General features: G+C 46.5%; 46 protein-coding genes, 2 tRNA genes and 2 pseudogenes (2 of these 50 cut by a window edge). 25 read left to right on the forward strand and 25 right to left on the reverse strand.

Annotated features, from left to right (window positions below; translation table 11 throughout):
- A protein-coding gene (locus CIK98_RS01630; RefSeq protein WP_094382545.1) for a DUF4249 family protein crosses the window boundary here: on the forward strand, positions 1–527 show its 3' portion. It extends 280 nt beyond the left edge of the window; the window shows 527 of its 807 coding nt (coding positions 281–807); its start codon lies beyond the left edge, outside the window; its stop codon occupies positions 525–527.
- Positions 528–550: 23 nt separating this feature from the next.
- Here CIK98_RS01630 and CIK98_RS01635 read toward each other — a convergent pair whose 3' ends face one another.
- The 10 genes from CIK98_RS01635 to prmC form a co-directional block, all read right to left on the reverse strand.
- The gene (locus CIK98_RS01635) at positions 551–2,095 is read right to left on the reverse strand and encodes a YifB family Mg chelatase-like AAA ATPase (protein ID WP_094382546.1); all 1,545 of its coding nucleotides are present in this window, start codon (positions 2,093–2,095) and stop codon (positions 551–553) included.
- A gap of 29 nt (positions 2,096–2,124) precedes the next feature.
- Positions 2,125–3,126 (reverse strand): DUF4369 domain-containing protein, encoded by a 1,002-nt coding sequence (locus CIK98_RS01640; RefSeq protein WP_094382547.1) that lies wholly within the window; start codon positions 3,124–3,126, stop codon positions 2,125–2,127.
- A 20-nt stretch (positions 3,127–3,146) separates the two neighbouring features.
- A complete protein-coding gene (locus CIK98_RS01645; protein ID WP_094382548.1) occupies positions 3,147–4,820 on the reverse strand; it encodes a tetratricopeptide repeat protein in 1,674 nt (557 codons plus the stop codon).
- 114 nt (positions 4,821–4,934) lie between these two features.
- Positions 4,935–5,020: transfer RNA gene (locus CIK98_RS01650), tRNA-Leu, on the reverse strand.
- Positions 5,021–5,079: 59 nt separating this feature from the next.
- Positions 5,080–5,152, reverse strand: a tRNA-Gly gene (locus CIK98_RS01655).
- Between the two features lie 82 nt (positions 5,153–5,234).
- On the reverse strand, positions 5,235–5,816 hold the full coding sequence (locus CIK98_RS01660) for a hypothetical protein (RefSeq protein ID WP_141210362.1): 582 nt from the start codon (positions 5,814–5,816) through the stop codon (positions 5,235–5,237).
- A 59-nt stretch (positions 5,817–5,875) separates the two neighbouring features.
- A complete protein-coding gene (gene argH / locus CIK98_RS01665) occupies positions 5,876–7,210 on the reverse strand; it encodes an argininosuccinate lyase (protein WP_094382550.1) in 1,335 nt (444 codons plus the stop codon).
- Between the two features lie 78 nt (positions 7,211–7,288).
- Entirely contained in the window at positions 7,289–7,762 is a 474-nt protein-coding gene (locus CIK98_RS01670) for an SRPBCC family protein (protein ID WP_094382551.1), read from the reverse strand.
- Between the two features lie 36 nt (positions 7,763–7,798).
- Complete coding sequence (pyrE, locus tag CIK98_RS01675; protein ID WP_094382552.1) at positions 7,799–8,440, reverse strand: orotate phosphoribosyltransferase; 642 nt, start codon at positions 8,438–8,440, stop codon at positions 7,799–7,801.
- A gap of 78 nt (positions 8,441–8,518) precedes the next feature.
- Positions 8,519–9,358: a peptide chain release factor N(5)-glutamine methyltransferase gene (gene prmC, locus CIK98_RS01680; RefSeq protein ID WP_094382553.1), complete on the reverse strand. Its 840-nt coding sequence runs from the start codon at positions 9,356–9,358 to the stop codon at positions 8,519–8,521.
- 86 nt (positions 9,359–9,444) lie between these two features.
- Between prmC and CIK98_RS01685 the strand changes: the two genes are divergently transcribed.
- The 5 genes and pseudogenes from CIK98_RS01685 (at position 9,445) to CIK98_RS01700 (ending at position 12,174) form a co-directional block, all read left to right on the forward strand.
- A complete protein-coding gene (locus CIK98_RS01685; RefSeq protein WP_094382674.1) occupies positions 9,445–10,050 on the forward strand; it encodes an epoxyqueuosine reductase QueH in 606 nt (201 codons plus the stop codon).
- 244 nt (positions 10,051–10,294) lie between these two features.
- A complete protein-coding gene (locus CIK98_RS18865; RefSeq protein ID WP_256387748.1) occupies positions 10,295–10,420 on the forward strand; it encodes a hypothetical protein in 126 nt (41 codons plus the stop codon).
- A gap of 81 nt (positions 10,421–10,501) precedes the next feature.
- Positions 10,502–10,660 (forward strand): annotated as a pseudogene (locus tag CIK98_RS01690) (site-specific integrase); the annotation flags it as partial.
- Positions 10,661–10,818: 158 nt separating this feature from the next.
- Positions 10,819–10,986 (forward strand): annotated as a pseudogene (locus tag CIK98_RS01695) (recombinase family protein); the annotation flags it as partial.
- A 246-nt stretch (positions 10,987–11,232) separates the two neighbouring features.
- A complete protein-coding gene (locus tag CIK98_RS01700; protein ID WP_172409777.1) occupies positions 11,233–12,174 on the forward strand; it encodes an ORF6N domain-containing protein in 942 nt (313 codons plus the stop codon).
- A 97-nt stretch (positions 12,175–12,271) separates the two neighbouring features.
- On the opposite strand, the gene CIK98_RS18870 is transcribed toward CIK98_RS01700, so the two are convergent.
- From CIK98_RS18870 to CIK98_RS01740, 9 genes are all read right to left on the reverse strand, one after another.
- Positions 12,272–12,397: a hypothetical protein gene (locus CIK98_RS18870; RefSeq protein WP_256387749.1), complete on the reverse strand. Its 126-nt coding sequence runs from the start codon at positions 12,395–12,397 to the stop codon at positions 12,272–12,274.
- Positions 12,398–12,707: 310 nt separating this feature from the next.
- A complete protein-coding gene (locus CIK98_RS01705; RefSeq protein WP_094382554.1) occupies positions 12,708–13,277 on the reverse strand; it encodes an ORF6N domain-containing protein in 570 nt (189 codons plus the stop codon).
- A gap of 506 nt (positions 13,278–13,783) precedes the next feature.
- A complete protein-coding gene (locus CIK98_RS01710; RefSeq protein ID WP_094382555.1) occupies positions 13,784–14,062 on the reverse strand; it encodes a type II toxin-antitoxin system YafQ family toxin in 279 nt (92 codons plus the stop codon).
- The gene (locus tag CIK98_RS01715) at positions 14,059–14,268 is read right to left on the reverse strand and encodes a hypothetical protein (RefSeq protein WP_094382556.1); all 210 of its coding nucleotides are present in this window, start codon (positions 14,266–14,268) and stop codon (positions 14,059–14,061) included. The genes CIK98_RS01710 and CIK98_RS01715 overlap by 4 nt, the downstream gene beginning before the upstream one ends.
- Positions 14,269–14,499: 231 nt before the next feature.
- Complete coding sequence (locus CIK98_RS01720) at positions 14,500–14,838, reverse strand: nucleotidyltransferase domain-containing protein (protein ID WP_094378713.1); 339 nt, start codon at positions 14,836–14,838, stop codon at positions 14,500–14,502.
- A 159-nt stretch (positions 14,839–14,997) separates the two neighbouring features.
- Positions 14,998–16,398, reverse strand: a complete 1,401-nt coding sequence (locus CIK98_RS01725) for a DUF5115 domain-containing protein (protein WP_094382557.1) — start codon at positions 16,396–16,398, stop codon at positions 14,998–15,000.
- A 23-nt stretch (positions 16,399–16,421) separates the two neighbouring features.
- Positions 16,422–17,603 carry a SusE domain-containing protein gene (locus CIK98_RS01730; protein WP_094382558.1) on the reverse strand — a complete coding sequence of 394 codons (1,182 nt, stop codon included), beginning with the start codon at positions 17,601–17,603 and terminating at the stop codon, positions 16,422–16,424.
- A 20-nt stretch (positions 17,604–17,623) separates the two neighbouring features.
- Positions 17,624–19,246, reverse strand: coding sequence for a RagB/SusD family nutrient uptake outer membrane protein (locus tag CIK98_RS01735; protein ID WP_253249608.1), 1,623 nt, complete (start codon positions 19,244–19,246; stop codon positions 17,624–17,626).
- A gap of 32 nt (positions 19,247–19,278) precedes the next feature.
- Positions 19,279–22,374: a TonB-dependent receptor gene (locus CIK98_RS01740; RefSeq protein WP_094382560.1), complete on the reverse strand. Its 3,096-nt coding sequence runs from the start codon at positions 22,372–22,374 to the stop codon at positions 19,279–19,281.
- A gap of 257 nt (positions 22,375–22,631) precedes the next feature.
- Here CIK98_RS01740 and CIK98_RS01745 point away from each other — a divergent pair, with 257 nt between their 5' ends.
- The 13 genes from CIK98_RS01745 (at position 22,632) to CIK98_RS01805 (ending at position 47,112) form a co-directional block, all read left to right on the forward strand.
- A complete protein-coding gene (locus CIK98_RS01745) occupies positions 22,632–23,666 on the forward strand; it encodes a LacI family DNA-binding transcriptional regulator (protein ID WP_094382561.1) in 1,035 nt (344 codons plus the stop codon).
- Between the two features lie 71 nt (positions 23,667–23,737).
- Positions 23,738–25,054: an SLC45 family MFS transporter gene (locus tag CIK98_RS01750; RefSeq protein WP_094382562.1), complete on the forward strand. Its 1,317-nt coding sequence runs from the start codon at positions 23,738–23,740 to the stop codon at positions 25,052–25,054.
- A gap of 106 nt (positions 25,055–25,160) precedes the next feature.
- Complete coding sequence (locus tag CIK98_RS01755) at positions 25,161–27,917, forward strand: 4-alpha-glucanotransferase (protein ID WP_094382563.1); 2,757 nt, start codon at positions 25,161–25,163, stop codon at positions 27,915–27,917.
- Positions 27,918–28,056: 139 nt separating this feature from the next.
- Positions 28,057–30,189, forward strand: a complete 2,133-nt coding sequence (locus tag CIK98_RS01760; RefSeq protein WP_094382676.1) for a glycoside hydrolase family 97 protein — start codon at positions 28,057–28,059, stop codon at positions 30,187–30,189.
- A gap of 214 nt (positions 30,190–30,403) precedes the next feature.
- Entirely contained in the window at positions 30,404–32,338 is a 1,935-nt protein-coding gene (gene pulA / locus CIK98_RS01765; protein WP_094382564.1) for a type I pullulanase, read from the forward strand.
- A gap of 32 nt (positions 32,339–32,370) precedes the next feature.
- On the forward strand, positions 32,371–34,287 hold the full coding sequence (locus CIK98_RS01770; protein ID WP_094382565.1) for a glycoside hydrolase family 13 protein: 1,917 nt from the start codon (positions 32,371–32,373) through the stop codon (positions 34,285–34,287).
- 217 nt (positions 34,288–34,504) lie between these two features.
- The gene (locus tag CIK98_RS01775; protein ID WP_094382566.1) at positions 34,505–37,366 is read left to right on the forward strand and encodes a DUF6250 domain-containing protein; all 2,862 of its coding nucleotides are present in this window, start codon (positions 34,505–34,507) and stop codon (positions 37,364–37,366) included.
- Positions 37,367–37,397: 31 nt separating this feature from the next.
- Positions 37,398–38,720: a glycoside hydrolase family 105 protein gene (locus tag CIK98_RS01780; protein ID WP_371683234.1), complete on the forward strand. Its 1,323-nt coding sequence runs from the start codon at positions 37,398–37,400 to the stop codon at positions 38,718–38,720.
- 202 nt (positions 38,721–38,922) lie between these two features.
- A complete protein-coding gene (locus CIK98_RS01785; protein WP_094382568.1) occupies positions 38,923–40,254 on the forward strand; it encodes a TolC family protein in 1,332 nt (443 codons plus the stop codon).
- Positions 40,255–40,257: 3 nt separating this feature from the next.
- Positions 40,258–41,511 (forward strand): efflux RND transporter periplasmic adaptor subunit, encoded by a 1,254-nt coding sequence (locus tag CIK98_RS01790; protein WP_094382569.1) that lies wholly within the window; start codon positions 40,258–40,260, stop codon positions 41,509–41,511.
- A gap of 6 nt (positions 41,512–41,517) precedes the next feature.
- Positions 41,518–43,884, forward strand: coding sequence for an ABC transporter permease (locus CIK98_RS01795; protein ID WP_094382570.1), 2,367 nt, complete (start codon positions 41,518–41,520; stop codon positions 43,882–43,884).
- Between the two features lie 173 nt (positions 43,885–44,057).
- Positions 44,058–46,403, forward strand: a complete 2,346-nt coding sequence (locus CIK98_RS01800; RefSeq protein ID WP_094382571.1) for an ABC transporter permease — start codon at positions 44,058–44,060, stop codon at positions 46,401–46,403.
- A 43-nt stretch (positions 46,404–46,446) separates the two neighbouring features.
- A complete protein-coding gene (locus tag CIK98_RS01805; RefSeq protein WP_094382572.1) occupies positions 46,447–47,112 on the forward strand; it encodes an ABC transporter ATP-binding protein in 666 nt (221 codons plus the stop codon).
- A gap of 537 nt (positions 47,113–47,649) precedes the next feature.
- On the opposite strand, the gene CIK98_RS01810 is transcribed toward CIK98_RS01805, so the two are convergent.
- The 5 genes from CIK98_RS01810 to CIK98_RS01830 form a co-directional block, all read right to left on the reverse strand.
- The gene (locus CIK98_RS01810; RefSeq protein WP_141210363.1) at positions 47,650–48,495 is read right to left on the reverse strand and encodes a hypothetical protein; all 846 of its coding nucleotides are present in this window, start codon (positions 48,493–48,495) and stop codon (positions 47,650–47,652) included.
- Positions 48,496–48,507: 12 nt separating this feature from the next.
- Complete coding sequence (locus tag CIK98_RS01815) at positions 48,508–49,161, reverse strand: hypothetical protein (RefSeq protein ID WP_094382574.1); 654 nt, start codon at positions 49,159–49,161, stop codon at positions 48,508–48,510.
- Positions 49,158–49,673, reverse strand: coding sequence for an RNA polymerase sigma factor (locus CIK98_RS01820; protein ID WP_094382575.1), 516 nt, complete (start codon positions 49,671–49,673; stop codon positions 49,158–49,160). The genes CIK98_RS01815 and CIK98_RS01820 overlap by 4 nt, the downstream gene beginning before the upstream one ends.
- 17 nt (positions 49,674–49,690) lie before the next feature.
- Positions 49,691–50,530, reverse strand: a complete 840-nt coding sequence (locus CIK98_RS01825; RefSeq protein ID WP_094382576.1) for a head GIN domain-containing protein — start codon at positions 50,528–50,530, stop codon at positions 49,691–49,693.
- 161 nt (positions 50,531–50,691) lie between these two features.
- On the reverse strand, positions 50,692–51,306 hold the full coding sequence (locus CIK98_RS01830) for a hypothetical protein (RefSeq protein WP_141210364.1): 615 nt from the start codon (positions 51,304–51,306) through the stop codon (positions 50,692–50,694).
- A gap of 111 nt (positions 51,307–51,417) precedes the next feature.
- Between CIK98_RS01830 and CIK98_RS01835 the strand changes: the two genes are divergently transcribed.
- From CIK98_RS01835 to CIK98_RS01850, 4 genes are all read left to right on the forward strand, one after another.
- On the forward strand, positions 51,418–51,918 hold the full coding sequence (locus tag CIK98_RS01835; RefSeq protein ID WP_094382578.1) for an RNA polymerase sigma factor: 501 nt from the start codon (positions 51,418–51,420) through the stop codon (positions 51,916–51,918).
- Between the two features lie 16 nt (positions 51,919–51,934).
- A complete protein-coding gene (locus tag CIK98_RS01840) occupies positions 51,935–52,495 on the forward strand; it encodes a hypothetical protein (protein WP_094382579.1) in 561 nt (186 codons plus the stop codon).
- A gap of 66 nt (positions 52,496–52,561) precedes the next feature.
- The gene (locus CIK98_RS01845) at positions 52,562–53,008 is read left to right on the forward strand and encodes a DUF6108 family protein (RefSeq protein ID WP_094382580.1); all 447 of its coding nucleotides are present in this window, start codon (positions 52,562–52,564) and stop codon (positions 53,006–53,008) included.
- A gap of 63 nt (positions 53,009–53,071) precedes the next feature.
- Complete coding sequence (locus CIK98_RS01850; RefSeq protein WP_141210365.1) at positions 53,072–53,965, forward strand: hypothetical protein; 894 nt, start codon at positions 53,072–53,074, stop codon at positions 53,963–53,965.
- Positions 53,966–54,480: 515 nt separating this feature from the next.
- Here the strand turns inward: CIK98_RS01850 and CIK98_RS01855 are convergent.
- Positions 54,481–55,929: an ATP-binding protein gene (locus CIK98_RS01855; protein ID WP_094382582.1), complete on the reverse strand. Its 1,449-nt coding sequence runs from the start codon at positions 55,927–55,929 to the stop codon at positions 54,481–54,483.
- 346 nt (positions 55,930–56,275) lie between these two features.
- Here CIK98_RS01855 and CIK98_RS01860 point away from each other — a divergent pair, with 346 nt between their 5' ends.
- The gene (locus CIK98_RS01860) at positions 56,276–56,518 is read left to right on the forward strand and encodes an ATP-binding protein (RefSeq protein WP_094382583.1); all 243 of its coding nucleotides are present in this window, start codon (positions 56,276–56,278) and stop codon (positions 56,516–56,518) included.
- 130 nt (positions 56,519–56,648) lie between these two features.
- Positions 56,649–57,671: the 5' portion of an ATP-binding protein gene (locus CIK98_RS01865; protein WP_094382584.1), read on the forward strand. Its footprint extends 108 nt past the window's final position; only the first 1,023 of its 1,131 coding nucleotides appear in the window; the start codon lies at positions 56,649–56,651; the stop codon falls past the right edge of the window.

Raw genomic sequence — 57,671 nt, forward strand, 5'->3', positions numbered from 1 at the left:
ATACAAAAGGTGTGCCTGGGGTGATATATAGAATTGAGGTTGAGGTGGATGGCAAACGATTCGCTTCCAGTTCCACCATGCAGAAGACACCAGTGGTTAATTCAGCACGCTTTATATGGAAGAAAGTTCTGAATACAAAAGTGCTGTTTGCCGACCTTCGCATTCAAGACTTTCCCGACGAGACCAATTATTATTTCATGCATATCTATCGCAATGGACTCGGCTATCGTTGGGCGGTGATGAAAGACGTCGGCAATCCCGGAGAAGAGGTACAACAGCTTTTCTCTTGCATGATGGAAGACACCGATGATGACGACGACAGGTTGTTGGATGGAGACGTAATGCGATTTGAGGTGCGTGCCATAGACAAGTTGTCTTACGACTATCTCTTCTCCATGCAACAGACAAGTTCTGTATCCACCAATCCAATAGCCAATTTCTCTGGTGGTTGTCTCGGCTATTTCTCTGCTTATGGCAAGACAAACTATAGCATAACATTTAGAAGTGATGAAGTGGAGGAGGAGTGAGGTCCTTTGGTTCTGACCGATGGCTATAAACCCCTTTCTGCCCAGTCGCCACGGTCAAGGTTTCTGTAGCCCACCGCTTCGGCAATATGAGGCAGTTGTACCTCTGGTGATGCTGCAAGGTCGGCTATGGTGCGCGCCACTTTCAGTATGCGCCCATAGGCACGGGCAGAGAGTTTTAGTCGTTCCATGGCCATGCGTAGCATTTCGAGCGATTTTGCATCAGGCTGGGCGAAGTCGTGGAGCATGCGCTCGGTCATTTGTGCGTTGCAGTGTATGCCCTTGAATGCCCGATATCGTTCCTCCTGAATCTTTCTTGCGGCAATAACTCTTTCACGTATTGCGGAGCTGGGCTCTCCAGGCTCCATCTTTGCCAGGTCGTTGAATGCCACAGGTTGTATTTCGCATTGGATATCGATGCGGTCGAGCAAGGGCCCGCTTATCTTACTCATATAGCGTTGTATTTGTCCTGGCGAGCATACGCAGGTGTGTGTCGGGTCGCCGTAATATCCACATGGACAAGGGTTCATAGAGGCTACAAACATGAAAGAACATGGGTATTCTATGGTGTATTTGGCGCGGCTAATGGTAATCTTTCGGTCCTCAAGTGGCTGGCGCATCACTTCAAGCACGCTACGATTGAACTCTGGCAGTTCGTCGCAGAAGAGTACGCCATTGTGGGCGAGTGATATTTCACCAGGTTGTGGGTTGGATCCTCCTCCCACGAGAGCTACCTGAGATATGGTATGATGAGGCGAGCGGAACGGACGTTGTGAAATAAGTGAAGTCTCGCGGTTTAGTTTTCCTGCCACGCTGTGTATCTGTGTAGTCTCAAGACTTTCCGAGAGCGAGAGAGGGGGCAGTATGGAAGGCAACCGCTTTGCCAGCATTGATTTTCCGCTTCCCGGAGGGCCAATCATAATCATGTTGTGACCTCCAGCCGCAGCCACTTCCATGGCCCTTTTAACGTTTTGTTGGCCTTTGACGTCAGCAAAGTCAAACTCATAGTCGCTTTGCTGTTCGAAAAATAATTTGCGTGTGTCTATTATTTCCGGTTCTGCATGGTCGCCGTTGAGGAATCTTATCACTTCAGAGATGTTCTCCATGCCGTAGACATTGATATTATTAACTACGGCAGCCTCCCTGATGTTGGCTTTAGGCACAATGAGTCCCTTGTATTTCTCAGCTCTTGCCATTATGGCAATAGGCAGTGCGCCCTTGATGGGCTGCAACCTCCCGTCTAGTCCGAGTTCACCTATTATTATATAGTCGCCAAGTCGTTCGCTGTCTACCTTTTGTTCGCATGCTAGTATGGCGATGGCAATGGGCAGGTCGTAGCCGCTGCCTTCCTTGCGAATGTCAGCTGGAGCCATGTTGATGGTTATTTCCGCTACGGGGAAGCGGTATCCGTTGTTTTCCAGTGCAGCAGCAATACGGTCGCGGCTTTCCCTTACCGCATTGTCGGGAAGTCCCGTGAGGTGGAACATCACACCGCGGCTTTTGTTTACTTCTACAGTGATGATGGTGGCGTCGAGTCCATTGACGGCTGCACAGTAGGTTTTGACAAGCATTTGGCGAATACTGTTTTTTTGTTTGGTGATTACTTAAGTGTCTCTTTTATCTTTTCTTCGAGTTTGTCGGCTTTCAGGTCTCGGGCAATGATTTTCCTCGACTCGTCGCAAACGATGTTTCCCGGTATGGTGGCAATGCCAACAGCCTTTAGGATTGGTGATTTCCACATATTGCCGTTGCAGACATTGCTCCAGTCTATGGAATCGTTTTCCGCACGTCGTCTACATTCTTTTATGCTTGCGTCGAGGCAGATGCTTACAATGCAAATCTTGTTGCCATACTCCTTCCTCTTCCTTTTCAGCATTCGCTGTATCGACTGGCTATCGTAGTTCCACGACGCCCAGGTGTTGATGATGTTGATTTTGCCTTTAAGGTCTTTCTCGCTCACTTTTTTCCCGTTGATGTCCACTGCGGAGAACTTAGGAAGCTTGTCGCCAATTTGTATATTTTGTTGTGATGCGATGTTTTTTGCGAGAAGAGATGCCTGTAGGTTTTCCTTGTCGGCTGTCTCTATGGCTTTTGCCAACAGAGAAGCTTTCTTGTAGTCAGGCTGTTGACAGTCGATGAAATATTTTCGGAGTAGGTATGCACTTATAGGCGAAGCCGGTTTCTCCTTAATATATTTTTCAGCTTCTTTCTTTACTTCAGGCGGAGTGAGTCTGTTTGCCATCTCTCGCCATTTTGTCATATCATCGTTGTTGTTGGTGCCGCTCACCTCAATTTCCTTCAAGTGTGACGCGTCGCCTTCGATGGTAGCAGTGGCTCCCGACTCTCCAAAGACCGGTAGTTCGGAAAAGTTAGGGAATATGATGACGAAAGTGGCAGGGTCTTCAATTCTTGTGTCATATTCGAATCGTCCCTGGTTAACCCTTATGGTGTCTAAGGCAGGTATACCTCCGTCGATGCTATATACGAAGAACTCACCCTGATTGAAGTTCCTCAGGCGGCCCTTAATGCGGAAATGTCCGCTTTCGGCACCGCAAGAAACAAGAATCAGGGTGAGCAGTGTATAACCAATGAATTTCTTCATTACGGTTTCAGATCTTTCTATTATTTGCTAACATTCTTAAGCTCGATGTCGTTCTCGGCATACTTAGCGAAAGAAGAGTCTTTGCTGATGGCAGCCTTAAGTGCTGTAGCAGCATCGGCGTTCTTGCCAAGGCGTGCATTGAGTATAGCCTTCAGATAGTCGGTAGTTGCGTCTGCATTCTTAATATTGCTAAGAGTATTGGCAGCTGCGTTGTAGTTCTTGTTGAGAATCTGTGTCAGGGCAGCGCTATTGCTGTTGATGCCAGCGAAGTCCTGCTCAGCCTGTGCATAGTTACCCTTCATGAGGTTGAGGTTACCAACGATTTCGTTGATGCCTACAGCTGTGCCAGCCTTTGCTATATAATTCTCAGCTTCCTTCACGTTGCCGGCTGCGAGTGCGAGCAGGCCGAGGTTTGCGTTGCTCTCTGCGTTGTTGCCGTCAATCTTCTGTGCCTTCTCAGCGTAGCTCTGTGCTGCGTTGAGGTCGCCCTTTGCGAAAGCGATGGTAGCAAGGTTGTTCCATGCGCGTGCATCGTTGTAGAGTTCAGCAGCCTTCTTGTAGTATGGCTCCTTCTCAGAGCACTTGCTGGCGAGAGTAGCTCCATAGAGAAGTTCCTCTACGTTAAGCTGTGAAGCGTCGCTCTTGAACTGGTCTACAATCTGCTCGTCGCTGCGTCCGATAACCTCATAGTTCAGTGTAAGGCGTGCGCGGCGGAGTTCAGGCAGGATGCCGTCTGCCAGCTCACGGAATACAGAGCTCATGTTCTTAATCTGCTGCTCACGCTCCTCTGGATCCTTATACATAGAAAGAACGCGGATGATGACGTCCTTGTCCTGAATGTCAGAAACCTTCACGAGTTCCTGGAAACCTTCCCAGTCCTGAGCGGTATACTTAGCGTCTACCGGAGCCTTTACCTTCGTGTTTTTAAGAGTCTTCTGAACATATTTCTCAGTGTTGTTCTGACGCTGGGCTGCGAGCTTGTCGTTAAGCTTGAGACCTCCATCAGGAGAAGCATATGCAGAAACCTCAACGTTCTTCAGGTTCAGACCTTCTTTGTCAGCGTTGATTTTCTTCAGCATTTCAACAAATTCCTTTACAGAGTTGTTCTTCAGCTCGCTCTTGCGAAGATTAGCCTGCTGAATGAGGAACTTGATGTTAGCTTCCTGCTTGTGCTCGATGATGCGCTGGTAAGCATCCTGTGATACGCTTGCCTGTGCCTGGCGTACAGTGCGTCCGCTGAGTTCAGATGTAGCTATGACACCGTTTGCCACTTTTACGGCAGGTACGTCAACCTTCTTGCTTCCGATGTAAGCGTCGAAAGTGAGGTAGAGTTCGCTCTTCTGCATCTCAGGAACATACTTGAAGTTGGTCTTCATAGTGTAGTTGCCGCCTACCTTGTAAGAGATTGTCTGGTCATTACCAGCAACCTTCTCGCCCTGGAAAGTGGCACCTGTGCCCTGTACAGCCTCTCCGTTGCCATAACGCAGCTCGGGAATAACGGTTACAGTAGCCTTCTTCTTCATGTACTTTTCTGGGAACATACCATTGATGGTAGTTGGAATCTGTCCTGCTGTTGTCTCCAGTGGGTTTGGATCAACAGTAAAATTGTCAGCTGAGAGAGGTCCCAGCTTTGAGCAAGACGACAGAATCATCATTGAAGCTGCCGATAAAAGCAATAAATTTTTCTTCTGCATATTTGTTATAAGTTAATTAAACATTTGCAATGTTGATTTTCGTTGCAAAGGTAATCATTTCTTTTATAACAAAGGAAAAGGAAGCGTGCTTTTTATGTTATATTAACTGATATGTGCCGCGAGCGGGACTCGAACCCGCACAGCCATTACTGGCCAAGGGATTTTAAGTCCCTCGTGTCTACCAATTCCACCATTGCGGCATCATACTGCCTTAGGGATTTTGACCAATGTATATTAAAAGTTCCCTAAGGCATGAGAGAGCGGAAAACGGGGCTCAAACCCGCGACCCCCAGCTTGGAAGGCTAGTGCTCTATCAACTGAGCTATTTCCGCAAATCGTGTGCAAAGGTATTATTATTTCTTTGAATATCCAAAACAAATAGAGGTTCTGTTTGCGCTTTTTAAATAATTTAACTTAATTGTGTATTTGAATTACCGTTCCGTTAGTCTGTATGCGATATTCTTTCAGTCGTTTGCCGTCGTCGGAAATGCCTGACGAGAGGTTGTAGACCCGATGGCAATCATTACATTCTACCGACTGGCTATTGCTTGTCCACGTGAGTGGATGGCTTAGTGAAGATGTGTTGTCGAGGCAGTAAGGACATTGGCGGTCGTAGGCTCGCCATTCGCCGAATGGTGTGCAGCCTACTATGAGTTGGCCGTTGGCACCCATGTCGTAGTAGTACACTCTGTTGTTTTCTATCTCTGTGGTCAGTGCAATGTCTTCGTTGCTGTCGCCATTGGATGGATAGACCATAAGGTGGTTCACTCCTTGCCGTTTCTGCACTTCTATCCATACATATAGTCCAGGGTTGTCGAGCACTCGTGTAAGTATGCTTGTGGGATGGTAGTTTGTGTAGAACCTAAAGTTGCATGGATAGTCTGTAGAATAGCGATATCCGTCGGAGGTGCAGGAAAGGGTGAGAACGAGGAGTGAGGAGAGAATCTTCTGAAGACCTGTCCATCTTATATCTATGAAATGAATAATCCCTTTCATATTTACATTTTTGTCGTTGTGAATATCCCCTTCAATCATCTCTCTCTCCTCTCTCCTCTTTAATTTTCAACCAACTTCTTTTCCGCCTCAATCATTCGGTTGAAGTTGAATCCCTCGATGGTGTCATTCATCAGCTTTACGATTTCATCGTTCATCAGGTTGCCGATGCTTCCTTCGTGAGTGTGGTGAATGTTTTTGTTTGGAGTGAACTTGCCTGCCTCGATGTCGAGTCCCACTTTTTTGTAGGCGTCGCGGAATGGCATGCCGGCTGCTGCCAGTCTGTTTACTTCCTCCACCGAGAATATTGGGTCGTACATCGGGTTGTCGAGTATATGTTCGTTTACCTCAATCTTGTTGATTATGTAGGCCGCCATCTGTAGACAGTCTTTTAGTTCGTCGAATGCAGGTAAGAACACCTCCTTGATGATTTGAAGATCGCGGAAATAGCCCACCGGTAGGTTGTTCATAATGAGCGTTATCTGCTGGGGCAGGCTTTGGAGCTTGTTTGATTTGGCGCGTATTAATTCAAACACGTCAGGATTCTTCTTGTGTGGCATGATCGACGAGCCAGTTGTACACTCTTTAGGGAGTTTCACAAACGAGAAGTTCTGACTGTTGAACATGCATGCGTCGAAGGCCATTTTTGCCAGTGTGCCAGCAATGGTTGCGATGGCAAAGCCTACGTTGCGTTCCATCTTGCCACGTCCCATTTGTGCATATACCACATTATAGTCCATGGAGTCAAAGCCCAAAAGTTCGGTAGTCATCGTGCGGTTGAGCGGGAACGACGAACCGTAACCAGCAGCAGAACCAAGAGGGTTGCGGTTGGTCATGCGGTAGGCTGCTTGAAGGAAGAGCATATCGTCGGCAAGGCTTTCGGCATAAGCTCCAAACCAGAGTCCGAACGAGCTTGGCATAGCCACTTGGAGGTGGGTATATCCAGGCATTAACACATCTTTGTACTGGTTGCTTTTCTGAATAAGTTCGTCGAACAGAATCTTCACTTCGTCGGCAATGTCTTTCAGTTGATGTCGGGTGAAGAGCTTTAGGTCAACCAGTACTTGGTCGTTGCGTGATCGTCCGCTATGAATTTTCTTTCCGAGGTCGCCCAGCTTCTCTGTCAGTAGCATCTCAACTTGTGAGTGAACATCTTCCACTCCGTCTTCAATGGTGAATTCTCCCTTCTCAGCCAGATGGTAGATGTTTTTCAGTTCAGCCAACAGAGGTTTCAGCTCTTCTTTCTCCAGTAGTCCGATGCTTTCGAGCATGGTGATGTGAGCCATAGAGCCGAGCACATCATATTTTGCGAGATAGAGGTCCATCTCACGGTCGCGTCCTACTGTAAATCGTTCAATCTCCTTGTTTATCTCAAAATTTTTTTCCCAGAGTTTCATTCTTTACCCAATATAATTATTAATTTAAGTTTAGCATGTGCTCAACTTCTTTAACTTCCCTTTCTTACGAAAGTTGAGTTATATAAAATTATAAGGCAGCATGCACAACATGTCGGCAAACTGGTCTATACCTTTTTCGAGTTTTGAGCCAAGAATCATCTTCATCATCGGGTTTAGGTCAGCTTTGAGTGTAACACGCATTTTTGATGTAGTGTCGGTCACAGGCAGCACCTGAATCCATAGATTTGCGTCGATAGGCGACTTCTCGGTCTCAAACTTTACACATTTGTTCTCTTCCCGTTCAATAATTGCCACAGCCACTTCGCCCACCATTGGCGCGGGGAAAGAGACGCGGTCGGAAGTCAAGTTCATGTCTTTCAGCTTCTCGAGTTGTGCAGGGTCTTGTCCAGCCTCGCGCAGCTTTTCCTTTATCATCTCGTTGTTCTGCGCCATCTCTATTACCGGGCGCAGTCTTTCCAGGTCGCTTATTACTGAGTAAACGCGTTCTACTGGTGCGTTCACCTGTTTTACACTGCTTTCGTATTTTGCCATAAATATTATTTTTTAGTTGATCAGTTGTCAACTTAATTATTTACTCTCCTGCTTCCAAGTGCTTGGTGACTTTCTCCATTCAGCCAGTACCGCGAGGTCTTCCTCTTTGATGTATCCGGTCTTGGCTGCGATGGCGGTAGTATGCTCGTAGTCTGACAGGGTGACGAGCTTCAAGTTTGCTGCTTTAAAAGCCTCTTCGGCAACTGGGAAGCCGTAGGTGTATGAAGCCACCATTCCAACGACCTCGAAACCTGCCTTGCGAAGAGCATCGACAGCTTTTAGCGACGAGCCACCTGTGGAAATAAGGTCTTCCACCACTACCACCTTTGCGCCTTCAGGTATTGTGCCTTCTATTTGGTTGCCCATGCCATGGTCTTTCGGCTTTGGACGTACGTAACAGTAGGGCAGTAGCAGTTCGTCTGCCACCAGTGCTCCCTGTGCAATGGCACCTGTAGCCACTCCAGCCACAGCGTTAGCCTCTGGGAACTCTTCGTGGATGAGGTGAACTAATTCTTGTTTTACAAACGAACGCAACTCCGGATAAGCAAGCGTTTTGCGATTGTCGGTGTATATTGGTGATTTCCATCCTGATGCCCATGTGAAAGGGTCGTTGGGTTGAAGCTTTATGGCCTTGACTTCAAGGAGCTTCTGTGCGAATAAATGCTTTATTGATTCCATATTATTAGTGTTATTATATTCTTCGTTTGCAAAAGTAACAAGAAAAATTGGAATTGCGAAGAAAAAGGTGCTTTTTTTTCATTCTTTCCATATTTTCATCATTCTTGTCTTACCATATTGGTCCTCTCTTGTTTCGTGGTTAATGAATCCTTCCTCTTCTGCCATGGCTTCCATTTCCTTGGCATATAATGGGTTGATTTCAAAAAACAGTCTTCCGCCCTTGTTGAGAGATGAGGATGCGTATCGTGTTATTGCCCTATAGAACAATAAAGGGTCGGAGTCGGGAACAAACAGTGCTATGCTTGGTTCATGGTCAAGCACGTTTGACTCCATGTGTGCCTTTTCCTTTTCGCAGATATAAGGCGGATTGCTCACTATCACGTCCCATCGTCTCTCGTCGTCGTTAGTTTCAAACACGTTTTTTCGTTCCACTATGACATTGGCTTTTAAAGCCTCAGCATTAGCTTTTGCCGTCATTAATGCCTCTTCGGCAATGTCCCATGCCGTCACCTTCGCCTTCGTTTCCAATGCAAGTGTGATGGCTATGCAACCGCTTCCTGTGCCAATGTCAAGTATGGTGCCGGCCGTTTTGCAGTCTTCTGCAACCCATTGGCAAAGTTCTTCGGTTTCAGGTCGAGGTATGAGCACTCCTTTGTTCACCTTGAAATATCGGTTGGCAAAAAGAGCCTTGCCCACGGCATACTGCACAGGCGCTCCCTGTTTTATTAGTATAAAGGCACGTTCAAATTCTTCTGAAACATATATCTGTTTTCCCCCATAGATGTCAGCGAGAGTGAAACCGAGTACATCCTCAAGTAAGATACGTGCAATAGCGCGCGCCTCCCTTTCATCGAAAGCCCTTTTCCCATGGCTGTCTATCACCCCTGCAATCTCCCGGCAAATGTCTTGATAAGTCATGCTTCCTCAATTTTTTGTGCAAAAGTACAACAAAAAGTGCGATATTCCAAATTATTATATTACTTTTGCAGGAAAAAGATATGATGATGGAGAATAAATGTGTAAAGAAGAAACAGCGCAAAGAAGCTATCGAATTGCCCGACGACTGTCGTGAAGTGTTGCTTCACGCCTGTTGTGCGCCATGTTCGTCGGCCATTGTTGAGTGGTTGATGCAACACGACGTGCGTCCCACAATATTCTATTTTAACCCCAACATATTTCCCCTTGAAGAATATGAGACGAGGAAAAACGAGAGCAAGCGTCATGCTGAGAGTCTCGGCATCAGATGGATAGATGCCGACTACGACCACCAGCGCTGGCTCGACTTTGTTCGCGGTCACGAAGAAGCTCCCGAGCGTGGAAGCCGTTGTCAGCTCTGTTTCCGTCTTCGGCTTTTTGAAACCGCAAAAGAAGCCCAACGCCTTGGCATAAGATATTTCGCCACCACTCTTGCCTCTTCCCGATGGAAAAGTCTTGAGCAGATTACCATTGCCGGCGAATCTGCTGCCACTGCCGTTTCTACACCATCATCTCAAGTGGTGTTCTGGGCTCAGAACTGGCGAAAGGGTGGTTTGCAGGAGCGCCGTAACCAGCTTCTTCGTGAATATGGTTTCTACAATCAGCTATATTGTGGTTGCGAGTTTTCGAAATGATTGATAACTATTAATTGGTCATCCTTATTGTATCAAAAAGACTATAAGTAGCCACCAGTAACCACCAATTATCCCAAGCGGGTCTAACCATCGGAAATGAAAGGATAGTAAGGTGATGTAATATGATTGTTTACCCACTTTTGTCTCGTTTTGTCCCTCGTTGTATTATCTTTGTATCGCAAGTTAAATGCTTGATAATCAGTGATAAAAGAATATATTAACATCAGAAAAGAAAGGAAATAAAATGGGACGAAAGAAGAAGGAAATCCGTTTGAAGGAGCCTGTGCGCATCCGAGAAAAGAAGATAGCAGGTGGCAACATCAGCCTCTATCTTGACATTTACCAGAAGGGATTGAGAAAGAAACGTTGAAACTCTATCGTAGAAGTGGTTCTGAAAGAATGGATGGAGGCAGCAGGTATAACCAAGCATTAAACCTACCATTGCTCACGGCATACGACAGCATCGTTGGCTATCTCAGCAGGAGCAGACATATCAGCAGTGAAGGTTGTTTTGGGTCATGGAAGCATCACTTCAACCGAAGTTTATGCAAAAGTGGCTCTTGAAAAGAAGATAGAGGCGGTCAATCTGTTTAATGGCGTGTTTGATTGAGACATACAGCAGAGTGCGAACAACGGAGAAGTCATACTTCTTCCCTTTTGTTGGTAAATTGCCGTCAGGCTGTATTCAAAAAACGCTTGTGTTCAAATAAATCTGCAAGACTTATCCTGACACAGGCATTTTCATGTTCAATTTAATCTTTGATATAGATGACAACAGGGGTAATATACGCTCGTGTCTCCAGTATTGGTGACAGACAGAGCACGGAAAGACAGGTCAAGGACTTGTCGGAGTATGCAAAATATAAGGGTATCGAAGTCTGCAAGGTCTTTGAGGAAAACATCTCTGGCGCAAAGAAGAAAGATGAGCGTCCAGTGTTCTCCGCAAGGGATATTCCATTCGGGATGTGGCAAAGTTGAGTGGTAAAGGGGTAAGTACCGTACAACGAGTGAAGCGATTACTAAAAGTACAATCAACGCAATAATATTATTGATTTTACGTTCTTTTCAAAGAAAGGGTTTGTGCAATAGTGGCTTAAAGGCTAAAAGCACTACCTTTGAATGCTGTTAAATATGGTAATGTTCAAAGTCACAATTTGTGATTTTAGAAAAATGAATATAAATATGACAGATAAAATAGAAAAAAAGGAGAGCAGCGAACTGACCACAGAAAGTGACCAGTTGGTTGGTGTTGACAATATAGAGCCTCTAATAAAAATCATTAGAGGACAACAAGTTATGCTTGACCGTGACCTTGCCACACTTTATGGCGTTGAAACAAAGCGTCTTAATGAGCAAGTAAAACGTAATATTAAACGATTTCCAGAAGATTTCATGTTTCAATTGACCAAGGACGAATGTTTAAGGTCGCAAATTGCGACCTTAAACGAAGGACGCGGACAACATTTGAAATACATGCCTTACGTATTTACTGAAAACGGAGTAGCTATGCTTAGTAGTGTTTTACGTTCTGACACTGCGATTGAGGTGAATATTCGAATAATGCGAGCTTTCACTTCAATGCGTCACTTTCTACAGAACAATGCCGAAGTGTTTCAGCGTCTCTCGACAATGGAATACCATCAATTGGAAATGCAACAACACTTGCAAGAATCCGACAAGCGTATAGAAGAAGTGTTTCGCAGATTGGACGAGGGCAACGCAAAGCCGAAGCAGGGTGTGTTCTACAATGGGCAAGTTTATGATGCCTATACTTTCGTGTCCGACTTGATTAAGAGTGCAAAGAAACGTATTGTCCTTATCGACAACTATGTTGACGAGACTGTACTGACATTGCTCGATAAAAGAGATAATAACGTGTCTGCAATCATCTACACTCAGCAGATAAGCCGTCAGTTCCAACTCGACATAGACCGTCATAATGCTCAATATGCACCGATTGATGTTGAAACATTCCGTTTATCACATGACCGCTTCCTTTGTATAGACGATGATGTGTATCATATAGGAGCATCCATTAAGGACTTGGGCAAGAAGTGGTTTGGCTTCTCAAAGATGGAGATACTTACACCAGACGAATTGGTAGAACGAATCAATAGAGGATAATACTTACGAAAATTTCAAGAAAAAGAACTTAATACATAAATATAAAGTAAGCAATTTGGATAAAGAGGCATAAGTAATCACATGCCCCACTGTCACCTTACGACAGTAGGCTTTCATAACTATGACAGTCGGCTGTCATAACTGTGACAGTCTTGTCGGAGACGTTTGGCTTGTTGCCATAAGACATCTCGTTTCGTTCTGTACAAGCCTGCTCCGCAAACACCCTACACCCTACATCTTTTCGTAATAGTATGTTGATAATCAGATGGTTAATAAATGTAGGGTACCTCTTAACCCTACATTAACCCTACATCATCCCTACATTATTTTTTTTCATTGTCTCGGCAATCGTCTCCACGATGACCGTTTTTTTCATTTCGATAGCTCGATCGATTTAATGGCGTTTCAATTTGTGTAGGGTGAATGTAGGGTGAATGTAGGGTTGAGACATACCCTACATTCTGTAATTATCTGAACTATAGGTGTTTAACCCTAAATAATGTAGAGTGTAGGGTTGTAGCGACATCCATCCTCTATTTATTATTTCTAATACCGAAACCTATTATAGGCTTTGGCTTGTTACGTTTCCTTTCTGACTGAAGCAAAGCGAAAGCTTGGTCGAGATTATCAAGATGAATACGAGTCATTTCATTTATATCGTTCTGATCTTTCAGGATGTCTTCAATGTCCAGTTTCAGTTCCTCAAAATCCTTGCGCAGTTGAGCAACATCGTCGTTGGTCTTAGGAAGTGAAGTTGCAATCCTGCGGAACTCGGTGAAGGCACGCATAATGCCACGGTTTATTTCTATTGCAGTTTCTGACTTTAATACACTACTTAACATTGCAACTCCCATTTCTGTAAATGCGAATGGCATATAACGACTACCGCCCCAACTTGAGGTGCCAAAATTGCACCTCAAAAACTCGTCACGAGTTAACTCAAACATAAAATCATCACCTTCAAATCTTTTTATGTTTCTCCTTACAGAGCGTTTTAGTTGTTTTGTCTCCACACCATACATTCTAGCGAGGTCAAAGTCGAGCATAACCTTCTGACCTCTTATCTCATATATCAAGCTGCTTATGTTAATCAAATCATTCATGACCGCAAAGATACGAAGAAATATCGAAACCTCCAAACATTTCTGAGGATTATTAACGAAAAAAGGTGGCGACAGCATTGCCGTCGCCACCCATATAAATGATGAGTATTTAATTATGATGTATCATCTTAATGAAATCTCACGGCTTATCTCCTAACACATTTGATACAACTTTGAATTCCTTCAAAAGGTGTTTTTACTACTATATATGGTGCAAATTCGTTAATTCTGGATAATGAAAGCTCGTTCATAATTTAGGCTTTTCCATAAAGTGCATATATATCAGTATCCGCATTAGCCTTAAATCGCTCTTCCATTTCTTTCTTATGATCAAGAAGTTGTTTTCACTTCTTTATCCATTCTTCTTTTGATAAACTCTTCATAGTCATAACTCAAATTTGAAAACCACTAAATTCACGTCGCAAAGATACGAAGAAAAAATGAAACCTCCAAACATTTCGGGGGATTATTAACGAAAAAAGGTGGCGACATTGCTGCCGCCACCTTTAAAATAAATCGGAATGACTTCCCGTTCTAATTAATGAAAGGAAGCTTACGCAATCTTCATCTTCTTTGCTATAAATGAGAAGCCAATCTGGCTGGATATGACATTCTCTTGTCCCAGAGAACTCTCCTGTTAACGCATGGTCTCTATATGAGCCGGGAAGTTCTTCATCATTAGCCAATTTAAGGATTACTTCATTCAGCTTATCCTCAGGCAAATGACGTTTTCTTGCCAACTTTAAGTCTTTCTTATACTGCCCAGTGACAATAATTGTTCTCATTCTGAAACAGCTTTAAGATAATCCTCAAATGTATCGCATACTGTAACATTACGTTTTTCCTTGGCATCTTTTATTGCTTTCAACGTTTTCTTTTTTTTGTTAGACTCATAAGCCTCAACTTTAAATACACCAAGAGAGAGCAAAAAATCTATTGTCTTTTTTGCTAATTTGTTCTTTTCATTGTATGTTAATGATATTGTAGTCATAAGCCTATAATAATTGTAACTAAACTGATTTCACGCCGCAAATATACGAAGAAATATCGAAACCTCCAAACATTTCGGGGGATTATTCACGAAAAAAGGTGGCGACATTGCTGCCGCCACCGCTATTGATTTCATTTTTGAGTTATCAATTTCTCCATTTCAGAAATAAATTTTTCTGCGGTATCTAAATATGGTTCAAATATTTCAATATCGACTTTTTATCTTCTGACTTTAGCATATTACAATGCCCTCATTTTGAATATTCTCATAAAAGTTATCTCCCTTTCTTTTCTCCCAATCTCGTTTTGTATATAAGATAGGATGAATCATTGAATTGGTTTTCCAACCAAGTTCCCAAAATGGATAAGTATATTTGTCATGGTCTAAAATATCTGCTTTTTCCTTATCCAATAAGATAAGCAGATCCCAATCAGAATCTTCTTTATTGTCTCCACGGGCTCTTGACCCAAACAAGATCACGTTTGAGTTTTGGGGCATGATAGTCTTTGCAGTGTCATATATTGCATCCACTACATTGCCTGATAAACTATGGTTTGAAAGCAATGTCATATTCACAATTTTATATTTCACGCCGCAAATATACAAAGAAATATCGAAACCTCCAAACATTTCGGGGGATTATTCACTAAAATAAAGGGAGGCGACAGCATTGCCGTCGCCACCCTCGATTAAATGAAGAGTATTTAATTTTGATAAAGGGGACTCATCTTACTTGAACTCACATGTTCCATTTGCAAAGTTGATATATGCTTTCTGACCTGCAGAAACGTTGACGCGAGCCTGATCGCCACCACGACCTCGAAATTCGAGTTTGCCATCGAAAGCAACGAACTCTGTCATCCACCAATCGAAGCCCTCAAACTTCACACACATACGCACTTCGCCATCGCTGCCAAATGCGGGAGAAACGAACTCACCGTTCTCATCAGCAGGAATAGAGAAGAGGTTGCTTGAATTAACTGACCAGTCATTAACAGGAGCAACAGAGCCAATCAAATAAACCTCAGGCTTATAGACATTGACCTTACGCTCATCGCCATTTACAATGTGGAGAAGATACCATCCAGCCTTGCCAGCTACAAGGTTTGTAGCGTCAACAGTGATGCTTGCTCCAGCAACATCATTTACTGCAGCCTGACTACCAAAGTCACCGCCCCAGTCAGCCTGTGGAGCAAACTTGAACTGCTCACCCTCGTGGAGATATATGATAGTCCAATAGTCAACGTCAGAGCCGTAGCATGGAGTCATTGGCAACCATGTAGCACCCCAGCCGTAGTTACTGCCGGTCATATAGAGTTCCAATGGCTGCTTTGTTATGCTATAGGTACCAGCCATCATATCTATCGTCATGATATATTTTCCTGGCTCCTCAATCTTTCCTGCCTGAGCGTTTTCAGTTACTAAGAAGCCAGACATTGAAGCATCACCGTCAACAGCAACACCAACAACTCCTGGATTTGCCCAAAACTCACCATTATCAATATTCTTTTGAGGAATAATCTTCCAATATTGATTGGCTTCAGTTGTAGTGAATTTGATTGTGAATACAGGATCGTCATAGATATTCACATCGCTATGACTAAACTTCAACATGCTTGCCTCGTCCCATCCACAGAAGTCACCTACGAGATAATAGTTCTGTGAAATGTCGGGTGTGATGAGAGTAACCTTTACATCAACAAAGTTTGAGTGTGCATAGAATGATTCGCCGTCTTTTGACAAATAAATGGTGGAAGCAGCCTTAAGAGTCCTCTCTACCGGAGCCTTTCCATAGATTGACTCTACCAAAGATACAAGATCTGCGGTAGCTATTGAACCGTTGGCATCAGAAGGCAATACGTCAACCTCCTCCTCTGTAGCTCCCACTTCCAGTTCATAGCCTGTAACAGTGAATCCTTCAGGTGCTTCAAAAGTTGTAGAGAACAGGTTGATTGTTTCTCCAGTTACATTATTCATGTCGATTGTCGCACCATTGGAAGCTGTGAGGGACACGTTTTGTGCCTCCTCTGCATCGTAGCCCTGCGGAGCTGCCCAGTCGTCGTAGTCGCCCTTGCAACTGCTCATGAGAGCAGTCGCAAGAACCATACCATATATTAATGACTTTTTCATATAATTCTAATTTTTGAAAATTATTACTTGTTAAAGAAGTGATAGTAACCAGTGATATCGTTGAAGATTACTCTGTAGTCACCTGCACCAACCGGAATGTTTGGTCCGTTGCCAACACCCCAACCGTATGGGAATGTGCTGTTACCCCAGTTAGGATTCCAAGAACTGTCAACGAGGAACTTGAGTTCTGTACCGTCTGTTGTACTGATGTCGTACATCCAAACGTGTGGACGAGCTCCTGCATAGGTGTCGCATGGAGTCATTTGAGTGTCTGTTGCCCAACCGTTGAAACCACCGGAAACCAACATCTGTGAATATTCCTTCGGTTCTTCTTCAAGAGCAGTAAACTTCAGCTCGTTGGTGTTGGTGTTGAGGTCGATGCGATAGTAACCGGCTACAGGAACCTTAAAGTCGCCACCTTCGCCAGAGTCGTCCTTCTTCTTAGGATTGTCGATGCTTCCATCGACACCACCCCACTGGTCAGCCCATTCGCCAGGAACGCGGACAATCTTGAAGCCAAGGTCTGGTGTGAAGTAGCCTGTGAAGGTAAGAGGTCCACGGCCTGTCTTGTCGTTAAAGTCACCGCCTTCAACAGGAGACATAGGATAAACGGCAGTACCAATTGCAGAGCCCCAAGAGCCATCGCCGACACAAGCTCCAATAAGATACCACAATTCTGGATCAGCAGCAACAAGCACTGCAAAGAAAGGCTTTACGGTTGTCTGAATGGTGTTGGAATAGCATGTCAAGCCTGAAGCCAACTTAGCCCTGAGTCTTATGTAAAGAGGTGTGGTCTCTGGCATTTCCTCCTCAGCGGCATAGCCTCCCATCTGCATGATGGCTTTGTTGATATCCTTGGCGTTAGCCTTCAACTTTGCAGAAGTGGAATAGTTCTCCAATTCCATCATCTTCGGGTTTCCAACAACCTTGCCTTCTTCATCGAGTTCGTTCTCCCAAACGTCAGTAAGCGAAATCTGCATATAATATGTGACTGCTGCAGTATAGCCGTAGTCAGGCTGCTTGCATGTGAACACGAGAGAATCAGAGTTCTCAAGGTCGTAAATGTTGCCGGCAAGGGCTGGCGCATTGAGGACGAAACTTTCGGGAGTGTTCAATGTTGGATTTGAGTCCCTGTCATCCTCACACGATGTCAGTCCGAAGAAAGCGACACCGGCAAACAATGAAGCTAAAATATATTTTTTCATGTTTATTGTCCTTTATTAAATTAGTTATAACCTTCGTTCTGTTTGATGTTAGGATTGTTTGAAATCTCGTTAACAGGTAGAGGGAAAATGTTCATGAATGCAGGGAACTGGCTTCCTTCATAGACGCCTCCCATCCATTCCCATTTGTAGTTAGACTGGCCTCCAAACTTGCCGAAGCGAACCAAATCCATGCGGCGACGGCCTTCAAACCAGAACTCACGGCTCCACTCATCGCAGACATCGTCGAGAGTGTATGTGCTCTTTGGAGTAGCATGAGCACGACTGCGGATAAGGTCGAGCTTTTCCTTGGCATCGGAGTTGCCTGCAACGCCATTTTTGCGGATTGAAGCCTCAGCGTATGTCAGATAAGCCTCAGCGATACGCATGATAGGAAGATCTGCATTTACGAACTCAATCACATCGTTGTTTGAGCCGTCGGAGTTTACATTACGGAACTTCACACAGTTATAGCCTATGGCCTCATCGGTACCCTCGTCGGTTATTGCTGGCTTGATACCCTTGTTGTAGAACAGGGCACGGTCGTCACCGGCTGCTGTTATGAATTCTGCCAAGGTGTTATACTCTGCCGGTGTTTCTTTGAAGAACTTCTCGACAAGGTTCTTACGTATGCGCAAGCACTTTCCCCAACTATTGTTTGATCCAGAGGGAGCGTAGGTGTCGGTAAGATAGTCTGTCTTATTGGAATAAGAAGCTTGGATAAGGAAGTTCATACCACCGTAACTCTGCGTCTTGACACCATCTGACAATCCAACAAGAATGTTCTCATACTGAGCTCCATTTCTGTCGTTGTCGGCGAGGAAGAGCATCTGGTAAGGAGTATATACTTCGCCAGAAGTAGGATTGACAGCACTCTTGTCGTTCAGCTTATAGTAGCCATTCTTAATTACCTTGTCAGCATAAGCTATTGCGTCGTCCCAACGTGCCTTGCCGGTATATACCTCTGAATTAAGATAGATTCTTGCCAACAAGTTCCATGCAGCCACGCGATCGGCACGGCCGTATGTTGCCTGACCGGGCTGAGCCATATCTTCAGAACACTCGAGCAATTCTTTTTCAATATAGTCAAAGAACTCTGGGCGTGTGTATCTAACAGCATAATCTGCCGATACACTCTCTGTGAATGCCGCATTGCCATAAAGGTCCATGATCTGAGCGTAGTTGTAGGCACGGATGAACCTTACTTCAGCGTTTCTCTGAGCCTGGTCGGCTGCATTGCCTTCCTGCGACAGATAGAAATTACACAGGGTTATTGTGAAATAGAAGCGATAATAGAGGGCGGCGGAGAAAATACAGCTCTCACCCCATGAGTTGTGGAGAAGCTCAGGCAGTCCGGCGTCAGTGGACCAAACCCAGTGTGCCTCATCGGCAGTAAACTCGTTCAGGTAGAACGCCATGCGGAACAAGTCGGAGCGTCCCTCGTCAACATCGTCCAAGTCGCCATTTCCGCTTGGTCCAGTCTGTCCTGTCAAGCTAAAGCTGGCATATATTTTATTGAAAACGGCATCGTTGTCGAATTCCATTGTTTGCTGCGGGTTGATTGGATCAACATCCAAATCACCAACGCAAGATGTCAGGCCGACTGTCAATGCCAGTGCCGCAGCAGGTATAATTGATTTAAACATTCTTATTTTCATAATACTCATTGTTTAAAGATTTAGAAATTAAGGTTAAGACCAAGAACACCTGTGAATGGACGTGGATAGATGTTGCCATCGTAACCTCCGTTAATTTCCGGGTCAATTCCCTTATATTTTGTAATGGTGAACACATTCTGTGCTGTTGCATAAATACGTCCACTGATAGGCAACTTGAAGAGTTTCTCAAAGCTATATCCAACAGTGATGTTGTCACACTTCAAGAATGATGCGTTCTGGATGAAATAGTCAGAAAGACCATCCTCTGTTGACACATAATTCCATTTCTTTTCCAAAACCATTGTTGGAACATTGTGCCATGACCTACCATTATAGAGGCGCTCTACTTCTACATTTGAGTTGCCGGCATCTACAGCATTGTAAGCATAGTTGCCAAGACTAGCGCGGAGAGAGAAGCTGAAGTCCCATTTCTTATAGATAAGTTTTGAGGTGAAGCCCATAAGCACGTCTGCATCTGCCTTCTTGTAGAAGTAACGGTCGTTGGAGTTGATAATACCGTCGCCATTGCGGTCAACGAATTCTCCCTCTATTGGCAAACCGTTCTGGTCGTAAACCTGCTGATATGTATAGTAAGCAGAAACCGGATGACCTACAGCCCATGCCTGAATACCGTCAGAACCTGAGTCACCTACAGCAAGTCCGCCATGCAGAATCTTATAGTTAGGATCGTCGCTTGCTACGAGCTTGTCAATCTTGTTGTCGTTGTAAGTGAAGTTGTAACCAACCTCCCAACGCCAGTCCTTTGTTACAATAGGACGATAAGTGAGAGAGAACTCAAGACCCTGGTTGTGGAGCTCACCGACGTTGCTTGTAACCTTGTTGCGGAAGTTAGAACCAGCTGCAACAGTTACAGTGTTGATAAGGTCGGTTGTCTTACGATAATAGTAGTCAATGCTTGCAGTGAATCGATCGTTTGCAAAACCCAGATCAAGACCTGCGTTATATGTCGTTGTCTTTTCCCATGTGAGGGCTGCATTGTAAGCGTCAGGACGATATGTCAAGCCATCGCCAACTATTGGATAGTAAGCTCCAATGCCATTGGTTGTATAGGAAGCGAAGTACGAGTAGTCGCCAATGCCTTCCTGCTGACCTGTCTTACCCCAACCGAGACGGAGCTTCATGTCGCTTATTGCCTTTGCATCGCGAAGGAAAGGCTCTTCCTTGATCTTCCATGCCAAAGCTGCAGAAGGGAATACACCCCAGCGCTGATCCTTATGGAAACGTGATGAACCGTCGTCACGGATAGTGAATGTAAAGAGGTAACGATCGAGGAGTGAATAGTTCAGACGACCAAAGAATGAAACGAGATAGTTCTCTGTCTTGTAGAGAGTATTCTCTGAAGGATTATAAATCTCACCTGCGTGTTCAATGCTTGTTGAAGGATATGTACCATAGTAGTAGTAGTCGGTCTCCTTGTTGAAGTGCTGCCACTCATAGCCACCCATCACGTCGATATGATGAATCTCTGCAAAATCCTTCAGATACTGTGCATAGAGGTTGAGCGAAAGGTTGTAAGTGTCCTGTGTATTCCAACCCTGGCTTCCATAGTAGTAGTTGTCATAGTAATAACGGCTATATTCCTTGTTGCTCTTACCAGACTTGAGGTCCATTCCGGCATTCATGTGAATGTGGAGGTCTTCAAAGCCATGAATCTTATAGTCAAGCTCGATATTTCCTGTCAACTCCTTACCCTTACCCTTGTCGGAAGCTTCGTTAAGGTAATGCATTGGGTTTCGTGTGGCAAGTGAGTTTGGAGAGAACCCCCAAGCTGTGTCTCCACGGTCAACAACACTATGATACTGGAAGTAGCCACCGAAGTTCTGCTTATAGAAGTCGTCGTTCATATAAACAGGCTTTGTGGGATCCATTGACACAGCAGATCCAATGGCGCTTGTGCTTGCATAAGAAGTCTTCGAATACATACCCTTGGCGTTGAAATTAACTGCAAGGTGATCGTCGAAGAATGTAGGATTCAAACTTACGCTTGCTGTATAACGCTCATAATCTGAAGTCTTGAGTACACCCTGTTGCTTGGTATAGCCGAGAGATACACGATAAGGAAGATTCTTATAGGCACCGGTAAGTGTTACGTTCTGGTCTGTAGATACTGCTGTACGATAAATCTGGTCCTGCCAGTCGGTGTCGGCAAAAAGATGCTGGGCTCCATCTGCTGGAGTTCCGTCGGCATTGTACTTTGACCAATAACCCATGTTCTTGTAATAGTCGCTTGCCTGCCACTCTTCATCAGTCATGCCACTGTTTGTCTTGATATAGTCCATGAATTCAGCGGCGTTCATTACGTCAACCTTCTTGGCAACTGCACTGACAGAAACGTTGCCATTATAAGAAATGGTTGGCTTCATGTTCTTGCGTCCCTTCTTTGTTGTGATGATTATCACACCGTTAGAAGCACGGCTACCATAGATAGCGGTGGCAGAAGCGTCCTTCAACACAGTGAAGCTTTCGATATCGTTAGGGTTGACAAGGTTGAGGGCATTTGAGGCTCCCTGCATTCCATAGTTATCCATAGCAAGTCCGTCAATCACGATCAGAGGTTCGTTGGATGCGCTGAGTGACGAACCACCGCGAATACGAATGCTCGCACCACCACCAGGCTCACCACCATTGTTTTGAACGTTAACACCAGCTATCTTACCGGTGATCATGTCTTGTGCACTTACCTGTACACCCTTATTCATGTCGTCCGGCTTGATGGCTGTCACCGAACCGGTCAAGTCGTTCTTCTTTGCACGACCGTAACCGATGACCACCACGTTCTCGAGCACCTTGGCGTCGTCCTGAAGAGTTACAACGACATTGGCGGCTGCCTTGACGTTGGCGGGCTGATAACCAATGTAAGTCACATTGAGAGTAGCTCCCTGTGGAGCCTTAATCTGGAAGTTACCGTCGAAATCGGTGACAGTACCTCCTTCTGAACCTGCAACTCGAACGGTTGCACCGATGATCGGTTCGCCTGTGGCGTCCTTTACATGTCCGTTGACTGTAATCTGGGCGTAGGCACCGATTGAAAGAACGAGACCGAACAATACGGCCATCATTCTAAGCGGAATTCTAAATTTTACCTGCTTCATCATACATGTTTTAAAATTGTTATTTCTTAGTTATCTAATGCTGCTTTTTACTTATTTTCGTTGTTTGTACAATTGTTGTTTAAGTTTCACGGTGCAAAATTAGTTTTTTTCGCTCAACGTTCTTCATTTTTTTGACATAAATCACTATATTTGCATGCGCAATCGATTGCACGTTCAAAATATAATAAATAAATAATGTATGGTAACAACGTTACGGATAAATGAATAACTTTGCACCATCAAATAATCGCAACCTAAAAATGAAGGAGTTTACACAGATGACAATGAAGGACATTGCAGCCCATTTCGGTACTTCCGTGGCTACAGTGTCGAGAGCGTTGAAGGACTCGCCAAGAATCAGCGAGCAGCGACGCAAAGAGATACAGGAGTTTGCGCGTGAGCACAATTTCTGTCCTAACACTATTGCCGAGTCGTTGAGAAACAGCAAGGTGATGCAGCCCAAGATTATCGGCGTCATCATTCCGGAGTTTGTTCACTACTATTTCTCTTCTGTGCTTTCGGGCATAGAGGAAAGGGCAAGCCGACAGGGATACCGGGTGATGGTGGCGCAGAGCAACGAGAAGTATGACAGGGAGGTGCAGATTTGCCAGTCGTTTTATGAGAATAAGGTGTGCGGCATCATTGTATCCCAGGCCAAGGACACTTCTGACTATGCTCACTTCATCAGACTGCTCGAAAGTGGAGTGCCTTTGGTGTTCTACGACCGTATTTGCACTGGAGTGGATGCAAGCCGTGTGGTGGTTGATGATTATAAGGGTGCTTACACCGCAGTTGAATATCTTATCGAGACAGGATGCAAGAGAATTGCGTTTTTCGGGTCGCCAATGACGCTTGAGATTTCAAAGAACAGATATAACGGATATAAGGATGCACTTCTAAGGCATGGCTTCACCGTAGAGCAAGATCTCAATCGCTTTTGCGACAACCGTTCAGACGCAGAGGTCGTGGCTCCCGAATTGCTCAGCATGGAGAACCGCCCCGACGCCTTCTTCGCCGTGAATGACGATACTGCCATCGGCATTATGTATGCCGCAAAGAGAATGGGACTGAAGGTGCCTGAGGATGTGAGTGTATGCGGATTCACTAACGGACAGCGTGCCATAGCCTGCGACCCGATGCTTACCACTGTTGAGCAGCGCGGACGAAAAGTAGGCGAGGAGGCAGCTGACATATTAATAAATAAGGTGGAAGGGATGATTCCGAAGGATAAGGTAGAAAGAAGAATAGTAAAAACTCGACTCGTGGTGAGAGGAACGACAAGGGAAAGAATCTAAAAATAAAATATTAACAACGGCAATCTTTTCACCCTCTCAGAAGGGATGATGGAGGCCACAAAAAAACAAATATGAAACAAAAACCGGATTTATCGTTTATGAAGCTGTGGAACATCAGCTTCGGTTTTTTTGGAGTGCAGATAGCCTATGCTCTCCAAAGTGCAAACATTTCCAGAATATTCGCAACGTTGGGCGCTGACCCGCACCAGCTGAGCTATTTCTGGATTCTTCCGCCACTGATGGGCATAATCGTACAGCCTATCATAGGCACATTGAGCGACAAGACTTGGTGCCGCTTCGGACGTCGTATACCTTATTTATTTATAGGAGCGGCAATAGCTGTGCTCGTGATGTGCCTGTTGCCCAACTCGGGCTCCTTTGGCATGGCTGTCAGCACCGCTATGGTGTTTGGTCTCTGTGCACTGATGTTTCTCGATACAAGTATCAATATGGCCATGCAGCCATTTAAGATGTTGGTGGGTGACATGGTGAATGAGAAGCAGAAGGCCCTTGCCTATTCCATTCAGAGCTTCCTCTGCAATGCAGGTTCGCTTGTGGGCTATGTGTTCCCGTTCCTATTCACCATGCTTGGCATCAGCAATCTCGCGCCAAAGGGAGTAGTGCCCGATACGGTAATCTATTCGTTCTATATCGGAGCAGCCATTCTCATACTCTGTGTTATTTATACCACAGTGAAGGTGAAGGAGATGCCGCCTGCAGAGTATGCTGAATATCACGGACTGAAGAAGAATCTCGACGAAGAGAAGGTGAACGTGGTGAAACTCTTGAAAGATGCTCCAAAGGCATTCTGGACTGTGGGTCTTGTGCAGTTCTTCTGCTGGGCGGCATTCATGTATATGTGGACCTATACAAATGGTACCATTGCCGAAACATGCTGGCAAACAACTGACCCGTCTACCTCTGGCTATCAAGCTGCCGGCAACTGGGTTGGTGTGCTCTTCGCCGTTCAGGCCATCGGCAGTGTGATATGGGCTGTGGTGCTGCCAATGATTCCCGACCGCAAGATAGCTTATTTCATAAGTCTTGTGATTGGTGCAATCGGCTTCTGTGCCGTACCGTTTATCAACAACCAGTATGTGCTCTTCGTGCCTTATTTGCTCATCGGTTGCGCTTGGGCAGCCATGCTCGCCATGCCGTTTGCCATCGTCACCAATGCCCTTGAGGGCTATGGCCACATGGGAGTATATCTTGGCTTATTTAACGGCACCATCTGTATACCGCAGATTGTGGCAGCCGCTATAGGAGGAACAATTCTCTCGGCTGTAGGCAGTTATCAGTACAACATGATGATAGTGGCTGGAGTGGCACTCCTGATGGGAGCTATCTGCGTGTTCTTCGTGAAAGACAAGACTTTGGCAAATATGTAGTCTGTGCAATCGTTTGCGCAACATCAAAGTCCCATTTATTATTCATTATGCCCAACCATATCGAAAATATTCGTAACTTTGGGCAGTAAAACTATAAATTAATTCTATGATATTATATTTTAATATGTCGTATCGCACTGTATACGGCGAAGAAATAATACTCAATGTCTTGCCTGCAGACAAAGTGCAGGCAGTTGAGAAGTTCAGAATGTCTACCTTTGACGGAATATCATGGACATGCACTGTAAACAGCATGGCTAAGACCGGCACGGTTTTGGACTACTACTACAGTGTGGTGAAGAATGGTGTAGAGGTGAGACGTGAATGGCTGGTGGAACCTCATAAACTGGTGATGACTTCAATGAAAGGTGTAAGCTACACCATTTACGACCGCTGGATTGACAATCCCGAAGACTCTTATATGTACAGCTCTGCCATGACAGAATGTATAGCGGCAAGAAAACGCCAGGAAGCAAAACCTGTGGAGTTCAGCAAGACTCTGAAACTAAAGGTAAGGGCTCCACAGCTAAGGTCGAAGGATAGACTGGCAATACTTGGCGACATAAAGCAGCTCGGAAACTGGGAGGCCATAAAGGCACTGCCTATGACTGAGCAGCAACCTAACGAGTGGGTGGCCGACATTGACGTAACTAATGTTACGGCAGAAACCATAGAACTGAAATTTGTGGCTCTTGACGAGGAAACAGACTATACGCCGTTATGGGAAAACACCAACAACCGACGCATCACTCTCCCGAAGATGAACAATGGCGACGTGATGGTGTGCGAACTCGATGTGGCTTTCTTCTCCATTTATCCAGTGAAGGTTGCCGGTGCAGTCATTCCAGTCTTCTCGCTAAGGTCGGAAGGCAGTTTCGGCGTGGGCGACTTCGGAGACCTGAAGATGATGGTTGACTGGGTGGCACACACTAAACAACGTGTGCTGCAGATTCTGCCCATCAACGACACAAACATCACCCATACCTGGACCGACTCCTATCCATACAACAGCATAAGCATCTATGCACTCCATCCACAATATGCTGACCTGCGACAGCTCCCGGAACTGAAAGACAAAGCTCGTCGCGAACATTATGCCGCACTGCAGAAAGAACTTAATGCCCTGCCTCAGATAGACTATGAACGAGTGAACAAAGCGAAGATGGAATACCTGCGTGAGATATTCGCACAGGAAGAGGCTACACTCACAAAGAAGGCCGACTTCAAGAGCTTCTTTGCCAATAACAAGGAGTGGCTCGTGCCATACGCAGCTTTCTGCTACTACCGCGACCTTTACGGAACTGCTACGTTTAGCGAATGGCCAGACCATCAAACACTGCCCGACAAGGAACGTGAGGCAATGTCGAAGTCTTCCACCGCATTATATAAGAAGGTGGTGTTCTGGTATTTCGTACAGTATGTGCTCGACAAACAGATGCGTGGCGCACATGAATACGCCCGTTCGAAGCAGGTAATATTAAAGGGAGACATTCCAATCGGAATCAGCCGCGACGGTGTTGAGGCCTGGGTGGAGCCTCGTTACTTCAACCTTAACGGACAGGCTGGAGCTCCGCCAGACGCTTTCTCCGTGAACGGACAGAACTGGGGATTCCCAACTTATAACTGGGATGAGATGATCAGCGATGGGTGTTCTTGGTGGGTGCGTCGCTTCACAAAGATGGCGGAATATTTCGACGCTTACAGAATAGACCATGTGCTTGGATTCTTCCGTATCTGGGAGATTCCTATTGATGCCGTGCACGGACTGCTCGGACAGTTCTCGCCATCACTCGGCTTGACCGTTCAGGAGATTGAAGGCTATGGACTATATTTCAACGAAGACAGATACACTCGTCCGTTCATTACCGACTGGACTCTCGAGCGCATGTTTGGCGAGCGTGCAGCAGAAATAAAGGAAATGTTCCTCGACCGTCTTGACAACGAGCGTTATCAGATGAAACCTGAATACGACACTCAGCGCAAGGTGGAAGCGTGGTATAAGGAAATGAAGAATGAAGAATGTAGAATGAAGAATGATGCGCAGCCAGATTCTTCATTCTTCACTCTTCACTCTTCATTTAATTTAGAAGACCTTCGCGACTCGCTCTATGCAATGATAAGCGACGTTCTCTTCTTACGCGACCGTAAAGACTCGAAGAAGTTCCACCCGCGCATCGGTGTGCAGCACGACTTCATATATGAGTCGCTCCACGATTCAGACAAGTATCTCTTCAACCGACTTTACAACGACTATTTCTATCGTCGCAACAACCAGTTCTGGTATTATGAAGCAATGAAGAAACTGCCTCGCCTCACTGAGGCCACCCGAATGCTTGTTTGTGCTGAGGACCTCGGTATGGTGCCCGACTGTGTGCCATGGGTAATGAACCAGCTGCGCATCCTAAGTTTGGAAATTCAGTCTATGCCAAAGGACGACAAGGTGCGCTTCGGTCATCTCTCACGCAATCCATACCGCTCGGTATGCACCATCTCTACCCACGATATGTCAACACTCCGACAGTGGTGGGACGAGGACTATGCACAGACCCAGGACTACTACAACTCGATGCTTCATCGTGGCGGTGCTGCACCACATCCCCTGCCAGGGTGGCTTGCCAAAGAGATAGTGTCGCGACATCTTACGAGTCCATCGATGCTATGCCTCCTGTCGCTTCAAGACTGGCTGTCTATCGACGAGAAGCTCCGTCTGCCAGACGCTGACGCCGAGCGCATCAACATTCCTGCCAACCCACGTCATTACTGGCGCTATCGCATGCATCTCACCATCGAACAACTCCTCGCCTCTGAAGATTTCAATCAGACTGTTAAGGAGCTGGTGAAGAACAGCGGAAGAGGAAACTAAATTATTTAAACCACAGAGATAAAGAGGAAAAGAGATTTATAGCTTTAGCATTCAAACTCTATAAAATATGGAAGACTCTCAACCTCTTAATCTCTGTGGTTCAAAAAAAGAACAAATAATTAAAAATCAAGAAATATGTATGAAAAAGATTAGTGTTATCCTATTAACTTTGCTGTTGCCGATGATGGCAATGGCACAGAGCGTCAGCTCGCCTGACGGAAACGTAACTGTAAAGTTTTCTCTCGCCGACGGTGGAGTGCCCACCTATGAAATGACTTACAAAAACAAGCCGGTCGTGAAGACCAGCCGACTGGGACTTGAACTCGCCAAAGACAAACATGCCTCAAAGGGCAAGAATGAAACAGACCTCATGGACGGATTCAAGGTGACCAATACCAAGACTTCATCTTTCGACGAAACTTGGACTCCCGTATGGGGCGAATGGTCGCAGATACGCAACAACTACAACGAACTTGAGGTTAGTCTCAACCAGCCTTCTGCCGACCGGAATATCATCATCCGCTTCCGCGTTTACAACGAGGGATTCGGCTTGCGCTATGAGTTCCCTCAACAGAAATCGCTCAACTACTTCCTCATCAAGGAAGAGCATACTCAGTTTGCCATGGCCGGCGACCACACGGCATGGTGGCTTCCAGGCGACTATGACACCCAGGAACAAGAAACTCAGGAGACAAAACTCTCTGAAATAAGAGCCCGATTCAAGAAGGCTGTCAACTGGGACAACTCGTCTGTGTCGGTTTTCTCTGAGACTGGCGTACAGACCGCCCTGCAGATGAAGACTGCTGACGGACTGTATATCAATATACATGAAGCTGCATGCGAGGACTATGCTACCATGCACCTCAACCTCGACGACAAGAATTTTGTCTTCGAGTCATGGCTCACACCTGATGCCACAGGACTGAAGGGCTGCATGCAGACTCCTTGCCATACTCCGTGGCGCACTGTAAAAGTGAGCGACGACGCACGCGACATGCTTTCCACCTCGCTCACCCTAAACCTCAACGAACCATGCAAAATTGAGGATACATCATGGATTCACCCTACAAAATACTGCGGTGTATGGTGGGAGATGATTGTTGGCAAGAGCACATGGGAATATACTAGCGGTCTGCCTTCTGTAAAGCTCGGTGAAACCGACTATACAAAGCTCACTCCCAATGGCCGCCATGGTGCCAACACTGCCCACGTGAAGGAGTATATAGACTTCGCAGCTGCCAACGGTCTTGACCAGGTATTGGTCGAGGGATGGAACATAGGATGGGAAGACTGGGCAAACATGTGGAAGCGCGATGTCTTTGACTTCGTAACTCCTTATCCCGACTTCGACATCAAGTATCTCAATGAGTATGCTCATTCCAAGGGCGTGAAACTGATGATGCACCACGAGACATCGTCGAGCACACAGAACTACGAGCGTCACCTAAAAGATGCGTTCAACCTAATGAACAAGTATGGTTACGACGCAGTGAAGACAGGTTATGTGGGCGACATTATCCCACGAGGCGACCACCATTACTCGCAGTCGATGAACAACCACTATATGTATGTCCTCAAAGAGGCTGCCAAGCACCACATCATGGTGAACGGACATGAGGCCGTGCGTCCTACGGGTCTTTGCCGTACCTACCCCAACCTCGTGGGCAACGAGTCGGCCCGCGGTACAGAGTATGAGGCTTTCGGCGGTAGCCGTCCCGACCACACCGTCATCCTGCCTTTTACCCGTCTGCAGGGTGGACCGATGGACTACACACCCGGCATTCTTGAAACCCAACTCAATACCTGGAGCGACAATCCCAACTACGTCCACACCACTCTTGTCGGTCAGCTTGCCCTGTATCTGACAATGTATTCTCCACTTCAGATGGCTGCCGACCTGCCCGAGAACTACAAGAAGTATGATGATGCCTTCCAGTTCATCCGCGACGTGCCATGCGATTGGAGTGACTCCCGCTATCTCGAGGCCGAGCCCGCCCGCTACATCACCGTGGCCCGCAAGGACAAGAAGAGTGACAATTGGTTTGTTGGAGGGAAGTGCAATGAAGATGGTCACCTCACTATCCTCACCTTAGACTTCCTCGACAAGGGTCGCAAATACGAGGCCACCATCTATGCCGATGCAAAAGATGCCGACTACGAGAAGAACCCCAAGGCTTATACTATCACCAAGAAAACCGTCAAGCAGGGACAGAAGCTCAAGATACAGCAAGCTCGCGGTGGAGGTTTCGCAATTTCACTAAAAGCCCTGTAATTTTTTTTTAAACCACAGAGATTAAGAGAATAAGAGTTCTTCTTTTTTGAGTTGGTCGCAAGCGACAGAGATCACAGAGAAGCCATGCGGCAGACATCATGCGCAGCTCTCTTAATCTCCAATGCCATCGGCATTAACTCAAAAAAAAATGATTACCATAGGATAAAATCTCTTAATCTCTTAATCTCTGTGGTAAAAATTAAAAAATAGAATCATGAGAATGAATAAAATAATAAAGATTACATTGTTTTCTTTGGTTTTAGGGACCGGTACAATATCCGCCCAAACGACATTCAACGAACTGACCTACACCAAGGATGTATCTTCGTTCAAGTTCAATGCCCCATCGAAGGCGAAGAGCGTGAAGGTGAATATATATAAAGAAGGTGTAGGAGGCGAAGTGGTCAAGACCGTGAAGATGAAACGGACAGGCAACGACCTCTGGACTGCCGACATCAAAGGAGACCTCAGGGGAATGTTCTACACATTCCAAGTAGAAACCAAGAAGCAGAAGATGAACGAGACTCCAGGTGTCTTTGCCAAGGCAGTGGGAGTAAATGGCAGACGAGCCGCCATCATCGATATGGCCGACACCAACCCCGAAGGCTGGTGCTGCGACAAGCGTCCACTGACCAAACAACCTACCGACCTCGTCATCTACGAGATGCATCACCGCGACTTCTCTGTGTCGCCTAACTCAGGACTCACCTACAAGGGCAAGTTCTTGGCACTGACAGAGCCAAAGGCGGTATATCACTTGAAGAACCTAGGCGTTAACGCCATCCATATTCTGCCGTCATACGACTATGCTTCGGTGGATGAGTCTAAGCCTGACGTGCCTCAATACAACTGGGGTTACGACCCTCTGAACTATAACGTGCCCGAAGGCTCTTACTCCACCAATGCCGAATGCCCAATAGCACGCATTAAGGAATTCAAGCAGATGGTTCAGGCACTTCACAAGGCAGGCATACGCGTTATCCTCGACGTGGTGTATAATCACACCTTCGATGTTGACAACAGCAACTTCAACCTCACCTATCCCGGCTATTACTACCGCACTACCGCCGACGGAAAGGTATCCGACGGATCTGGTTGTGGCAACGAGACTGCCAGCGAAAAGCCCCTCATGCGCCAATTTATGATTGAGTCGGTGCTCTACTGGGCAAAGGAATACCATATTGATGGTTTCCGCTTCGACCTCATGGGCATCCATGACATCGAGACCATGAACATGATACGCAAGGCTCTTGACGAGATAGACCCGTCGATATATATGTATGGCGAGGGATGGAGTGCAGGTGCTTGTGCTTATCCTGCTGACAAACTTGCCATGAAGGCCAACACCCGTCAGCTCAACGGCATTGGATCATTCTGCGACGACATGCGCGATGCTCTCCGCGGTCCGTTTAGCGACGACCATAAGTCTGCCTTCCTTGGCGCCATCCCCGGCAATGAGGAGAGCATAAAGTTTGGCATCACTGGATGTATAGCCCACCCGCAGGTAGACATAAAGAAGGTGAACTACAGCAAGGCTCCATGGACCAACTCACCGGCACAGATGATAGCCTACGTGAGCTGCCACGACGACATGTGTCTCGTTGACCGTCTGAAAGCGAGCATCCCCGGTATCACCCAGGACGAGCTCATACGTCTCGACCTTCTCGCACAGACAGCAGTATTCACTTCTCAGGGTGTGCCATTCATACTTGCCGGCGAGGAGATGCTCCGCGACAAGAAGGGAGTGCACAACAGCTATAAGTCGCCCGACGACATCAACCAAATACCTTGGGAGAACCTCAAAAAGTATCCGCAGGTATTCGACTACTACCGTGGTCTTACCGAACTTCGCCGCAACCATCCCGCCTTCCGAATGACAGAGGCCAATATGGTATATCGCAAACTGGAATTCCTTAACGCCCCCGACTGTGTGGTGGCTTTTCGCTTGAAGGACAATGCCAATGGCGACTCATGGCGCGACATTGTGGTAATACTCAACTCCAACAAGACCGCCCAAAGAATCAGCATCCCCGAAGGAACTTGGACTTCTGTATGCGAGGGAGGACAAATCAACCTCGCCGGTATCACGGAGTATAAGGGCAATGAGGTGAAGGTGGCACCACAGGAGGCACTCATACTTTTCAGATAGAGAACGAGAGAATATAGAAAAAAGAAAAAACAATGAAAAAGATATTTACCGCCTTGTTATTAGGCTCAACATTAACAATGAACGCAGCAGTGAAGATTGACCGCATAGAACCAACAGACTGGTATGTGGGACTGAAGGACGCAAGCCTCCAGCTCATGGTATATGGCAAAGACATCAAAACTGCAGATGTAACAACCGATTATCCTGGGGTTAAGATAGACTCGCTCGTGCGCCTCGACTCCCCCAACTACCTACTCGTCTATATGAACGTGAAGGATGCCCAACCAGGCACTATGACCCTGCTCTTCCAGCAAGGCAAGCAGAAGAAAAAGGTGGACTACACACTCAAGGCACGAGAGATGAAAGGTGAGGACCGCAAGGGGTTCTCCAATGCCGACGTACTATATATGCTCATGCCCGACCGCTTTGCCTCAGGCCGTGCAGACAACGACCAAATAAAGGGAATGCGTGCTTATACCAACGACCGCACCCAGCCTTCCCTGCGCCACGGAGGCGACCTCGAAGGCATACGACAGCACCTCGACTACTTCAAGGAGCTCGGTGTTACCGCCCTGTGGTTTACGCCTGTGCTTGAGAATGACTCGCCTGACCATGGTACACAGAGCACTTATCATGGTTATGCCACCACCAACTACTACCGTGTTGACCCGCGTTTCGGAAGTAATGAGGAGTATCGCCTTCTGTGCGACGAGGCTCATGCTAAGGGCTTGAAGATTGTGATGGACATGATTTTCAACCACAGTGGATTCGAACATCCCTGGACTCTCGACATGCCTTCCAAAGACTGGCTCAACACCCCAGAATGGCTGTCTCCCGAGAATCAGGCCAAAACCGTGGAGATGAACACCATGGACGGAGCCGCCAAGGTGAACGACAAGTATCTGCAGACCAGCTACAAACTCACTCCTGTGATGGATCCATACGCTTCTAAGATTGACATGCATGAAACTGTTGACGGCTGGTTTGTGCCTTCAATGCCGGATCTTAACCAGAAGAATCCTCATGTAATAAAATATCTCATCCAGAATAGTATATGGTGGATAGAGACCGTGGGCATCGACGGCATTCGCATGGATACCTATCCCTACGCCGACCGTGATGCTATGGCACTATGGATGAAGGTCCTCTCTGAGGAATATCCTAACTTCAATACCGTGGGCGAGACATGGGTTACTGAGCCTGCATACACAGCCGCATGGCAGAAAGACTCCCGTCTCACCGACCGTAACAGCTATCTGCCTACCGTCATGGACTTCAGCTTCTACGACAAGATAAATCAGGCAAAGAACGAGGAGACCGATGACTGGTGGAAGGGTTTCAACCGCATATACAATAGTTTTGTGTACGACTACCTCTATGCCAACCCGTCAAATGTGATGGCATTCATTGAAAACCACGATACCGACCGATTCCTCGGCAACGGCAAGGACACCGTAGCTCTTAAGCAAGCCCTCGCACTGTTGCTCACCGTCAATCGCACACCGCAACTCTACTACGGTACCGAGATTCTTATGAACGGCACAAAGGAAGTAACTGATGGTAACGTGCGCAAAGACTTCCCTGGCGGTTTCCCTGGCGACACTAAAAACTGCTTTACCCGCGAGGGACGCTCAAAGGCAGAGAATGCAATGTTCGACTGGCTCAGCCGACTGCTCCACTGGCGTCAGGGCAACGATGTCATCATCAAGGGAAAGCAGACGCAGTTCATTCCCTTTAAGGGCATTTACGTCATCGCCCGCCAATATCAAGGCAAAACCGTCATGACAATTCTTAACGGCAACCATAAGCAGGTAGAGATGCAACTCGGCCGCTATGCCGAGGTTATTGGCAATACTACAGCTGCCAAGGATGTCATTACAGGCCGCACCGTTAAACTTGAAAAGAGCCTTAGCCTTAAGTCACGTCAGACTTTGATACTTGAATTCTGACGGAATATTTATCATTCTGTCTAATCGTTTTACACCGTGTGTCATTATTTTGGCACACGGTGTTTCTGTTTGTTTTGTGATGAAAATAAGATGATAGCCTATACATGTAGTCGCGGTTTTAACGTATCAAGGGAGAAATGTCAAAAATTATAGTTTTTTTCCATGTACTCTTCGTATCTTTGCAGAAAATTATATTCCATTAGATATAACCATAGATATGAACAGACTGACATGCATTCTATTTCTATTGACTATCTTGAGCTTGAAAGCAACGGCCAAAGCTGACTGGTGGTTGGAGGCTGAAGACCCGGCTTCGACTGCCACAACCAACGACGGGGTGACGACAATTATCGCTCCGAAGGGTGCTACTTGGTGGTATAAACATAAGATGAGCGGCAATACCATCATCGAATATGAAGCAAGGATTGTTGCTGACCCTCGGTTTAAAACCGACAAGGGTGAAACGAGGGTGAGCGATCTCAACTGCTTCTGGATGGCTGACAAATGTGGCGGCTGTGGAGGTAAGTTTGCCAACAACTATGCCCTCAAACTTTATTACATGGGCTATGGCGGCAACTGGAATACCACGACAAGGTTTCGCAGATACAAGGGATATTGGCCTACTGAGGAGAAGGAATGGCTGCGCCCCGTTATCCTTAGGGAATATACCGACAAGGCACATCTTATCAAAGCCGACCATTGGTATAGCATCAGACTTGAGGCTATCGACGGAAGGGTGAGGTATATCATCGACGGGGAATGTCTGGTAGATTATGTCGATCCCCAACCTTTGACGAGCGGATATTTCGGATTTCGCACCACACTTGCCCATGCGGAGATACGCAATTTCAGATATACTTGTTCCGACCCCGACAACGACGGCGTTAGATTGGAATGGATAGGCAACAAAAGTCATGGCCCTGTCACATTCGGAGTGCCTTATGCTGTAGGAGAGGCGGATAAGCAAACAATATTCTCTCTGACAACAAATGATGGCCGCCAAATAGATACAGACACATGGCGACTGGCTTCATGGGCCGACGGCAGTGCCAAGTGGCAGGCTTTCTCGGCTGTCATTCCGCAAGGCACTGATTATTGCGTGCTAAGGAAGACGGATAAGAAGATAGGAACTAAGAAAGGCCGGCAATCCATCAGGGAAGAGAATGAGGAATGGGGCGAGATACCACCATTTTATCTGACGCTCAACAACAAGGTGGTGCCAGTGGAGAAGCACGAGACGGAGCGCCAGGGTAAGGTGAGCAGACTGCATAAATATTCCGGCAGGAACTGCGTAATGAGGGCTTACACATACAAGGGCAGCAAGGAAGTGAAGATTGTACACACACTAATTGTCGATAGCAGTCTTAATACCGAAGGGCTTCGCGAACTGAGCATCCACTTTAAAGTGCCGATGCATGGCGAAGCATATAAGCGTTATGTGGCGTTTGATGACCGTCGGTCAATGTCAGTGCAACCACTGATAGCACGAAGGAAGATAGACATGCAGGCAATGGACTCGGTGACAAGGTCGATGATCGACAATATTGCCCAGTGGGACGGATTCCGACTGAGCCAACTGTCGCCTAACGGACATTCCATACGAAAGCGTACATATCCCGATGCCCCATGGATTGGCACCATCGAGGGACAGAGAAGCGAGGGCGTGGTGACAGTGGGCGACAGTGTGGCCTCCACCACATTCAGAATGAAGGACTTCTGGCAAAGCTATCCATCCTCGATACAAGTAGATGGGGCTCGTGGCGATACGGCCATAGTAACACTTTCGCTCTATTCACCCGAGGCCGAACCATACAGTTTCGCTCATTACGATTCTATTCCACATACACTGGAGGCAGCATACGAGGATGTGCAGCCGGGAATGAGTACGGCTTGGGGTATTGCCCGTACCAGTACCATCTATGTCAATCCGGAAACGACTACCGACAGGCAGTTACTTCCTACACCGGATTATCTACATCGCAAGAGAGCATTTGGTATATGGAGCCTTCCTACTTTAGTTTCGTCACGCGACAGTTTGGTAGAGAACGCCATCCAGGAGATAATGTCATTTTACGACAGGGAGATAGAACGTAACGGATGGTATGGATTCTTTAACTATGGTGACGTGATGCACGGGTATGACGCATCGCGCGAAGAATGGAGATATGACGTGGGAGGATATGCGTGGGACAACACCGAACTGGCTTCACCGGCAATGTTCTGGTATCAGTTTCTGCGCACTGCCGACCCCGTGGTGTGGCGCATGGCAGAGGCTATGACACGACATTGCTCAGAAGTGGACACCTATCACGAGGGACCGCATGCAGGACTGGGTAGCCGCCATAATGTGATACACTGGGGATGTGGTGCCAAGGAGTCGAGGATTAGTGAGGCTTGGTGGAACAGATTCTATTATTATCTTACTGCCGACGAACGTGTGGGAGATATCATGCACGAGGTGGCTAATGCCGACACCTTATTATATATACTCGACCCAATGCGACTTGCCCAACCAAGAAACCTCTATCCTTGTTCAGCCCCGGCACGACTGCGAATAGGGCCCGACTGGATGGGGTATGCCAGTAACTGGCTTACAGAATGGGAGCGCACAGGAAACATTGTGTGTCGTGACAAACTGCAGGCAGGTATGACATCAATCACCAGTTTGCCTTTCGGATTTACACAAGGCCCTCTCGCCTTGGGGTATGATCCTGCCACAGGAGTTATTACCACCGAGATGCCGGAAATGGAGATAACCAACCATCTTATGCCGATAATGGGAGGCTTTGAGCTCGTGAACGAACTGCAAGGCGCAATCGACAATCCTGCCTTCTTCCATATGTGGCTCAACTATTGTCGAGATTATAAGGAGAAGGCATGGCTGCTACGCAAGAGCAAATTTCGAATACCGCGTTTGCAGGCTTATGCAGCATGGCATGGATATGAAAAACTTAGGCCAGCAGCATGGAAGAGCCTGCTCGACAATATGCCCCTCGCACCAAAACCTTCGTTATGGACCAACGACTGTGCAACTTGGGTGCTTGATGCGATATTCATGCAGGAAGTGGTGAATAAATGAAGAGTGAAGAATGAATATTAAGGAATGAACAATTATGATAAAGAAGAAATGGATTTTCGCCCTTGTGGGCCTAATGCCTTTGGCTGCCAATGCGCAGGAGGCAGTGAATGATGCCACGACTCCGTTGCATCTGTTGAAACCTGCATATCGCTATGACTATGGCGTACCTGACAAGGAAGATGTGAAGGCAAGTATCGACCGTGTGTTTGATTATCTCAACCGCACCACGCCCGCTGAACTCGACGAGACGGGAAAAGCACTGAAGCGGGGCGACTTCCGTCTAACATCATATGAGTGGGGCGTCACTTATTCTGCCATGTTGAGAGCTTCAGAACTCACAGTCGATAACCGCTATGCAGACTATGCCATGAAGAGGATGGACTTTCTCGCTACACAGGCTCCACGGTTTATCAAGATGAAAGAAAAAGGAGAAAAGATTGACGCGCTGATGGAACAGGTGGTGTCACCTGATGCTCTTGACGACTGTGGTGCCATATGTTGTGCCATGCTTAAGGCCAAGTCTGCCAAGATGAAGGGAATAAAAGACCTGCGGCTTTGGGATGAACAGATAGCACGCTACTACGACTTCATTGCCAACAAGGAATATAGATACAGCGACGGACAGTTTGCGCGACTGCGTCCTGTGAAGAACACTGTGTGGCTCGACGATATGTTTATGGGTATTCCCGCCCTTGCCCTCAATGGCAATATGGATGAGGCCCTACGGCAGTTCCGCCTTTTCCACGACAAGATGTGGGTAGCAGATAAAGCTCTTTACCGACATGGGTGGACACCTACGGATAGCGGCTATCACCCGTCGTTCTTCTGGGGGCGTGCCAACGGATGGGCTTTGCTAACTGCATGCGAATTGCTCGACATCAGCGAGGATGACTACGTGATGAAGTGTTTCAAGGAACATCTCAATGGTCTGCTCGCATTGCAGTCGGCTGACGGTGTATGGCACCAGCTACTCGACCGCAACGACACCTATCTCGAAACGTCGTGCACTGCCATCTACGCCTATTGCCTTGCCCATGCCATCAACAAGGGATGGATAGAACCTGAACCATACGTAGGACAGACGTTGCTTGCATGGCATTATGTGGCAGCGCATATCACTTCCAAAGGACAGGTGGAGGGCACTTGCGTGGGCACTGGCTTGGCTTTCGATCCTGCCTTCTATGCCTATCGCCCCGTAAGCAACTATGCTGCACATGGCTATGGTCCCGTGATTTGGGCAGGAGCGGAGATATATCGCCTTGTTGACAGACTGTGTCTAAAGACCAATGACAGTGCAGTGCATTATTATCCTGAAGACCCTAATACCGATGAGCCGATATTTTATGTGAAGTAGATGTCCTTTTATACTATATATCCTAAGGAAAAACATTAGACTCTGTCAAATTCTTATACACTGTGTGTCTAATTATTAGACACACAGTTTTTTGTTGCTTTTCCTTTTGTATTGATAATCAGATCATTGTGAGTTTGGCACGGTTTTGGCATATATATTTAGTGAGACAACACTTGTTTGAATCATCAAATATGGAATTATTATGAAGACAACGATTATCGCAATGATGCTGATGCAGTCGCTCAACTTGATGGCGAAGGCCGTAGAGCTGACGGAGGTACAGGCCGACTCGACGGTATGGACTCTCGACAGATGTATTGAGTATGCCATGACCCATGCTACTGACATCAGAAAGAAAGTGGTGGAGGCTGACAATGCACGACAGGACCGTGGGGCGGCAATGGGTGGATTTATGCCGACGGTATCGGCTAATGTGGGAGCGCAGTTCTCTTGGGGACGTAATGTCGATCCAGAGACAAATACCTACAACACCATTACTACATTCAACAACAGTTATTCGGTTGGAGGGTCGCTCACGCTCTTTGACGGAGCGCAGACATGGAATGCCTTCCGCAAGGCTCGACTCGGCGTGAGAAAGAGTGACAATGCGCTTGCCATTGCCAAGGATGAGAAAGCCATTGAGGTGATGGAGAAATATGTGGATGCCGCGTATAACGAGGCTTCGCTCCGAATAGCTATTGATAAGCTCAACGACAGCCGCTCTCTGCTCGAAAAGACACAGCGTATGGAGGAACTCGGCGAAAAGGGTTATCCAGACGTGGCGCAGATAGAGGCACAGGTGGCTGAGGATGAATACAGCGTGGAGCATCTGAAGACTACGACTGCAAAATCACTCGAGGTGCTTAGGTTAGTGATGGGTATGGAAGGAGAAGACACAATGGTTCTAAATTCGAATCTGACGTTTCAAACGCATGAGCTTAGTGGCGAAGCGGAGTGTATGGGCGGTTCGGGACTGATGGCGGAGAAGTTTTTTGAGGCAGAAAGTAATCTGCATGCGGCACGATTGGACTATAAGATTGCTTGCGGCAAGCTTTGGCCTTCTATTTCAATTGGCGGCGGTCTTTCTACGGGATATTACAAGAATCTCTCGTCGGATGCTATTGGTACAAGTTTTTCACGGCAGATGAAGGACAATCTCGGTGAGTATGTCTATGCATCGCTTTCCATTCCGCTTTTCAACTTCTCGGCAATTAAGAATGTGAAAAAGGCACGCAATAATATCAGCCTTGCCGAGATTGAACGCGAGGAGACGCGACTGAATGTAAACAGTGACTACCGTCAGGCGCTTATCGACCGCGACGGATATATAAAAGAGGTGGCGCTGATGGAGCGTAAGGTTGCCAGCGACTCCATCGCCCATTACCTCAACACCAGAAAATATGAGGAGGGAATGCTCTCCACCTTCGACCTCCATACATCGGCGCAGACTCTGCATAACTCGCGGGTGAGACTGTTGCAGACAAGACTGATGGCGGAGATAAAAAAGAGGTTAGTAAAGTATTATGAAGATTGAAATATGGACATAAAGATTGAAAAGAAGAAGTATTTGGTGCCTAAGAAATACTGGCCGTGGATTGGCGGTGGCACCGTGATTGTGGCTGTACTCGTGTGGCTCGCCACTGGTAATTTTGCCTCTACATTGAAGGTGGAGCGTCGTGGACTGAGCATCGGCAAGGTAGAGCGAAAGGAGTTTAACGACTATGTTTCGGTGGATGGACAGGTGGTGCCTATACAGGTGGTACAGGTGTCGCCCGAAGAGGGAGGCATAGTGCGTGAACGAGTTGTGGAGGAAGGTGCCTCGGTGAAGAAGGGCGACGTGCTGGTGCGCCTCTCCAATACCAATCTCGACCTCGAGATACTTCAGGCGGAAAGCGAACTCGCCGAAAAGCAGAACATGTTGCGCAATACTCATATCACCATGGAACAGGACAAACTCGCCAACGAGAGTGAGGAGGCGCAACTTGCCCAGGATGTCATCACCAAGCGTCGTGCATGGGAGCATCAAGAGAAACTCTATAAGGAGAGACTCGTGAGCCGCGAGGAATATCTGAAGGCGAAGGAAGAATATGAACTCTCGTCGAAGAAACTGTCGCTCGTTAAGCAGAAACTGAAAAAGGACGCACAGTTGCGCCAGTCGCAGGTTGACCAAATGGGAGACAACCTCGCGGCAATGCAAAAGAATGTCCTGCTCGTACGCCAGCGCAAAGAGCGATTAGAGGTGAAGGCGCAAACCGACGGTGAGGTGGGACTACTCGACGTGGAACTCGGACAGAGTATCTCTGCCGGGCAGAAGATAGGAGTAATCAACGACCTGTCCGACTATAAGGTTCGAGCACAGGTGGATGAGCATTATATCGACCGTGTTCACCAAGGACTCACCGCCACTTTCTCACAGGGAGGTAAGAGCTATTTGCTCCGCGTGAGGAAGGTTTATCCTGAGGTGAAAGAGGGACGCTTCAAGATTGACTTCGTCTTCGCCGGTGAGCGTCCGAAGAACATCCGCACTGGTCAGACATATTATGTTGACCTGCAGCTTGGCGAGTCGAAGCAGGCTGTACTTATTCCCAAGGGCACATTCTATTCGGTGACAGGCGGCAACTGGATCTTCGTTCTCGACAAGGATGGTTCCAAGGCTTATCGCCGCAATATCCGCATCGGGCGTCAGAACCCGCAATATTACGAGGTGCTTGAGGGTCTGGAACCTGGGGAGCAGGTGATTGTAAGCGGATATGAGGCATATAAGGACAATGAGGTGTTGGTTATAAAATAAGGAGTTATGAACATTAAGTCTTACATTACGTTTCTTTCGAGAAACAAGGTCTATACCGCCATCAACGTCTTCGGACTCTCAGTCTCGCTGATGTTCGTCATGTTGATTGGCGTGTATGTGTGGCAGGAATATCGGGTGACTCGCGACTTGCCCGACAGTGAGCGCATCGAGGTGATAGGAATGAATTTCGCCGGCGAGAAGTATATCGGCACACACCATTATGTGGGTAAACAACTATTGAAGTCGTTTCCCGAGATAGAGTCGGTGTGCGGCGTGAGCAATATGGAATTGCTGGTGAAAAAGGGCGATGAGCGTCTTCGTGCCCAAACGCTTACTGCCGACTCCACGTTCTTCACGTTCTTTGGTTATCCACTGAAGGAAGGCGATGCCAAGAGATGCCTTGAAACAAAGGATGCAGCCGTGGTGAGCGAGAGATTTGCCATGCGACTGTTTGGTGAGACGGATGTTGTCGGGCGAATGATAACATACAACGACTCTCTGAAACTGAGGGTCACGGCAGTGATGGAAGACCTGAAAGGCAGAATCTTCGACAATCCCGACCTTGTGGTGAACTACGATCTGCAACGCTATGGCAACTATGCAAACACCGATGAGGCGTTTTTGAAGAACATCGTTAATATGTCTGGATGCAGTGTCTTCCTGAAGATGCACGATGGAAAGTCATTTGTAGGAAGAGAGAAGGAACTGTTGGATTGTTATGAATCATTCTGGAAATATTTCGCAGAGCAAAAGCCCGACGAGGAATTGTATGTAGAGCCTTACACAATGAAATACAAGGATGTGTTTTTCTCCACAGCAGAGGGCAACGGTACATTGCGCTATGGCGACATCATGCTGGTGAGGATTCTTGCGGCAGTGGCTTTGGTTATCTTGCTTTTTGCAGTGATGAACTATGTAAACCTTACCGTGGCGCAGTCGGGAAAGCGTGCCCGCGAGATGGCTGCACGCCGACTCTTTGGAGCTCAGCACCGGGAGATTGCCATGCGTTTCGTGGGCGAGAGCACATTGCTCTGTGGCATTGCCTTTGTCATTGCCTTATTGCTCACCTTGGCTTTCGCCGATAGTTTTGGTGGATTGCTCAGCACGAAGGTGGATATGTCGCTGCTGTTCAGTCCTTTGGCTATCGCAATTATTTTTGCAGTGCTTGTGTTGACGGGCGTTGTGTCGGGAGTCATTCCGGCTGTGGTGGCATCGAGGGTGGAACCGATGGAGATTGTCCGCGGCACGTTTGTACATAAGACGAAGATGGTGTTCAGTAGAGTGTTCATAGTGGTGCAGAATATTATCACCATCACCATGCTCGCCTGTTCGATAATAATGGTTATGCAGTTGAAGCATTTGGTGGATGCACCCTTGGGCTTTAGGCAAGACAACGTATTGACGATTGGCCGTGTGTCGTCGCCTGAAAGTTTCATACAGGAATTGAAGCAACTGTCGTGCGTTAAAATAGCATCGCCGTCGAAGGGTACACCTGCCGATGGTGGCAACAATCAGACCATTGTGGGTAGCGAGGGATTCATTGACATGCGTATTCAGCACTTCAACGTTGAGAAGGAGTTCTTCGACATCTATGACATCCAACTTACGGATGGCACAAAGCCGAAACCGGGGCATTTCTACATGAACCAACGGATGGAGAACGACGTGAAGGCATCGGCATCAATACGCGACCCGCGTAAGACATTGAAGGCAATACAATTGATGGGTCACAATCCCGATGAGCAGTATGGCGGCACATTCCGAGATTTCCGTATTTGCAGTATCGAGTATGAACCTCGTCCTATGCTTATCTCAGTGGTGGATAAGCTGGAAAATAGTTGGGACATAAACATTCTGATGGAAGGCGACCTTGAGGATGGATACAACGAGATTGCCCGACTCTACCACAAGATATACCATGAGGATTTAGGAGCAGAGCAGGCACAGTTTATCGACAAACAAGTGCAGGAGTCGTTTGAGGCTCAGATCCGCACTTCGCGCATTGTCACCCTGTTTGCCCTCATCGCCATACTCATCTCCATGCTCGGTTTGATAGCTATGTCAACATATTTCATCGAGCAACGACAGAAGGAGATAGCCGTACGCAAGGTGTTTGGCTCCACGAGTGCTCAGATGCGCCGCCGACTTGTGCGCACATTCCTCATGTATGTAATGATAGCCTTCATCATCTCCGTGCCCATAGTGTTGTATTTCATGAGCGAATGGATTATGCGATACACCTATCGCATCACGTGGTGGCCCTGGATAGCAGTGTCAGGAACGATAATCCTTTTGATATCCTTTGCCGCAGTGATGGCGCAGAGCTGGAGGGCAGCTAATGAGAATCCGATAAAACATATAAAGGACAATTAGGAGTTAAGGAGTTATGATAAGGAGTTATGATAGGGAGTTATGATGAGGAGTTATGAGGAGCCAAATGTTTATGCGCAGAAGACAATCAGCGCAGAAAAGTATTGGCCTATTTTAACTTCCCCACATAACTTCCCATTAACTCCCCATCATAACTCCCCCCAAAAAAAACAGTTATGAACATTAAGTCTTATATTACGTTTCTATCAAGAAACAAGGTATATACCGCCATCAACGTCTTCGGACTCTCAGTCTCGCTGATGTTCGTCATGTTGATTGGCGTGTATGTGTGGCAGGAATATAGCGTGGACAGGCAGCACTCCAAGGCGGAGAGGATATACACGTTGGGCATCGACATGGGCGGCGACGACCGGGTGATTGGTGTGTCGCGACAGGTGGCACCATACCTTAAGAGTCGCTACCCGGAGATTGAGATGACTTGCGGTGTGGCAAGGGACGAGACATTGATTTATATCAACGACTACCAGTTGGTGAAGAAATATGGGTTGTATGTGGATTCCACGTTCTTCCAAATGTTCGACTTCCCTCTTGTCAAGGGTGACCGACAGAGTGTGCTGCGAGGGAAGGATGACTGCGTGGTGACTGAGGACCTTGCCCGTCAGCTCTTTGGCGACAGCGACCCGATAGGCAAGCACTTGAAGTTGGGTTATTATGACAAGGTGCTAAAGGTGACGGGAGTGATGAAGGAGATGGAAAACAGTTCGTTGCAGAAGGCGGATTTCGTTTGCCGCTTCGAGCATGTATCGAACGAAAGTCTTGTCAAGGGACTGAACAATGCCGTGGGTTCAGACCTCTATGTATTGGCAAAGCCGAACACCGACTTTGGGGCGAAGGCTGCCGACATAACACAGTATTTCAAGGAGTTCTTTTGGATATACCAGTTGGAGGACATGGAGGCGAAAGCTATTGTCTTGCCCTTCTCCGAGCAGTATTTCACGGAGATACGAGACTGCAATCGGCATACCTCGCGCGGCAGTCTGAAACTCGTAAAGATGTTGTTCGCCTCTTGTCTTGTGGTATTGCTGTTTGCCGTGTTCAACTATATCAACCTCACGGTGGCGCAGTCGGGCCGGCGTTCGCGCGAGATGGCTATGCGAAGGCTTCTTGGCAGTCATCGCAGTGGCATTGTCAGAAGATTGATGTCTGAGAGCATTATGCTATGTCTTTTTTCTCTTGCACTAAGTCTGTTGTTTGCAGCAGCCTTTGCTCCGTTCTTCTCACAGTTGCTCGAAACAAAGCTCTTGCTCGCCGAGGCACTCACTCCCCTCAGTATTGGTGGCTTGTTGCTCTTCGCCCTGCTGCTTGGTGCTGCGGCTGGTGTTTTTCCCGCCGTGGTGATTTCGAGGGCAGAGCCGATAGAGGTTGTACGAGGTACATTTGCCCATCATACGCGGATGGTGTTCAGCCGAGTGTTTATCGTCTTGCAAAACGTGATAACCATCGTGATGATAGCCGTGGCACTGACCATGTCGCTGCAGATGCACCACATTATCAGCGCGCCGATGGGTTTCAACAAGGACAACGTAGTGGTAATAGGAAATCGAGGCGACAGTATTCAGGCATCAACCTTCTGCAAGGAGGTTGAGAAACTTGCCTGTGTGAAACTCGTGAGCGCGTCTATGGGTACGCCAAGCGACGGCGGCAATAACTCTACCATGACTTTGGACTCTAAGAAAACCGTGAGCCTGCAACTGCTGTTTGGCGACCGTAACTTCTTGGAGATATATGGACTGAAACCGAAGAAAGAGAACACCGACGGCAGCAACATAAAGCTGTACGTGACGGAACAGACGCTACGCGAGATGGGTAACGAGTTACACGAACTCCGTTGGACCTCTATCTTGGGCGACAAGAGCGCGAACATCAACTCGCATGCCTGCGGAGTGCTCAACGACTTCCATATACATAATATAGAGGAGGCGACACATCCAATGTTGATTTTCATCGTGGACAAGATAAAATATCCGTGGAATTTCTCCGTGCTCATCACTGGCAATCCCATTGAGTCTTTAGACCAGATTAAGAACATATATAAAAAGGTGTATAACTTCGACATGCCCGACGAGTACCCATTTATCGACCAGCAAATATCGGCATATTATACGGAGTCAATCCGTTTGTCGCATATCGTCTCTCTTTTTGCAGCAATGGCATTGCTTGTGTCGTTGTTGGGGCTCGTCGCCATGTCCACCTATTTCATTCAGCAGCGTCAGAAGGAGATAGCCGTGAGAAAGGTGTTTGGTTCGTCGAGTTCGCAGGTGTGCCGCAAGCTCATCCGCACGTTCCTCGCTTATGTGGCAATAGCCTTCATCATAGCCATACCAGTGATATGGTATCTCATGAGCGACTGGCTCTCTCAGTTCAGTTATCGTATCACGCTCTCGCCGTTGATATTCCTTGCTGCCGGTGCCGTATGCTTCCTCATCTCGTTGCTATCGACAATAATACAGAGTTGGGTGGCGGCGAATGAGAATCCGATAAAACATATTAAAGATAATTAATGGAGTTATAACTCCCCATTATAACTCCCCAAATAAAAAAACTATGATTAAAGTAGAAAATTTATCAAAGTCGTTCCGCACGGAAGAGGTGGAGACGATTGCATTGAATGGAGTGTCGTTCGAAGTGAAGGACGGCGAGTTTGTGGCTATTATGGGTCCTTCGGGATGTGGCAAGTCAACGTTGCTCAACATTCTTGGACTGCTCGACAATCCCACGGGCGGGAAGTATTGGCTCGACGGGAATGAAGTATCTGCACTGAAGGAGAAGGACCGCACCGACGTGCGCAAGGGGCAGATAGGCTTCGTGTTCCAGTCGTTCAACCTCATCGACGAGTTGAACGTGGAGGAGAACATAGAACTGCCACTGACATATCTGAACATTCCCGCCAAGGAGCGCAAGCAGAGGGTGCAGGAAATTATGAAGCGCATGGCGATAAGTCACCGTGCCAAGCACTTCCCACACCAGCTCTCGGGCGGTCAGCAGCAGCGTGTGGCTATTGCCCGTGCCGTGGTGTTCAGTCCAAAGATAATCCTTGCCGACGAGCCAACGGGAAACCTCGATTCAAAGAACGGTATAGAGGTGATGAAACTCCTTACCGAACTACATCGTGAAGGCACCACCATCGTCATGGTCACACATAGCGACCGCGATGCCTCAATGGCACAGCGAGTCATAAAGCTATTCGATGGGAAGGTTATGGAAGAGTAATCAAGTAATCATTCTGCCATCCAACAGGCTACTGTAATTAATTATATAAGGCTATAATTATTTCATCAAAAAGAGTGTTTAGATGTTATACGAACACCTGTTTGTTTTACGTTCCGCAGTGCGGAACGTATATACCGCAATGGGGAATGTACATACCGCAGTGGGGAACGTACATTCCGCACTGCGGAATATAAAACAAAAGCCCTTTCCTGATACAATTACAAATAGCTTTCGTGATTTTTATAGACGACTGTCTTTATATCTTTATATCAAGCAAGGAGATACTGTTATTGCTTCGCGCTTACGCGCGCGCACACTGTGTTTTTTTATTTTCTTCTATCACTTCTATCACTTTCCATATTAACTATCATGCTGACAGAGAGTTAGATAGTGATAGAAGAGTGATAGTAGTGATAGATGAAAGGTTTTAAAAATGATATTCGGTTAAACACAGGGTTTTACTGGTGAGCCATTATCTTACTCCAAAGTTTTAACAAAACAGTATCTTGAGTTATTAACTTCTATTACTGTATTTAGCTATTTCTTCAGCGCAATCCTTGCCTCCTCAAGCATGCCTGTGAGATATACGTCGCCTAAGGAGTAGTTTTTTATTAGTTCAGAAAGGCTCTTGTCGCATGTGGCGCGCTCGTTGTCGGTGAGCAACCTGCCGTGCTTCTTGCATAGTTCGGCAATCTTTACCACGAGTCCATAGAGTACCAATGTTTTGTCAACTTCGGTGGAGACGAACGACGCGCGCAGTGTGCCGAAACGCTTCATGAAGTCAAGATCGTCGTTGATGGTAGGCTCCAGGTTTTCCAATCCTGTCACTACGTATCCTTTGTTGTCGATTATCTGTTTGCCATCGTATGTGATGACGCGCTGTTGTGGGACTCGGGCTGGGTCGTTGCCGTAGATATGATAATGCAAGATTATTATATCGCTGCCTCTCTCATACCACACGATGGCATAGGCATGGCGCTTATCGGAATTTTTCTTGTCGCGGAAAAGGGCGACGAGATAGTTGTGGGTGGCATGTGAACCAAAGGTTACGGAATATTCGTTTTGTGTACCGTAAGGCACACTGAACTCCGACTTGAATAAGCTTGGAAGTGTCTTGCTATATAGTTTATATGCATCCTTCTCGTTCGTGAATGTCGTGACAAATGTCGCACCGAGTTTGCCGAAGGCTGACTTTGTCATCACAATCTCCTCGTAGTTGCAAAAGGTGGTCGGATTGTCGTTGTTATCTTCATAATGATTCTTAGACAACAACGTCTTGTCGCCTCTTGCGTCGAGGCTACTAAACAATTTCTCGATACTCTCTTGGGCCGATGCCACAACGCTAATTGTCATGGCAATAAATAATATACTATATCGTTTCATAATAATATTTTTTTAATATTCTTCTTCATATTCAATATTACAAATCTCACTTATTCTGACTTCTTGATACACAGTCATCGCATTAATCAGACGTTCAGCTTCTTCAAGAGCCACTCGCATGCTGTCCTCGCCAATCCCGTTGGTTTGTGTAGCCTGTGCAATAAGTCTCCTTGGAACGGGAGGGGCGTATGGTAATTTGCGTTGCTTTTGTGGTTTTGCCTTTTGCGTGGAATGAGAGGATGGGACATTATTGCCGCTACCTTCCCTGAAAGTGTCAACAGGCAGGATGATGGCTTTTGCTGTGTCAGAAGGTGTCGCCTCGGCAACGACTTGCCTATTGTTTCTGCCGACATTAAGCAAAAAGGCCAAGACAAAGATTGCTGCCACAGCCGCTGCCGCAGAAAGCCATGCCACCTTGTTACCGTGAGCGTGGGCGACTTGCCCGTTGACTGTCTCAGCGATGTGCATTTGAGACTCCTGCTCTCCTGTTTCCCACTCCTCAAACTGGCGGAACATTGTCCTGTATGTTTCCCAGTCTTCCCCCGAGATGTTAGCAGGTCTGTCTTCGTCAGTGGCACTACGGAAAAAATCTGTGAGAGCTGTTTCCTCCTCCACTGATGTCTCTCCGTCCATAAACCTCTTGAGCAGTTTTTCAATATCTTTCATTGTCTGTTCCTCATTTTTATGTCGTTAAACAATTTCTTTCGTGCATTGGACAGCATCACTTTTACTGATGCCTCGCCTATGCCTAACAGTCGTGCTATCTCTTTGTTGGAGCGATGTTCCATCTTGCGCATTTTGAGCACTTGCAGTTCTCTTGGCGGCAGCTTCTCCATCTGCCTGACAAGCCACCGCTCGTCTTCCTCCAGCTCCATTCGCTCCGAAGGATTCGACTCCTGCCCTGCCTTCTGCGCCAATCCTTCCCCGGCATCGGCAAATATGGAAATGCGTTTCTTTTGTTTTCTGATGATGTCGATTGAAAGACGTTGTGAGATGACAGTGGCGAGTTTGAGGGCATGGTCGTCGTCCTTGAGCTGGGCATGAAGCGTCCATAGGCGCAGCATAACGTCGCCTGCGGCATCTTCTGCATCGTCAGCCGACGAGAGTATCTGCCTTGCCACGCCATGTGCCACAGTTCTTAACTGAATGGCAATTGCCTCAAACTCGCTTTGTGTCATCCTTTTATATAGAGATTTTATGGTCTTGCATTAATGTTGTTCACTGTCCTTGGCCTCTTTCGTAAAATCGAACGACCGTTGGTGTTGCTCTCGCTACTGTTGCCAGTTATAACAAGTTCATTCTTCTTAATTTCACCTGAGCCGGCAATCGAAGAACTGTAGTTGACCACCTTACCCTTTAGTTCTATCTCACCCGACCCGGCTACGCTGCATTTCAGTTCGTGGCAGTCAGAGAACGTCGCGTCAATATTACCCGAACCAGCCACCGAAAGTTCAGCCTTTTTGCATACGGAAGCAACATTGTCGATGTCGATGTCGCCCGAGCCCGCCACTGATGCGTTGATTTTTTCCGCATTAGCTTGCTGCAGGTCAATATCTCCTGAGCCGGAAATGGTCAATATCAACCAGTCGGCAGTCACTTTCCTGAGTTTGATGTCGCCCGAGCCAGTTACCTTGAAACGAATATCGTTCGTCTTGATATCTGTTGTGGCGATAAAATCCCCGCTGCCAAGACTTTCTGCCACCTTGAGTTCGGGTGATGTGACCTTCACAACAACCTCGTCAGAGAGTTTGGCGGAACTAAACGTCACTCCGTTTATCTTTTTCTTCTCGCTTTCCACGGAGATGTTCAACTGTTGGTCCTTCACTTCCACCTTAACATTCTCCATGTCCTTTGGCGAAGCGATGATGATACATTCGTATTTCGAGCCTTGGGCGTAGTTGACTGTGATGCCAGCTTTGATCATCACCTTATTAAATTGGGGCAGCGGTACAGTCTTCTTCACTCTGTCCATTCCGAGAGCGGTAATCGCTCCCATACACATGGCAATAGCCAAAATAAATAATACCTTTTTCATGTTCTAATCACTTTTATTGTTGTTCCTTTATCTATAATAACGAACGAAAGTCGAAAAGTTAATGCCAAAGACTGAGTTTATTTTCATTTTTTAGAGCTTAAAGGCTGTCACGCTTGTCACGCTGTCACACATGTCACGCTGTCACGCTGTCACGTTTGCGGTCAGAATTTGAGTCGGAAGAGAGTGGATGTGGTGTCGGACTTCATCCTTTCAAGGAATGGTTTTACATAGAAGAGTTTGGGTTGAGGTTTGGGAATAAGCGTCATGCGGCGGTAGTTATCCACAAAATTGAGGAGTTGCCTGCCGGTGGAATTGATTACCGACAGACCTTCCTTTATATCGGCATCATCAGCCTTATTACCAAGTGTCTCGCTGAGCGAAGTTATTGGTGCCACATTATTCATTATCTCATGTGTCAACACACGGATGAGCTTTGTCCATGACTCAAGTTCGCGCGACGACAATTCATTGCGAATGTCACTGAAAGCGATGATACGCACTTTCTTGTCATTTAGTAATGCCGAAGTCTCGCGTACGGAGAAATCCTCCGATGCGAGTTTTTCCTTCACCTGACTTTCAAATGTCAGCACTGCCTGGAGAGGATAGGAGAGGTTGCCTATCTCGTCCAAGAAGAGAGGTCGGGACAGGTCATTGTCTCGCAGGAAAAGACAAAAATATAACCTCAAAAGCGGGACACTGACCTGACCCTGTCCCCTTCGCTTTTCCTCGTCTATGCCACTTAAAGCCAACGACTGCCACAACCACTTGAAACTCAAAATAAAAGCATCATTCTGCTATTTCTTGCTTTTTTAGGCGTTATTTTTACAAAAAAAGGCTTTTTAGATGTCCGATTTTTCAATTTCATACGTCTATAGAGTGTTAAGGTTATGATAACAGAAGAATTCAAACATATCATCCTACCGATGCGCAGCCACTTGAAAGCGTATGCGCTAAGGTTGACTGAGAGTGACGACAATGCCGAAGACCTCGTGCAGGAAGTCTTGCTCAGGCTGTGGGACATGCGCCAGAATATCCAGACAGAAGATAACCTCAAGGCGTTAGCCATCACAATCATGCGCAACAAGTTTTATGACCAGTGCCGACATGAGGAGCGGAACTTCACCACCGACAAGGTGATGGAAGAAGCCATAGAAGACAGGCGGGTAGAGCAACGTGACGAGGTAAACCTCATCAAACAGATAGTGGCGCAGCTTCCGCCCTTGCAGCAGCAGATATTCCGTATGAAGGAGATAGAAGGCTATACTGCCGATGAAATCATGCAGATAACGGGATGCTCTGCCGATAATCTCCGAAAGAATCTCTCCCGAGCCCGGCTCAAAATCAGAGAGACCTATATGAATATCGTGAGACAAAACAGAACAAAATAAAGAAGGAGGAAAGAATATGAATGAAGAAATAAAAAGAATCGATGAATTCAAGGATATCGATGAATTCAAGACGATACAGGACCTGCTCGACAAGTATATGGATGGAGCCACTTCCAATGAGGAAGAGGCAACGATCAGAAAATATTTCGAAGAGCATGGCAATGATATCCCTGAAGAATGGGAATCCTATCGCGCCCTTTTCTGCTATATCAGATTCGAACAGATGGATCTTTCTCAAATTCTAAAAGAAGAAAAGAAGGAAGAGAATTTCGAAAAGAAAGTTATTGCAAAGGAGAATATCGAAAAGAAGGAAGAATGGGAATTTCTGAATAAGAAAGCTTCTCGCAGCAGATGGCTTAAATATTTAGGCACTTCTGTGGCAGCCGCCGCTATCATCGCATTCCTGATTGTGGGCATCCAGAAGATAACCCAGCCTCAGCCTGAATGTTATGTGGTTATCGATGGAAAGGTTTATACCGACCATGAATTCGTTCACCACGAAGCCCTGGATGCCCTGGAAGATGTTTCGGCTGATTCCGAAGATCCATTCAGTGCCCTGGATATGATGAAACAATAAATTCATCTTTTAGATGAAACAATTAATCAAACTATAAAGTATAATATATATAATAAGGTATAGAATATGAAACGATACAACTTGATAAAACGCTTCTTCATCGTACTGCTTCTTTTCGTGGTAGCCTCGATTTCGGCTAATGCCCAGGAGGGGCTGTACGCAAAAAGCATATTCCAACGATTCGGGCATGCCAAGGGATGCAAGATGGTTACGATGCAGAATACGCAACTCAAAGGTTACAGGCTCAAGATATACAAGAGCCTGGTATATAAGAACCATGCCACGGAAATAGCCCACTATCTGAAGTCCGACCGCAAGGCTGCAAAAAAGATCAAAGAGGTGGTGGAGAATGGCAAGATGGTGAGCGGCTATTACATGATGGCACCCTTGAGCAATGGCAACAACCGCTTTATCCTCTTCAGTAATCCGAATGAAAGCAAGGGAACCGTGATTTATATCGAAGGCGACCTGTCGCCCGAAGATATCATGCAACTCTGCTATTCCAGAAGATAGAAGCAATATTTTTCTTCTGGAATATTCTCAATAAGAATAAAATACAACATAAAATATAGTATTATGAATATCAAAAACGTAATGATGATGGCTGCCATGATGCCAGCCTTCGCCCTTGCTGAAACCAACAGCAACAGTGCACCAGCCTCTGCAGAGGCTAACGACACCACAATCAGAGTGAACGACCAGAACATCGTCATCAAGCAGGATGGCGAACAGACTTCTGTGAAGATATATAAGAAGAACGGCAACGAGATGACCAAGATTTCAGAGACCCAATTCGTAGATGGTCAGGAAGTAGAAAAGGTATTTGTCACCTCACCATTCATCCCTCAGACTTTGAGCAAGCGCAAGCGCAGTCTGGAGAGTCATTATCCAACCTTCTTCTTCGGCTGCAGCCAGTTGCCAGGCAGCAGGGGAAGCATGGGTGGCAACAACGAGATGCACAGTCGCGACTCCAAGTCGTGGGAATGGGGCATCACCCTCACCAGTCTCTGCTTCCGCCTTTCCAACGAAATGGCGCTCACCTCCTCCCTCTCCATCGGACAGGTACACCACCATTTCAAGGACAATTATGTATTAAGCACCGAAAACGGGGTTTCGGCTATGACTCCGATAGAAGGCGAAACGCTGAAGAAAAGCTATATCAGCTACAATGTGCTCCGCCTGCCTATCATGCTGGAGTGGCAGAAGCGCACAGGATGCCATGATGCATTCCTGGCTTTTGGCCCATCGGTAGAATACCGCTGGCACGAGCATTCCCGCTACTTCATAGGCAAGCACAAGCATACAGAAACGGGCGATATCAACCTCAACCCTATCGGCTTGAACCTTGAAGCCCGTGCCGGCTACTCAGGAGTGATGCTCTACGCCCGTGCCGGAGTAACCCCGCTGCTCAACAAGACCAAGGCTCCCGAGTGCTACCCGATGACCATCGGCTTAGGATTCAGACTGTAATATAGCAGAAATATAGCTGTAATGTAGCAAAACATAACTGAAACTGTCCCCATCTGAGATTCCCACTTTCAGATGAGGACAGTTTTTTACGGAATAATAGGGACAGGTCCATCGACCCTAAAGAGTGAACCAATGTACCTGTCCGTGTGACCCTTCGACACCAACTCCTTGAAGGACACGGAGACTGGAGTGGCGAAATAGGGGATACAGTTTTTGACCCAAATCTATATAATATTTTCCCCGCAAGTTCAACATAGAACTGCAATTTTCTGGTAGATGAGAATAAATAATCTAATACCAGAAAATACCAAGGGGTTTGGGGGCGAGAAGCCCCCATCAGTGGTGAGTCACAATAGACTCAGATAAATCCATCATCATCGAGTGAAATGCTGCAATGGGCTACAATGCTTGTTGCAGCATTTGGTTTTATGCAAAAAGCAGTGTATATTTAGGGTCGATGAACTGAAGTGAACTTGTCCCCGATGATTCTTGATGACAGGTGAGGTGAAAATTATTTATTCCGCGAACAAGTCCTCCAAGGTCACGACACTTATGAAATCACTGCTGTATTCATTGTGAGTCAGCCCGTATGTAGTGATTAGTGTGCTATGTATTGCCGCTTTTCGGGGAATATGTTCCAGAAAGAGATTCTTGCGGTGTACAAGTTTTGCATGGTAAGACTTATCCACGGTGAATTCCTCGCTGTAGAATTTTATCTCGCAGAGATTGTATATGTTGTCCTTGCGCTTTATGATGAGGTCAATTTGTGTTCCTTCATTATTGTTGTCTCCCTTTTGAATCCATGACGATTGTTCTGTGCTTACTCCGGCAATGCCAAGCCCCTTCTTTATTTGTGAGATGTGGTTGAGACAAACTTCCTCAAATGCAATTCCTCTCCAACTGATTACCGCCTGCGAATCGATGTTTTGGGTCCAGAAGTCCTCTGGCAGATTATGTCGTCCTTTAATGTATGTCTGATAGAATCGACAGAAAGGGTCAACAAGTTTATATCGCGTGTTGCGTACACTGTCGCCGAACGGCGCATATTCTATGATGAAATTGCTTGCCACAAGGGCTTTCAGTTTGTCAGACAGGTTGCCACTGTCTTCTATTCCTGTGAAAGAAGATATTTCCTTGCGCATATATCCGGAGTGTCTTCTGCCGATACATTCAACTATCGCTTTCATATCTTCGGGGGAAGAGAATACGGACGCGAAAAGCCTGTCGTATTCATCTTTTAGCTTTCCGTCGTTGGCGAACATCAGGCGGTCCACGTTTTGTGGCAGACTTAACTGGGGCTCAAAGTAGTTAAGGTAATATGGAACACCACCGAAAATCATGTAGCTTTGCACGATGTCGTATCTTGAGATTGGTGTGTTTTTACTCTTGAAGAACTGTTCACATTCATTGAGTGTGAAGGGGGATAATTTGATGATGTGTGTTGTTCTGCCGTAGAGTCCACCATGGTTGTTGATGAGTTTGTCGAGAATCCATGAGTTGGCACTACCGCAGACAATCACCATCACGTTGTCGCGATGACATGCCCATGTGTTCCAGAATCCTTCGAATGCGGTGAGAAATCCCGAACGTGGTGTATCTAACCATGGCAGTTCGTCCAGAAAGACAACCTGCCTTCTGCCTGTGTCATTGTTCTGAAGGTGCATACTCAGCATAAAAAAAGCCTCAAGCCATGAAGTGGGTATGTGGCTCTTGGGCATCCCTTGCAGGAGCAATGAATGATAGAAATGCTTGAGTTGTTCGGGCATGAGATTCTTTTTACCTTCCTCATCTACTGGCGACAGACCGGCATGTCGGAAAGTAATCTTCCCGTTCAATGCTTGGTCAACCAAAAACGTCTTTCCTACTCTTCGCCTGCCATATATGGCGACCAAATGGGCTTGGTTACTCTTGTAAAGAGTATGCAACTCCTTGATTTCTTTGTTCCTTCCGATAATCCTTGCCATAGAAATTATGCTTTTATTTTTCGGCAAAGGTACAAAAAATCCTTTTCACCGAAAAATAAAAGCCTGTTTTCTATACTTATTTAACAATTAGAGGGTCATGGAGACAGGAACATCGACCCTAAAGAGTGAACCAATGTGCCTATTCCTATGACCCTTATTTGGGGTTATTTTGACTGTCGAATGAAACGTGTTTTCCGCTCCTCTATAACGCGCTTGTAAATGCGTTAGCAAACAGATAGTCAAACACTACCTTCCGGAAGAACTGCTCCATTTTTACCCCGCATTTGGGCGAAAATCGTTTGTTATATCAGAATTATTGTGTATCTTGCACCAAAATAATATCTATATGGAAAGACTGATTGGAAGGACACTTGAATGTCAGGAATTGCAATGGGCAATGGATTCGCAACGCTCGGAACTGATAATCCTCTATGGCAGACGCCGTGTGGGAAAGACTTTTCTTGTGCGTCGCTTTTTCGATGACAAGATTTGTTTGCAGATATTCTTGAAAAAACGATTTCACTTGGAAAATACAACATCTAAATACGAATCTAAGGGACTGGTTAATAACTGTGCCCCTGAATTCTAATGTGGGGTTTATAATATAGCGTTAAAATATATCAAATATGTGAATTTATTTATCTCCATATTCGCGTAATATATAAATAATCAGTATCTTTGCGCCGTTATTTATTTAACGTAACGTAAAACACATAATTATGGTGTGGAATGAAAAGACAAAGAATCCTTTCGTGATAGAGGGGTATGTGTCGCCAGATTTTTTTTGTGACCGTGAGAAGGAAACCTCACTTCTTACGAGGCATCTGACAAATGGTTGCAATGTGACACTTATGGCTCCCAGACGACTTGGGAAGTCGGGATTGGTGTTCAACTGTTTCAACCAACCTGAGGTGCGAGAGGTATATCATTGTATCTATGTGGATATATACGAGACGAAGAACCTTGATGAGTTTGTATGTGAATTGGGTAAGAGTATTCTTGCTGAACTTCGTCCGAAGGGACGTAAGGTTTGGGAGAACTATCTGAATATACTAAGTTCCTTGAAATCCATAATATCATTCGACATTAATGGCAATCCGGAATGGAGTGTAGGCATTGGAGACATCACCCTACCGGATGTTACACTTGACGAGATTTTCGCATATCTGAACAATGCGGACAAACCGTGTTTAGTGGCGATTGACGAGTTTCAAACAATAGTAAATTATCCCGAAAAGACGGTTGAGGCATCATTGCGCAAGAGAATACAGAATTGCCATAATGCAAGTTTTGTGTTCGCTGGCTCCAAACGCCATTTGGTGGCGCAGATGTTCACATCGCCGTCAAGACCATTCTTCAATAGCTCGGCAATTATGGGACTTGAACCTATCGACCGTATTGTATATTTCGAATTTGCCAACCGCCATCTCTCGAATATAGGAAAGGCAATTTCACGTGAGGCTTTTGATTTTGTATATGACACCTACCAAGGTGTGACATGGTATATACAATATGTGATGAATATGCTTTATACTTCCTTTTCTCCCAACAGTGTGTTTGTAAAAGATGATGTCGAGAGTGTTGTGCGTGACATACTCTCGCAGCATCGTTTTGCCTATCAGTCGCTTATGTATCAGTTGACTTCTAAACAGAAACAAGTTGTCATGGCTATTGCACGTGAGGGGAAAGTGGGGGCGCTGATGTCACAATCTTTCCTTCGAAAGTACAACTTGGGCGCAAGC

It is taken from the genome of Prevotella sp. P2-180, assembly GCF_002251435.1.
Classification (GTDB): domain Bacteria; phylum Bacteroidota; class Bacteroidia; order Bacteroidales; family Bacteroidaceae; genus Prevotella.

Coding starts and splice junctions, on each gene's coding strand:
- CIK98_RS01740 (WP_094382560.1), bottom strand. CDS start 22,374: ATGATGAAGCAGGTAAAATTTAGAATTCCGCTTAGAATGATGGCCGTA.
- CIK98_RS01710 (WP_094382555.1), bottom strand. CDS start 14,062: ATGAGAACAATTATTGTCACTGGGCAGTATAAGAAAGACTTAAAGTTG.
- prmC (WP_094382553.1), bottom strand. CDS start 9,358: ATGACTTATCAAGACATTTGCCGGGAGATTGCAGGGGTGATAGACAGC.
- CIK98_RS01640 (WP_094382547.1), bottom strand. CDS start 3,126: ATGAAGAAATTCATTGGTTATACACTGCTCACCCTGATTCTTGTTTCT.
- CIK98_RS01720 (WP_094378713.1), bottom strand. CDS start 14,838: ATGACATTGCTTTCAAACCATAGTTTATCAGGCAATGTAGTGGATGCA.
- CIK98_RS01820 (WP_094382575.1), bottom strand. CDS start 49,673: ATGACACAAAGCGAGTTTGAGGCAATTGCCATTCAGTTAAGAACTGTG.
- CIK98_RS01835 (WP_094382578.1), top strand. CDS start 51,418: ATGATAACAGAAGAATTCAAACATATCATCCTACCGATGCGCAGCCAC.
- CIK98_RS01700 (WP_172409777.1), top strand. CDS start 11,233: ATGACAGATAAAATAGAAAAAAAGGAGAGCAGCGAACTGACCACAGAA.
- CIK98_RS01685 (WP_094382674.1), top strand. CDS start 9,445: ATGGAGAATAAATGTGTAAAGAAGAAACAGCGCAAAGAAGCTATCGAA.
- CIK98_RS01845 (WP_094382580.1), top strand. CDS start 52,562: ATGAAACGATACAACTTGATAAAACGCTTCTTCATCGTACTGCTTCTT.
- CIK98_RS01670 (WP_094382551.1), bottom strand. CDS start 7,762: ATGGCAAAATACGAAAGCAGTGTAAAACAGGTGAACGCACCAGTAGAA.
- CIK98_RS01790 (WP_094382569.1), top strand. CDS start 40,258: ATGGACATAAAGATTGAAAAGAAGAAGTATTTGGTGCCTAAGAAATAC.
- CIK98_RS01860 (WP_094382583.1), top strand. CDS start 56,276: ATGGAAAGACTGATTGGAAGGACACTTGAATGTCAGGAATTGCAATGG.
- CIK98_RS01770 (WP_094382565.1), top strand. CDS start 32,371: ATGAAAAAGATATTTACCGCCTTGTTATTAGGCTCAACATTAACAATG.
- pulA (WP_094382564.1), top strand. CDS start 30,404: ATGAGAATGAATAAAATAATAAAGATTACATTGTTTTCTTTGGTTTTA.
- CIK98_RS01745 (WP_094382561.1), top strand. CDS start 22,632: ATGAAGGAGTTTACACAGATGACAATGAAGGACATTGCAGCCCATTTC.
- CIK98_RS01815 (WP_094382574.1), bottom strand. CDS start 49,161: ATGAAAGATATTGAAAAACTGCTCAAGAGGTTTATGGACGGAGAGACA.
- CIK98_RS01750 (WP_094382562.1), top strand. CDS start 23,738: ATGAAACAAAAACCGGATTTATCGTTTATGAAGCTGTGGAACATCAGC.
- CIK98_RS01800 (WP_094382571.1), top strand. CDS start 44,058: ATGAACATTAAGTCTTATATTACGTTTCTATCAAGAAACAAGGTATAT.
- CIK98_RS01735 (WP_253249608.1), bottom strand. CDS start 19,246: ATGTTTAAATCAATTATACCTGCTGCGGCACTGGCATTGACAGTCGGC.
- pyrE (WP_094382552.1), bottom strand. CDS start 8,440: ATGGAATCAATAAAGCATTTATTCGCACAGAAGCTCCTTGAAGTCAAG.
- CIK98_RS01850 (WP_141210365.1), top strand. CDS start 53,072: ATGAATATCAAAAACGTAATGATGATGGCTGCCATGATGCCAGCCTTC.
- CIK98_RS01795 (WP_094382570.1), top strand. CDS start 41,518: ATGAACATTAAGTCTTACATTACGTTTCTTTCGAGAAACAAGGTCTAT.
- CIK98_RS01755 (WP_094382563.1), top strand. CDS start 25,161: ATGATATTATATTTTAATATGTCGTATCGCACTGTATACGGCGAAGAA.
- CIK98_RS01785 (WP_094382568.1), top strand. CDS start 38,923: ATGAAGACAACGATTATCGCAATGATGCTGATGCAGTCGCTCAACTTG.
- argH (WP_094382550.1), bottom strand. CDS start 7,210: ATGAAACTCTGGGAAAAAAATTTTGAGATAAACAAGGAGATTGAACGA.
- CIK98_RS01840 (WP_094382579.1), top strand. CDS start 51,935: ATGAATGAAGAAATAAAAAGAATCGATGAATTCAAGGATATCGATGAA.
- CIK98_RS01855 (WP_094382582.1), bottom strand. CDS start 55,929: ATGGCAAGGATTATCGGAAGGAACAAAGAAATCAAGGAGTTGCATACT.
- CIK98_RS01775 (WP_094382566.1), top strand. CDS start 34,505: ATGAACAGACTGACATGCATTCTATTTCTATTGACTATCTTGAGCTTG.
- CIK98_RS01715 (WP_094382556.1), bottom strand. CDS start 14,268: ATGACTACAATATCATTAACATACAATGAAAAGAACAAATTAGCAAAA.
- CIK98_RS01805 (WP_094382572.1), top strand. CDS start 46,447: ATGATTAAAGTAGAAAATTTATCAAAGTCGTTCCGCACGGAAGAGGTG.
- CIK98_RS18865 (WP_256387748.1), top strand. CDS start 10,295: ATGGGACGAAAGAAGAAGGAAATCCGTTTGAAGGAGCCTGTGCGCATC.
- CIK98_RS01635 (WP_094382546.1), bottom strand. CDS start 2,095: ATGCTTGTCAAAACCTACTGTGCAGCCGTCAATGGACTCGACGCCACC.
- CIK98_RS01810 (WP_141210363.1), bottom strand. CDS start 48,495: ATGAAACGATATAGTATATTATTTATTGCCATGACAATTAGCGTTGTG.
- CIK98_RS01660 (WP_141210362.1), bottom strand. CDS start 5,816: ATGAAAGGGATTATTCATTTCATAGATATAAGATGGACAGGTCTTCAG.
- CIK98_RS01705 (WP_094382554.1), bottom strand. CDS start 13,277: ATGAATGATTTGATTAACATAAGCAGCTTGATATATGAGATAAGAGGT.
- CIK98_RS01825 (WP_094382576.1), bottom strand. CDS start 50,530: ATGAAAAAGGTATTATTTATTTTGGCTATTGCCATGTGTATGGGAGCG.
- CIK98_RS01730 (WP_094382558.1), bottom strand. CDS start 17,603: ATGAAAAAATATATTTTAGCTTCATTGTTTGCCGGTGTCGCTTTCTTC.
- CIK98_RS01725 (WP_094382557.1), bottom strand. CDS start 16,398: ATGAAAAAGTCATTAATATATGGTATGGTTCTTGCGACTGCTCTCATG.
- CIK98_RS01760 (WP_094382676.1), top strand. CDS start 28,057: ATGAAAAAGATTAGTGTTATCCTATTAACTTTGCTGTTGCCGATGATG.
- CIK98_RS01645 (WP_094382548.1), bottom strand. CDS start 4,820: ATGCAGAAGAAAAATTTATTGCTTTTATCGGCAGCTTCAATGATGATT.